Source organism: Streptomyces sp. NPDC002476 (assembly GCF_042889785.1).
In the GTDB taxonomy this organism is placed as follows: Bacteria; Actinomycetota; Actinomycetes; order Streptomycetales; family Streptomycetaceae; genus Streptomyces.
In genome coordinates this window covers 1-57,671 of record NZ_JBIARH010000017.1, presented here as the reverse complement: position 1 = coordinate 57,671, position 57,671 = coordinate 1, and the positions used below count along the sequence as shown (strand labels likewise).

45 protein-coding genes, 1 other RNA gene and 2 pseudogenes (1 of these 48 running past the window's edge) are annotated in these 57,671 nt (G+C 71.8%); 15 read left to right on the top strand and 33 right to left on the bottom strand.

Annotation, left to right across the window (positions count from 1 at the left end; translation table 11 throughout):
- The 5 genes and pseudogenes from ACFYXM_RS20505 to ACFYXM_RS20485 form a co-directional block, all read right to left on the bottom strand.
- On the bottom strand, positions 1-334 hold the start of the coding sequence (locus ACFYXM_RS20505; protein WP_389291134.1) for an FAD binding domain-containing protein. The gene continues 563 nt to the left of window position 1, outside the view; only the first 334 of its 897 coding nucleotides appear in the window; it begins with the start codon at positions 332-334; the stop codon falls past the left edge of the window.
- Positions 335-741: 407 nt separating this feature from the next.
- Positions 742-2,430 carry a beta-N-acetylhexosaminidase gene (locus ACFYXM_RS20500; protein WP_389291132.1) on the bottom strand — a complete coding sequence of 563 codons (1,689 nt, stop codon included), beginning with the start codon at positions 2,428-2,430 and terminating at the stop codon, positions 742-744.
- A 4-nt stretch (positions 2,431-2,434) separates the two neighbouring features.
- A pseudogene (locus tag ACFYXM_RS20495) lies at positions 2,435-2,688 on the bottom strand (carbohydrate ABC transporter permease); the annotation flags it as partial.
- Positions 2,689-3,246: 558 nt separating this feature from the next.
- Positions 3,247-3,534, bottom strand: a complete 288-nt coding sequence (locus tag ACFYXM_RS20490; protein ID WP_073783451.1) for a DUF3039 domain-containing protein — start codon at positions 3,532-3,534, stop codon at positions 3,247-3,249.
- Between the two features lie 30 nt (positions 3,535-3,564).
- On the bottom strand, positions 3,565-4,125 hold the full coding sequence (locus tag ACFYXM_RS20485; RefSeq protein ID WP_360112854.1) for a YqgE/AlgH family protein: 561 nt from the start codon (positions 4,123-4,125) through the stop codon (positions 3,565-3,567).
- Between the two features lie 319 nt (positions 4,126-4,444).
- Between ACFYXM_RS20485 and murA the strand changes: the two genes are divergently transcribed.
- Entirely contained in the window at positions 4,445-5,785 is a 1,341-nt protein-coding gene (murA, locus tag ACFYXM_RS20480) for a UDP-N-acetylglucosamine 1-carboxyvinyltransferase (RefSeq protein ID WP_073783455.1), read from the top strand.
- Positions 5,786-5,963: 178 nt separating this feature from the next.
- On the opposite strand, the gene ACFYXM_RS20475 is transcribed toward murA, so the two are convergent.
- The 4 genes from ACFYXM_RS20475 to ACFYXM_RS20460 form a co-directional block, all read right to left on the bottom strand.
- Positions 5,964-6,245, bottom strand: coding sequence for an HU family DNA-binding protein (locus ACFYXM_RS20475; RefSeq protein WP_017237029.1), 282 nt, complete (start codon positions 6,243-6,245; stop codon positions 5,964-5,966).
- Positions 6,246-6,572: 327 nt separating this feature from the next.
- Complete coding sequence (locus tag ACFYXM_RS20470) at positions 6,573-8,006, bottom strand: NAD-dependent malic enzyme (RefSeq protein WP_389291131.1); 1,434 nt, start codon at positions 8,004-8,006, stop codon at positions 6,573-6,575.
- A 655-nt stretch (positions 8,007-8,661) separates the two neighbouring features.
- Positions 8,662-11,100, bottom strand: coding sequence for a HelD family protein (locus tag ACFYXM_RS20465; RefSeq protein WP_389291129.1), 2,439 nt, complete (start codon positions 11,098-11,100; stop codon positions 8,662-8,664).
- 191 nt (positions 11,101-11,291) lie between these two features.
- The gene (locus ACFYXM_RS20460; protein WP_389291128.1) at positions 11,292-11,873 is read right to left on the bottom strand and encodes an ABATE domain-containing protein; all 582 of its coding nucleotides are present in this window, start codon (positions 11,871-11,873) and stop codon (positions 11,292-11,294) included.
- 127 nt (positions 11,874-12,000) lie between these two features.
- On the opposite strand from ACFYXM_RS20460, the gene ACFYXM_RS20455 reads away from it, so the two are divergent.
- The gene (locus ACFYXM_RS20455) at positions 12,001-12,567 is read left to right on the top strand and encodes a GNAT family N-acetyltransferase (RefSeq protein ID WP_389291126.1); all 567 of its coding nucleotides are present in this window, start codon (positions 12,001-12,003) and stop codon (positions 12,565-12,567) included.
- A gap of 54 nt (positions 12,568-12,621) precedes the next feature.
- Here the strand turns inward: ACFYXM_RS20455 and ACFYXM_RS20450 are convergent, their stop codons facing one another.
- The 3 genes from ACFYXM_RS20450 to ACFYXM_RS20440 all read right to left on the bottom strand — a co-directional run bounded on the left by ACFYXM_RS20450 (position 12,622) and on the right by ACFYXM_RS20440 (position 14,834).
- Positions 12,622-13,185 (bottom strand): GNAT family N-acetyltransferase, encoded by a 564-nt coding sequence (locus ACFYXM_RS20450; RefSeq protein WP_389291124.1) that lies wholly within the window; start codon positions 13,183-13,185, stop codon positions 12,622-12,624.
- A gap of 86 nt (positions 13,186-13,271) precedes the next feature.
- Positions 13,272-13,652 (bottom strand): DUF4259 domain-containing protein, encoded by a 381-nt coding sequence (locus ACFYXM_RS20445; RefSeq protein WP_389291123.1) that lies wholly within the window; start codon positions 13,650-13,652, stop codon positions 13,272-13,274.
- Between the two features lie 171 nt (positions 13,653-13,823).
- On the bottom strand, positions 13,824-14,834 hold the full coding sequence (locus ACFYXM_RS20440; protein ID WP_389291121.1) for a LysR family transcriptional regulator: 1,011 nt from the start codon (positions 14,832-14,834) through the stop codon (positions 13,824-13,826).
- Between the two features lie 83 nt (positions 14,835-14,917).
- Here ACFYXM_RS20440 and ACFYXM_RS20435 point away from each other — a divergent pair, with 83 nt between their 5' ends.
- Positions 14,918-16,195 carry an MFS transporter gene (locus ACFYXM_RS20435; protein WP_389291119.1) on the top strand — a complete coding sequence of 426 codons (1,278 nt, stop codon included), beginning with the start codon at positions 14,918-14,920 and terminating at the stop codon, positions 16,193-16,195.
- An 84-nt stretch (positions 16,196-16,279) separates the two neighbouring features.
- Here the strand turns inward: ACFYXM_RS20435 and ACFYXM_RS20430 are convergent, their stop codons facing one another.
- From ACFYXM_RS20430 to ACFYXM_RS20405, 6 genes are all read right to left on the bottom strand, one after another.
- Positions 16,280-17,071, bottom strand: a complete 792-nt coding sequence (locus tag ACFYXM_RS20430) for an aldo/keto reductase (protein WP_389291117.1) — start codon at positions 17,069-17,071, stop codon at positions 16,280-16,282.
- Entirely contained in the window at positions 17,068-17,658 is a 591-nt protein-coding gene (locus ACFYXM_RS20425; protein WP_389291115.1) for an AAA family ATPase, read from the bottom strand. The genes ACFYXM_RS20430 and ACFYXM_RS20425 overlap by 4 nt, the downstream gene beginning before the upstream one ends.
- Positions 17,655-18,266 (bottom strand): exonuclease domain-containing protein, encoded by a 612-nt coding sequence (locus ACFYXM_RS20420; protein WP_389291113.1) that lies wholly within the window; start codon positions 18,264-18,266, stop codon positions 17,655-17,657. The genes ACFYXM_RS20425 and ACFYXM_RS20420 overlap by 4 nt, the downstream gene beginning before the upstream one ends.
- Positions 18,263-19,465, bottom strand: a complete 1,203-nt coding sequence (locus ACFYXM_RS20415) for a radical SAM protein (RefSeq protein ID WP_389291112.1) — start codon at positions 19,463-19,465, stop codon at positions 18,263-18,265. Before ACFYXM_RS20415 ends, ACFYXM_RS20420 begins: the two co-directional genes overlap by 4 nt.
- Before the next feature lie 267 nt (positions 19,466-19,732).
- Positions 19,733-20,074 carry a DUF6415 family natural product biosynthesis protein gene (locus ACFYXM_RS20410; RefSeq protein ID WP_389291110.1) on the bottom strand — a complete coding sequence of 114 codons (342 nt, stop codon included), beginning with the start codon at positions 20,072-20,074 and terminating at the stop codon, positions 19,733-19,735.
- On the bottom strand, positions 20,071-20,265 hold the full coding sequence (locus tag ACFYXM_RS20405) for a hypothetical protein (protein WP_389291108.1): 195 nt from the start codon (positions 20,263-20,265) through the stop codon (positions 20,071-20,073). Before ACFYXM_RS20405 ends, ACFYXM_RS20410 begins: the two co-directional genes overlap by 4 nt.
- A 223-nt stretch (positions 20,266-20,488) precedes the next feature.
- Here ACFYXM_RS20405 and ACFYXM_RS20400 point away from each other — a divergent pair, with 223 nt between their 5' ends.
- Both ACFYXM_RS20400 and ACFYXM_RS20395 read left to right on the top strand, forming a co-directional pair.
- Positions 20,489-21,871, top strand: coding sequence for a Tat pathway signal protein (locus ACFYXM_RS20400; RefSeq protein ID WP_389291106.1), 1,383 nt, complete (start codon positions 20,489-20,491; stop codon positions 21,869-21,871).
- Positions 21,872-21,887: 16 nt separating this feature from the next.
- Positions 21,888-22,367 (top strand): TrmO family methyltransferase, encoded by a 480-nt coding sequence (locus tag ACFYXM_RS20395; RefSeq protein WP_389291105.1) that lies wholly within the window; start codon positions 21,888-21,890, stop codon positions 22,365-22,367.
- Between the two features lie 72 nt (positions 22,368-22,439).
- Here ACFYXM_RS20395 and ACFYXM_RS20390 read toward each other — a convergent pair whose 3' ends face one another.
- The 6 genes from ACFYXM_RS20390 to ftsE form a co-directional block, all read right to left on the bottom strand.
- A complete protein-coding gene (locus ACFYXM_RS20390) occupies positions 22,440-23,072 on the bottom strand; it encodes a hypothetical protein (protein WP_389291103.1) in 633 nt (210 codons plus the stop codon).
- Between the two features lie 873 nt (positions 23,073-23,945).
- Positions 23,946-24,315: a transfer-messenger RNA gene (gene ssrA / locus ACFYXM_RS20385) on the bottom strand.
- Between the two features lie 206 nt (positions 24,316-24,521).
- Positions 24,522-25,013, bottom strand: coding sequence for an SsrA-binding protein SmpB (gene smpB, locus ACFYXM_RS20380; RefSeq protein ID WP_389291102.1), 492 nt, complete (start codon positions 25,011-25,013; stop codon positions 24,522-24,524).
- Positions 25,014-25,031: 18 nt separating this feature from the next.
- Entirely contained in the window at positions 25,032-26,279 is a 1,248-nt protein-coding gene (locus ACFYXM_RS20375; protein ID WP_389291100.1) for a S41 family peptidase, read from the bottom strand.
- 68 nt (positions 26,280-26,347) lie between these two features.
- Positions 26,348-27,265 carry a permease-like cell division protein FtsX gene (gene ftsX / locus ACFYXM_RS20370; RefSeq protein WP_351516635.1) on the bottom strand — a complete coding sequence of 306 codons (918 nt, stop codon included), beginning with the start codon at positions 27,263-27,265 and terminating at the stop codon, positions 26,348-26,350.
- A gap of 23 nt (positions 27,266-27,288) precedes the next feature.
- Positions 27,289-27,978, bottom strand: coding sequence for a cell division ATP-binding protein FtsE (gene ftsE / locus ACFYXM_RS20365; RefSeq protein ID WP_351516634.1), 690 nt, complete (start codon positions 27,976-27,978; stop codon positions 27,289-27,291).
- A gap of 269 nt (positions 27,979-28,247) precedes the next feature.
- Here ftsE and ACFYXM_RS20360 point away from each other — a divergent pair, with 269 nt between their 5' ends.
- Positions 28,248-28,442 carry a hypothetical protein gene (locus ACFYXM_RS20360; RefSeq protein WP_389291097.1) on the top strand — a complete coding sequence of 65 codons (195 nt, stop codon included), beginning with the start codon at positions 28,248-28,250 and terminating at the stop codon, positions 28,440-28,442.
- 103 nt (positions 28,443-28,545) lie between these two features.
- Complete coding sequence (locus tag ACFYXM_RS20355; RefSeq protein ID WP_389291095.1) at positions 28,546-29,613, top strand: pentapeptide repeat-containing protein; 1,068 nt, start codon at positions 28,546-28,548, stop codon at positions 29,611-29,613.
- Between the two features lie 312 nt (positions 29,614-29,925).
- On the opposite strand, the gene prfB is transcribed toward ACFYXM_RS20355, so the two are convergent.
- From prfB to ACFYXM_RS20340, 3 genes are all read right to left on the bottom strand, one after another.
- Positions 29,926-31,032, bottom strand: a complete 1,107-nt coding sequence (gene prfB, locus ACFYXM_RS20350; RefSeq protein WP_073783485.1) for a peptide chain release factor 2 — start codon at positions 31,030-31,032, stop codon at positions 29,926-29,928.
- A 302-nt stretch (positions 31,033-31,334) separates the two neighbouring features.
- On the bottom strand, positions 31,335-32,573 hold the full coding sequence (locus ACFYXM_RS20345; RefSeq protein WP_389291093.1) for a serine/threonine-protein kinase: 1,239 nt from the start codon (positions 32,571-32,573) through the stop codon (positions 31,335-31,337).
- A 213-nt stretch (positions 32,574-32,786) separates the two neighbouring features.
- Positions 32,787-34,484, bottom strand: a complete 1,698-nt coding sequence (locus tag ACFYXM_RS20340) for a serine/threonine-protein kinase (RefSeq protein ID WP_389291091.1) — start codon at positions 34,482-34,484, stop codon at positions 32,787-32,789.
- Between the two features lie 546 nt (positions 34,485-35,030).
- On the opposite strand from ACFYXM_RS20340, the gene ACFYXM_RS20335 reads away from it, so the two are divergent.
- From ACFYXM_RS20335 to ACFYXM_RS20315, 5 genes and pseudogenes are all read left to right on the top strand, one after another.
- Entirely contained in the window at positions 35,031-38,798 is a 3,768-nt protein-coding gene (locus tag ACFYXM_RS20335) for an FHA domain-containing protein (RefSeq protein WP_389291089.1), read from the top strand.
- A 274-nt stretch (positions 38,799-39,072) separates the two neighbouring features.
- A complete protein-coding gene (locus ACFYXM_RS20330) occupies positions 39,073-40,440 on the top strand; it encodes an ABC transporter substrate-binding protein (protein WP_389291087.1) in 1,368 nt (455 codons plus the stop codon).
- Between the two features lie 4 nt (positions 40,441-40,444).
- Complete coding sequence (locus tag ACFYXM_RS20325; protein ID WP_389291085.1) at positions 40,445-41,899, top strand: carbohydrate ABC transporter permease; 1,455 nt, start codon at positions 40,445-40,447, stop codon at positions 41,897-41,899.
- Complete coding sequence (locus ACFYXM_RS20320) at positions 41,896-42,795, top strand: carbohydrate ABC transporter permease (protein ID WP_389291083.1); 900 nt, start codon at positions 41,896-41,898, stop codon at positions 42,793-42,795. The genes ACFYXM_RS20325 and ACFYXM_RS20320 overlap by 4 nt, the downstream gene beginning before the upstream one ends.
- Positions 42,796-42,861: 66 nt before the next feature.
- Positions 42,862-43,176 (top strand): annotated as a pseudogene (locus tag ACFYXM_RS20315) (CDP-glycerol glycerophosphotransferase family protein); the annotation flags it as partial.
- On the opposite strand, the gene ACFYXM_RS20310 reads toward ACFYXM_RS20315, so the two are convergent.
- The 5 genes from ACFYXM_RS20310 to ACFYXM_RS20290 all read right to left on the bottom strand — a co-directional run bounded on the left by ACFYXM_RS20310 (position 43,148) and on the right by ACFYXM_RS20290 (position 50,998).
- Positions 43,148-43,519: a hypothetical protein gene (locus ACFYXM_RS20310; RefSeq protein WP_242433902.1), complete on the bottom strand. Its 372-nt coding sequence runs from the start codon at positions 43,517-43,519 to the stop codon at positions 43,148-43,150. The pseudogene ACFYXM_RS20315 and the gene ACFYXM_RS20310 sit on opposite strands and share 29 nt — an antisense overlap.
- Before the next feature lie 163 nt (positions 43,520-43,682).
- Complete coding sequence (locus ACFYXM_RS20305) at positions 43,683-45,197, bottom strand: methyltransferase domain-containing protein (RefSeq protein WP_389291081.1); 1,515 nt, start codon at positions 45,195-45,197, stop codon at positions 43,683-43,685.
- A gap of 92 nt (positions 45,198-45,289) precedes the next feature.
- Positions 45,290-46,501: a hypothetical protein gene (locus ACFYXM_RS20300; RefSeq protein WP_389291079.1), complete on the bottom strand. Its 1,212-nt coding sequence runs from the start codon at positions 46,499-46,501 to the stop codon at positions 45,290-45,292.
- 144 nt (positions 46,502-46,645) lie between these two features.
- Positions 46,646-50,440 carry a CDP-glycerol glycerophosphotransferase family protein gene (locus ACFYXM_RS20295; protein WP_389291077.1) on the bottom strand — a complete coding sequence of 1,265 codons (3,795 nt, stop codon included), beginning with the start codon at positions 50,438-50,440 and terminating at the stop codon, positions 46,646-46,648.
- Positions 50,441-50,545: 105 nt separating this feature from the next.
- Positions 50,546-50,998 (bottom strand): glycosyltransferase family 2 protein, encoded by a 453-nt coding sequence (locus tag ACFYXM_RS20290; protein ID WP_389291075.1) that lies wholly within the window; start codon positions 50,996-50,998, stop codon positions 50,546-50,548.
- 101 nt (positions 50,999-51,099) lie between these two features.
- Here ACFYXM_RS20290 and ACFYXM_RS20285 point away from each other — a divergent pair, with 101 nt between their 5' ends.
- Positions 51,100-54,810, top strand: coding sequence for a CDP-glycerol glycerophosphotransferase family protein (locus ACFYXM_RS20285; RefSeq protein ID WP_389291074.1), 3,711 nt, complete (start codon positions 51,100-51,102; stop codon positions 54,808-54,810).
- A 130-nt stretch (positions 54,811-54,940) separates the two neighbouring features.
- On the opposite strand, the gene ACFYXM_RS20280 is transcribed toward ACFYXM_RS20285, so the two are convergent.
- Positions 54,941-55,564, bottom strand: a complete 624-nt coding sequence (locus ACFYXM_RS20280) for a TetR/AcrR family transcriptional regulator (RefSeq protein ID WP_389291073.1) — start codon at positions 55,562-55,564, stop codon at positions 54,941-54,943.
- A gap of 128 nt (positions 55,565-55,692) precedes the next feature.
- On the opposite strand from ACFYXM_RS20280, the gene ACFYXM_RS20275 reads away from it, so the two are divergent.
- The gene (locus tag ACFYXM_RS20275) at positions 55,693-56,634 is read left to right on the top strand and encodes an ABC transporter permease (RefSeq protein ID WP_389291071.1); all 942 of its coding nucleotides are present in this window, start codon (positions 55,693-55,695) and stop codon (positions 56,632-56,634) included.
- Positions 56,635-56,659: 25 nt separating this feature from the next.
- A complete protein-coding gene (locus tag ACFYXM_RS20270; RefSeq protein ID WP_389291269.1) occupies positions 56,660-57,457 on the top strand; it encodes an ABC transporter ATP-binding protein in 798 nt (265 codons plus the stop codon).
- Positions 57,458-57,671: the final 214 nt, after the last annotated feature.

The window sequence follows — 57,671 nt, the reverse complement described above, 5'->3', positions numbered from 1 at the left end:
CGGCGTTGCGGATCTGGGGCGGGCCCGCGGCGCGCGCGGCCGCGGCCAGGGCGGGGATGAGGGCGGCGAAGTCCGGCCGCCCCATGCGCGCGTGGGTGAGCCCTGCACCGAGCAGGGCGTGGCCGTCCTGGTAGTGCCAGCCGCGCAGCTCGCTGATGCGGCCGAGGCCGACCAGCCCCGAGGGACGCAACAGCCCCTTGTTGACGGCCGACATCAGGTCTGTTCCGCCCGCCACAGGAACGGCGGCGGGCATGGCGCCGAGTGCCGCCACGGCCTCGTCGAGCGAGGCCGGCAACGTCACGGACTGCGTCGCCTGCGGTGCGTGCGTGGTCAACCCAGCTGCCCCTTCCCGGTGTCCCGGCTGTCCGGCTTGTATCGCCGTACGGTACGTGCTCGAAGCCCGGACGTGGCAACTCTGGCACATCTTCCGACCTGGCCGACGCGAGGGTCCACGAAGGGCGTATCCGTCCGTGAGCAGGGGGAATGATCCCGATTCACTCCGCTTCGGCGTGGAGGAGGAATTGCCACTGTTCGGCGAATTCCGTAGGGCTCGTCCTGTACGCCGTGCTTCTCGTACGGCCGGCTTCCGCACGCCGGGCTTCCCGTACGAGCCGGTCCCGTACGCCGTCCTTCCCGTACGGAACGTCCCGCGGGCGGCCGGGCGCACGACATGGGAACGCCTCCGGCGGTCAGGCCTCTTCGGGAGGAGCGTGACGGCCGGAGACGGGGCGAAGGCCGGGGTCACACGTTCGGGGGCGGTCCCTCCAAAGGGCGTCCGAGCACACCCGGGCGCTGCTGCCTGGGCAGTGGGCCGGACGGTGGCCGGTAGTCGACGCCCAGCGCGTCGAGTCGGGCATAGTGCGCGGTCATGCGCCGTTCGAAGGCGGCGAAGTCCCGGTCGGCGGAGGCGGGCAGCGGCGACCAGGCGACCTCGGCGAACGCGGCGAGGCGCGGGAAGACCTGGTAGTCGACGCGGGCCCGGTTCTGCATGACCTCGGTCCAGACGTTGGCCTGGGTGCCGAGGATGTGACGGGCCGCCGCCTCGGAGAGGCCCGGGGGGACGGGCTCGAAGCGGTAGACGTCCTCCAGGGTGCGGATGAAGCCGATGGGCATCGGCTCGTCGGGGCCGCCGTCCTGACGGTGGTCCAGGTAGACGTGCTGTTCCGGACACATCACGACGTCGTGGCCGGCCTCTGCCGCGGTGGCGCCTCCGTCGTAGCCGCGCCAGGACGAGACGGCGGCGCCCGCCGGGAGACCGCCTTCGAGGATCTCGTCCCAGCCGATGAGACGGCGTCCGCGCGCGGTGAGCCAGGTGTCGAAGTGCCGGATGATCCAGGACTGGAGTTCGTCCTCGTCGGCCAGGCCGAGTTCCTCGATCCGGGACTGGGCGACCGCGGAGTCCTTCCACTGCTCCTTGCCGCACTCGTCGCCGCCGATGTGGATGAACGGCGAGGTGGCGGCGGGGAAGAGCTCCAGGACCTCTTCGAGGACGCCCTCGAAGAAGCGCAGGGTGTTGTCGGTGGGGGCGAGTACGTTGGCGTTGATGCCCCAGGTGTCCCAGACGGAGAGGGTGGTGGTGTCGATGACGTCGGTGTTGCCCAGTTCCGGGTACGCGGCGATGGCAGCCTGCGAGTGGCCGGGGATGTCGATCTCGGGCACGACCCGGATATGCCGCTCGGCGGCGTACGCGACGATCTCGCGGATGTCGTCCTGCGTGTAGTGGCCGCCGTGCGGGGTCTCGTCCCACAACTCCGAGGCCCGGTGGCCGTGCTTGGTGCGTGACCGCCAGGAACCGACCTCGGTGAGCCTGGGGTGGCGCTTGATCTCGATGCGCCAGCCCTGGTCGTCGGTGAGGTGGAAGTGGAAGACGTTGAGCTTGTGGGCGGCGAGGAGGTCGAGGTAGCGCAGGACGTCGTCCTTGGGCAGGAAGTGCCGTGCCACGTCGAGCATCATGCCGCGCCAGGGGAAGCGAGGAGAGTCCTCGATCTGCGCGAAGGGGATGACGCGGCGCGTACCGCGGTTGACGGACGCGCGCCGGAATGCCTCGGGGCCCAGGAGCTGACGCAGCGTCTGCGCGCCCCAGAAGACGCCCGCGGGGCTGCCTCCGGTGATCTCGACGCCGTCGGGGGTCGAGGCCAGCCGATAGCCCTCGGGCTCCAGGGCGGGGTCGAGTCCCAGCCGGATCGTGCGCGCGGTGTCCCCGCCGGCCCCTCCGTTCCCGTCGCCGCCGGGGGCGAGCGGGAGGCCGAAGGCGGCGCCGAGGGTGGAGCGCAGCCAGCGTTCGGTGTTCTCGGTACCGGGGGCGGCCGTGATGGTGGTGGCGGAGTCCAGCGGGAGCCCGTCCGGCGCCCCGTTCCCCGCGTCGTCGACGCCTGCGGGGTCACCGGCGCCGACGACGCGCACGGGGGCCGGGATGAGGTCCATGTCCATGACGTCAGTCCTTTACCGCCCCGCCCGGTCCCGAGACCAGGCGGCGCTGTACGAGTACGAAGAAGACCAGCACGGGAATGCTCATCACCGTCGAGGCGGCCATGTTCCCTCCCCAGTCGTTCTCGTCGGGTTCGAAGAAGACCAGCAGCGCCATCGGGAGCGTCGGCTGGGGGCGTCACTGATGAGGAACGACTTCGCGAACAGGAAGTCGTTCCAGGTCGAGATGAACGAGAAGACGCTGGTGGCGACCAGGCCGGGGGGAGGTCTGCGGCGCGCAGGCGGTGGCGGTGAGCTCCGCCAGCGCAAGCGCCGTGGCCGGGGCAGCGATTCGGGCAAAAAGCTTCATCCGTGCACCCCCTACCACCGGGCGTTGCAACGTACGCAACGTGCGCTCCGTTCTGCACAACTGGCAGGAGAGTAGGTGCACACCCACGACACCGACAAGTGGTCTCAACCACTCTGTGATCCAGGGCCGCAGCCCGTGCAACGCATGCAGACCGCGCAATGCGCACAGATCATGTAATGCGCGCAAATTGCCTGATGGAACTCGGGCCGCGCGACGGATGAACGCGACCCGCGCGACGCGGGAGGCCCCGCGTTCCCGCGCCTCGACGCAACGCAAAGGTCCCTGGGGTGTGCGTCGACGCACACCCCAGGGACCCGAAGCCCTGGTGCCCGAACGTTTCCGAACGGTCCCGGAGAATTCCGAACTGCTCCGAACGGTGCGCGGACCGCTCGAACCTCTCAGGGGCCGCTGGACCCCTTCAGGGACCGCTCGAACCCCTCAGGGAGGACCGCTCACAGGACCGCCGCGGACTACTTCTTGTCCTTGCCGCCCTTGTCCTTGCCGCCACCGGAGCCCATGGACTCGTAGATCTCCTTGCACAGGGGACAGACCGGGTACTTCTTGGGGTCGCGCCCCGGTACCCAGACCTTGCCGCACAGTGCAACCACGGGGGTGCCCTCCAGGGCACTCGCCATGATCTTGTCCTTCTGGACGTAATGGGCGAAGCGCTCGTGGTCGCCGTCGCCGTTCGACACCTGTGGCGTCGGCTCTACGAGGGTTCCAGTACCTGCCCCGCGCTCGGGCTCAAGAGTGCTCATAGAGGCCAAGGGTACTGAAAGCCAGGGACTTCAGTTCAGCGACGGGTCGTCGGGATACGTGGCGATCATGGCCAGTTCGCTGCGCTGGCGGCGCAGAACCGCCCGCCAGAGGTGCTCCGGACGCGGCGAGGAAACGTCTCCCGGCTCGGACTCCACGACGTACCAGGCACCGCCGGTCAGCTCCTTCTCCAGCTGCCCGGGGCCCCAGCCGGCGTACCCGGCGAAGATCCGCAGCGAGCCGAGGGCGGCGGCCAGCAGCTCCGGCGGCGCCTCCAGGTCCACCAGACCAATCGCCCCGTACACCCGGCGCCAGCCGAGGGGCCCCTCGTCGCCGGGGATGACGGCCACGCCGAGCGCGGAGTCGAGCGAGACCGGGCCGCCCTGGAAGACGACGCCCGGTTCACCGGTCAGTCCGGCCCACGACGTGAGGATGTCGCCGACGCCCACCGGGGTCGGCCGGTTCAGGACCACGCCGAGCGAGCCCTCCTCGTCGTGGTCGAGGAGCAGCACCACGGCGCGGTCGAAATTCGGATCCGCGAGCGCGGGTGTGGCCACGAGCAGTCGCCCTGTGAGCGAGGACACCTCGGTCATGGCAGAAATGATCCCGCATCTCGGCCCCCGGCGGGGACCGGCCGGGCCCACCGGTCGCCGAGCCGGGCCCCACGCGCAGCTCAGGGCGCACGGATGCACGAGGAGCGCGCGGGCGGGCGGGCACGGCGGGCCGGACGGCGGGCACGGCGGAGCGAGCCGGGAGCCTAGCGGACGGTGACCCTCCGCAAGAGCGGAGAAGCAGAGCGTGTTGTGGCGAATTCATGACGTCCACGCACCCCCGGCTCCCTGCGGGAACGGGGACGATGGGCCATTACCCTTTCGTTTGGCCCCTGCCCGACCACTCCGGAACGCGAGATTCATGACCGGCACAGACGATGTCCTGCTTGTCCACGGCGGAACCCCGCTGGAGGGCGAGATCCGCGTCAGAGGCGCCAAGAACCTGGTGCCGAAGGCGATGGTCGCCGCGCTGCTCGGCAGCGGGCCCAGTCGGCTGCGCAACGTGCCCGACATCCGCGACGTGCGGGTGGTGCGGGGTCTGCTGCAGCTGCACGGCGTGACGGTACGCCCGGGCGACGAGCCGGGCGAGCTGGTCCTGGACCCGACCCATGTCGAGAGCGCCAACGTCGCCGACATCGACGCCCACGCGGGTTCCTCGCGCATCCCGATCCTCTTCTGCGGCCCCCTGCTCCACCGGCTCGGCCACGCGTTCATCCCCGGGCTCGGCGGGTGCGACATCGGCGGCCGGCCGATCGACTTCCACTTCGACGTGCTGCGGCGGTTCGGCGCGACCATCGAGAAGCGCGCGGACGGCCAGTACCTGGAGGCTCCGCAGCGGCTGCGCGGCACGAAGATCCGGCTGCCGTACCCCTCGGTGGGCTCCACCGAACAGGTGCTGCTGACGGCGGTGCTCGCCGAGGGCGTCACCGAACTGTCCAACGCGGCGGTCGAGCCGGAGATCGAGGACCTCATCTGCGTGCTGCAGAAGATGGGCGCGATCATCTCGATGGACACCGACAGGACGATCCGGATCACCGGTGTCGACCGGCTGGACGGTTACACCCACCGGGCGATCCCGGACCGCCTGGAGGCTGCCTCCTGGGCGTCCGCGGCGCTGGCCACCGAGGGCAACATCTACGTGCGGGGCGCACAGCAGCGCTCGATGATGACGTTCCTGAACACCTTCCGCAAGGTCGGCGGCGCGTTCGAGATCGACGACGAGGGCATCCGCTTCTGGCACCCCGGCGGCGCGCTGAACGCCATCGCCCTGGAGACGGACGTGCACCCCGGTTTCCAGACCGACTGGCAGCAGCCGCTGGTCGTGGCCCTGACGCAGGCCTCGGGCCTGTCCATCGTCCACGAGACGGTGTACGAGTCGCGGCTCGGCTTCACCTCCGCGCTCAACCAGATGGGCGCGCACATCCAGCTCTACCGCGAGTGCCTGGGCGGCTCGGACTGCCGCTTCGGCCAGCGCAACTTCCTGCACTCGGCGGTGGTGTCCGGGCCCACGAAGCTCCAGGGCGCGGACCTGGTCATCCCGGACCTGCGCGGAGGCTTCTCGTACCTGATCGCAGCACTGGCGGCGCAGGGCACCTCGCGGGTGCACGGCATCGACCTGATCAACCGCGGCTACGAGAACTTCATGGAGAAGCTGGAGAAGCTGGGCGCGAACGTGGAGTTGCCGGGCGGCGCGCTGGTCTGAGCCACGGCGGTCCGTGCCGGCGCCGGCACCGGTGCCGGCCGGACTGCGGTCCGGGTTCGGCGGCGCGCCTTCTCGTACCGGATGGGCGACGGCGGGCCGCAACGGTCCCTCTCGGGCCGGTACACGGAAGGGCGGGCACCCTGGTCGGGTGCCCGCCCTTCGTCGCGTCCGTGAGGGCTTACTTGCCCTTGGCGGCTTCCTTGAGCTTGGAGCCCGCGGAGACCTTCACGCTGTAACCGGCCGGGATGTTGATCGGGTCGCCGGTCTGCGGGTTACGAGCGGTGCGAGCGGCACGGTGGGTGCGCTCGAAGGTCAGAAAGCCGGGGATGGTGACCTTCTCGTCGCCCTTGGCGACGACCTCACCGACGGTCTCGGCGAGCGCGGCCAGCACGGCGTCGGCGTCCTTGCGGGTCACCTCGGCACGGTCGGCCAGGGCGGCCACCAGCTCACTGCGGTTCATGTTGTTACTCCCGTGTTCTTCTTGCCTGTGAGGCGTGAGATCGAAGCCGATGCTGCCAGGGTCCTCGGACAGTCCCCGGACCCGGGTCTTTCGTCAGACCCTCGCGCCCGATTACGCATCCTGCCCCCACCTGCGGCGGGAAAGCCAATCCGGCACCCTCCGGAGTCACACGAAAAGCACCACTTCCTCGCCGTGGTGACGTTCCGTCGACGCCGCGGAAGCGGTCCGCAGCGGGTGCGGGGCTGTGCGGGACGCGCCGCCCGCCCACCCTAAAGGGGCGTTTGGGGTGCCGTGACCCGCGACGCGCCGTAGGCCGGCCCTACCTGGTCAGATCGACGTGGGGCCCGTCACAGCGCTTCCCGCGGCCTTCGCCGCTTCACGGACGGCACCGGCGACCGCGCCCGCGACCTTGTCGTTGAAGACCGACGGGATGATGTAGTTCGCGTTCACCTCGTCCTCGGCGACGACATCGGCGAGCGCGCGGGCCGCCGCGAGCATCATGTCCGTGTTGACGGCGCGGGACTGGGCGTCGAGCAGACCGCGGAAGACGCCCGGGAAGACCAGCACGTTGTTGATCTGGTTCGGGAAGTCGGAACGGCCGGTGGCGACAACTGCGGCCGTCTGACGGGCGATTGCCGGGTCCACCTCGGGGTCCGGGTTCGCGAGCGCGAACACGATCGCGCCGTCGGCCATGGCCGCGACGTCCGAGCCGTCCAGGACGTTCGGGGCGGAGACGCCGATGAAGACGTCGGCGCCGACGACGGCCTCCTTGAGGGTCCCGGTGACGGACTCGGGGTTGGTGTTGTCCGCGATCCAGCGCAGCGGCGAGTCGGGGGCGGCGGAGAGCAGGTCCTCGCGGCCCTCGTGCACCACGCCGTGGATGTCGGCGACGACGGCGTGCTTGACGCCCGCGGCGATGAGGAGCTTGAGGATGGCCGTACCAGCCGCTCCGGCTCCGGACATGACGACCCGTACGTCCCCGATTCCCTTGCCCACCACGCGAAGCGCGTTGGTCAGCGCGGCCAGCACCACGATGGCGGTGCCGTGCTGGTCGTCGTGGAAGACCGGGATGTCCAGGGCCTCGCGCAGGCGCGCCTCGATCTCGAAGCAGCGGGGCGCGGAGATGTCCTCCAGGTTGATGCCCGCGAAGCCGGGCGCGATCGCCTTGACGATCTCGACGATGGCGTCGCTGTCCTGGGTGTCCAGGCAGATCGGCCAGGCGTCGATACCGGCGAACCGCTTGAAGAGGGCCGCCTTGCCCTCCATCACGGGCAGGGCGGCCTTCGGCCCGATGTTGCCGAGGCCCAGCACGGCGGAGCCGTCCGTCACAACTGCGACGGAATTGCGCTTGATGGTGAGGCGGCGTGCGTCCTCGGGGTTCTCGGCGATCGCCATGCAGACGCGGGCCACGCCCGGGGTGTAGATCATCGAGAGGTCGTCGCGGTTGCGGATGGGGTGCTTGGACGCCATCTCGATCTTGCCGCCGAGGTGCATCAGGAACGTACGGTCGGAGACCTTGCCCAGGACGACGCCCTCGATACCGCGCAGCTTCTCGACGATCTCGTCGGCGTGCGCGGTGGAGGTGGCGGCGACGGTGACGTCGATCCGCAGCTTCTCGTGGCCGGACGCGGTCACGTCGAGGCCGGTGACCGAGCCACCGGAGGACTCGACGGCCGTGGTGAGCTGGGAGACGGACGTGCCGCTCGCGGGCACCTCCAGCCTGACCGTCATCGAGTACGAGACGCTGGGCGCCGTTGCCATGGCCGAGTCCTTCGCTTTCCTTAGCTTCTTTGCCGCGCGGCCGGGGCGCTCGCCTCGGACGTGCTTTCCGATCGTCGCACCTACCGACCAGTAGCCGGTAATTACTGCCACATTCCGGAAAACGGTTTCCATCATACGAGATAGCATGACCGGACGGAAGGCCGGCCCCGGCGAGGCTGCCCGCCCCGTACCGGATCGGGCACGTCCAGTACGTCCGGTACATCCGGTGCGTCCGGCGCATCCGGCGCGTCCGGTACGGGCCGGATCCGGACCGGGGCCGCCCCCATGAACGAGAACAGACCCGCGCCACCAGGAGGTGACGCGGGTCTGTCATCTGCTTGAACGGCACCGACCCGCCATGCTCGCCTCGCGGCAAGTGGTCGCTCGAAGCGACGAAGGTTGGGCCCGGGGGCTTGGATCGAGCCGGTGCCGCACACCAGGCTAACAAACACCTCGGAAAAGCGATTCCCGGAGCCCCGCCCGAATTCCGGTCCGGCCTCCGGGAACGCGGTCCGGTCCCCGGGAACGCGATCCGGCCCCCGGAACCCTGTACGGCCGGGGCCGACCGGGCCCCCGGACCAGTCCGCCCCCTGCCGTACCGGGCGCGCCCACGGCCCCGCACGCGGCCCGGGTACGCCGCCGGCCCCGCGCGCCCTCAGTCCCGCAGCAGGTCCGGGACGCCGTCCTCGTCGGGCAGGTCACGCTCGCCCGAGACCACCGTGAGCTGCTGCGTCGCACGCGTCAGCGCCACGTACAGCACCCGCAGGCCGGCCGGGGACTCGTCGGCGATCTCGGCGGGCGAGACGACCACCGTGGCGTCGTACTCCAGGCCCTTCGCCTCCAGGCTGCCCAGCGCGACCACCCGCCCGCCGAGACCTGCGAGCCATTCGCGGGCCTGTGCCCGGCGGTTCATCGCGACGACCACGCCGACCGTCCCGTCGACCTCGGCCAGCAGGCGCCGCGCCTCCTCCCGTACCGAGGCGGCCTGGTCGCCGTCCCGTACGGTCGTGAAGCGCGGCTTCACTCCGGTGGAGCGGACCGCGGCCGGTGACTCGCTCCCGGGCATCGCCAGCGCGAGGACCTTGGCCGCCAGCTCGGCGATCTCCGCCGGGTTCCGGTAGTTGACCGTGAGGGTGAAGTGTCGGCGCGGCCGGGTGCCGAGCGCCTCGTCGCGCGCCCGCGCGGCCTCGTCCGGGTCGGACCAGGAGGACTGGGCCGGGTCCCCGACGATCGTCCAGGTGGCGTGCCGGCCGCGGCGGCCGACCATGCGCCACTGCATGGGCGTCAGGTCCTGCGCCTCGTCGACGATGACGTGCGCGTACTCCGTGCGCTCCGCCGCCAGCCGCTCGGCCCGCTCACGCTGGGTCTCCTCGCGCCGCGGCATCAGCTCCTCCAGGCCGCTGAGCTGGTCCAGCGGGTCCAGTTCACGCTTCCTCTTCGGCCGGGCCGGGGTCCCGAGCAGCATCTGGAGCTCGTCGAGCATCGCCACGTCGTGCACGGAGAGCGGGCCGTCGCCGTTCCGGTCGAGGCGCTTCAGCGAACGGGCCAGGCGGCGCACCTCGCCCTGGTTGAGGACCCGGCGCGACCAGCGGCCGAGCCGCTTCTCGTCGGCCATCGCCGCGAGCACTCCGCGTGGGGTGAGCTCGGGCCACCAGGCGTCCAGGAACTCGATGAAGGGGGTCTCGGTGGAGACGTCCTCGTCGAAGGAGGAACGCAGTTCGGCCGCGAGTTCGGGGTCGGTGTAGCGGCCCCGGCCGGACGACTTGTTCCACAGGGCGTCCAGAAGCATTCTGCGGGCGCGCGGGCGCAGAAGGTTGACCGGAGCGGTGCCGCCGAGCACCGACTGCCGGATGCGGCGCAGTTCGTCGGCGTCCAGTTCGATACGAGCACCGAACGCGACGACCCGCAGCCGGGTCGGGGTGGCCGGGGGCGCACCGGTCGCGTCGGCGGCATCGGCGGTACCGGTCGCCTTGTCGGTCACGTCGGTCGCATCGGTCACGTCGCCGAAGGAGAGCTGCCCGCCGTCGCGGCCCTTCGCCCCGCCCGGGGCGCCGGGCCGTTCCAGCGCGCCGCGCGCGGCCTTTCGCAGCACCTGGAGCATCCGGGAGGAGCCCTTGATCCGGGCGACGGCGGGTTCGTCGTAGACGGTGGCGCCCTCGGGGCCCGCCGCCTCGTCGGAGAGCGAGCCGACCGCGCGGATCGCGACCTGTCCCTCCTCCCCCAGCGAGGGCAGCACTCCTTCGGTGTACGCGACGAGGAGCGGGGTCGGCGAGACGACGAGGATGCCGCCCGCGTAACGCCGGCGGTCCTGGTAGAGGAGGTACGCGGCGCGGTGCAGGGCGACGGCGGTCTTACCGGTGCCGGGGCCGCCGGACACCTCGGTGACGGAGGCGGCGGGGGCCCGGATCACCAGGTCCTGCTCGGCCTGGATGGAGGAGACGATATCCCGCATGGTGTGGCTGCGGGCCTGGCCGAGCGCCGCCATCAGGGCGCCGTCGCCGATGACGGGAAGCCGCTGACCGTTGAGGTACGCGGTCAGCTCGGGACGCATCAGATCGTCCTCGACACCGAGGACCCGGCGGCCCTTGGAGCGGATGACCCTGCGGCGCACCACCCGGCCCGGGTCCTTCGGCGTCGACCGGTAGAAGGGTGCGGCGGCCGGGGCACGCCAGTCGATGACCAGGGGCGCGTACTCGGAGTCGAGGACGCCGATCCGGCCGATGTGCAGCGTCTCCGCGATGTCGGCCGAACCGTCCTCGCGTACGGCGTCGTCGGCCGGCTCGACCGAGGTGTACGCGCCGTCGGGGCCCCGCTCGCCGTCCTTGCCGAGCAGCAGGTCGATGCGTCCGAAGAGGAAGTCCTCGAACTCGCTGTTCAGCCGGTTGAGGTGGATCCCGGCCCGGAACACCTGGGCGTCGCGCTCGGCGAGTGCTCCCGGCGTACCGACCTGACCCCGCTTGGCGGCGTCGTCCATGAGGAACTCCGCCTCGTGGATCTTCTCCTCGAGGCGACGGTACACACGGTCGAGATGTTCTTGCTCGACACCGGTCTCCCGGTCCCGCAATGAATCGACAGCGGCATCCTGCGCGGCCACCGAGGCCCCCTTCTGACGTGCATCGGGCAGCCGTCAACCATATGCGAAGGGGGGCCCGCCGCGCACCTGGCGCACAGGAGAAGGGCGTGGCGGGACCCGTTCCCCCTCTTTCCTCCCTCACCGGGCTTCGTCCCCGGGCTTGGGTGCTTTCTGCCCCGTCCTCGGCGGGACGGCGCCGTCACTCCTGGCCCTCACGCCGGATCGGCGTCCGCGACCGCCGTGACAGCCGCGGCTGCCGCCACCCGGCGCCGGTGACGGGCCACTCGTTCCCGGAGATGGAGCCGACGGCAGTTGTCGGCCTCGCAGCGACGCAGTCCGGCCCGCGCCACCGGGTCGGTCAGGAGTTCCACGGCGTCGCGGGCCACAGCGGCCGGCAGCGCCCCGCACTCGGGGTCGCCGTTCAGCGTCCGTATCGACGTGCCGCCCCCGCCCCTTACGGCCCGGAGGCCCGGCGGCGGCTCCGCGGCGAGCGCGTTGACCCGTTCCAGGGCGTCCAGGGCGCCCTCGGGCCTGCGGTCCCCGCCGATTTCGGCGGTCAACAGCCGCTCGACGCCCGCCCTCGGCTGCCGGAAGCGCACCACCCGGCTGTCGTCCACGGCACCGAGGTGGGTGCCGTTCGGTACGAGTCCGGTGGCGAGCAGCCAGTCGGCGAGCCGCCCGGCATCGTCGAGCAGTTCACACACCCCGGACGTGCCGGTACCCGTCGCCACCAGGTCCAGGCAGGGGCGGCCGGAGCCGAACCGCCAGTCGTACGCGCTCTTGACCGCTGCCATGTATGCGTCACCGCCTCGGGGTCTCCGCCGGAGGTCTCCCCCGGAGTGCCCCTCGGCCGAGCGGCCCGGAACCCCTGGCGCCATACGGGGTCGGGGAGGGGCGTCGCGGGGCCGTTATGGTCTCCGGATGCCCGACGAACGCCGTACCACCGCTCTCGCGGCCGACGCGCTCCTGCTCCGTCCCTGGCTGCCCGACGACCTGCCGGACGTGATCAAGGCGTTCCGCGATCCTTCGATGCGCACCATGCTGCGCACGCGGGTGACCGACGCGGCCGAGGCCGAGCGCTGGCTGAGAAGGCAGCAGGAAGGCCGGGAATCCGGCACCCGTTTCGCCTTCGCCGTGGTCGATCGCGCGTCCGCCGGTGAGCTTGTCGGCAATGTGGCGTTCAGCCGCCCCGCCCTGGACGCGACGAGCGGGGAGGTCGGCTACTGGACGGCCCCGTGGGCGCGCGGCCGAGGGGTGGCGCCGCAGGCGCTCGGGGCGCTGACCGACTGGGTGTTCGAGGCGTTCGCCGAGGACGGTCTGGTGCGGCTGGATCTGCTGCACCGGGTGGACAACGACGCCTCGTGCCGGGTCGCGGAGAAGTGCGGCTACGACCTCGCGGAGGTCCTGCCGACACGGCCTCCGTGGCCGCGGGAGGGCCACCGGCACGTACGGGTCCGCCCCGGGGTCGACGGGCGGCGAGCCTCCTGAACGCCCGCCGCCGGCGCCCCGGGGCTGTCCACGAAAGGCCCCTGGAGCCGGGGCTCAGCCGGCAGGCGGGTCGTCGTGCAGGATCCGCTGGAACAGCCGGTGGTCGCGCCATTCGCCGTCGATGTGCAGACAGCGCGGGGCCATCCCGTACTCCTCGAAGCCGCACTTGACGAGCACCCGCTGGGACGCCACGTTGTCCAGGAGCGTCCCGGCCGAGACCCGGTGCAGCCGCAGGTCGTCCCTGGCCGACTCGCAGATCCGGCGCACGGCGGTCGTGGCCAGCCCCCGGCCCGCGTACTCGATGTCCACCCAGTAGCCGAGCGTGCCGCTGCGGAACGGCCCGAGCACGATGCCGTTGAGGTTGAATCCGCCCACCGCGCGGTCCTGCTCGTCCGCGAGCACCCACGACATCGACCGCCCCGCGTCCCGCTCCGCGAGCATCCCGGCCAGCCGCTCCCGCTGCCCGTGCTCGGTGTAGAAGACCTCGGGCCGCAGGGGCTCCCAGGGCCGCATGTACGCGCGGCTGCGGGTCAACGCCGCGGCGAGGGAAGCGGCATCGGCCATGGCCGCGGGGCGGAGTCGTACCTCCGCGTCAAGCTGATGGGAGTCGTTGATCATCCCTTCAGGTTATCCCCGTGCCGCCGAACGGCCCCGGCCCCGCAGGCCTCACCGCGCCTTCCTCCTGCCCTTCCACGTGCCGGTCCTCACTCCTCCTCGTGCCGCGCCCTCGCCAGGTCCACCAGCCGGTCGAACGTGCGGTTCAGCTCCGCCCGCCGGGTCTTCTTGTATTCCTCCTCGGGTTCCAGACCGTCGATGGTCCGTTCCCACACGTCCATGAACGTCCGCTTCCACGCCTCGGCCACCGCCGGCTCCGGCACCACCGCGCCGACGTATCCCTGCTCCGCGATCAGGCACAGCAGATCGATGTCGCACGGCACGACCACCCCCCAGTAGTCGTCCGGCTCCAGACCCACCGGATCGCCCGCCATCGCCTCCTCGATCTCCGAGAGGAGACGCCCGGTGATCCCCGACAGGTGGTCCGCCGCCGTGTCGCTGTCGAAATTCCCGCCACCCCAAGTGCCCATGGTCTTCCCCTCCGCCGGTCGTCGCGCACGTGTCCCCCGCTGCCTCCAGCTTCTATCGCACGGCACTGACAACACCGGCCGGTCCAGGTGCCGTTACGCGCCTCGGAATTCCGGGTGCCGGTGTCCGCGGCCGGGTCCGGCTCCAGCCGGTGGCCGCGTTCGCATCAGCCCTCATCCGCGCGTCAGCATGAGCGCGGCGTCGGCCTGGGGCAGCCAGCTCCCGGCCGGCCGCTCCAGCCAGCCCTCCTCGGCCCCCAGCCGGGCCGCGGCCTCGCGCAGGGCGTCGAGGCCCGGATGGCGCAGGTCCCTGCGCCACACCATCAGCAGCGGCGAGACCGGTACGGGCCGGACCAGCGGACGCACCACGGTCCCCGGCAACGGCGGGAATCCGACGACGCACAGCACCGGGTTCGCCGACTTCGCCATGACCCGCTGGAACTCGGCCACGCCGACCGCGAGCGGAGCCGGAGGCGCGAGTTCGATGTCCCACTCCGCGAACAGCAGCCGGGCGAGGTCCGTCCACTCCCCCGTACGCGGATTCCCGGCACCCGCGTAGACGGTCTCGCCGGCCAGGTCGCCCGGGGCGACGGCCTCCCGCCCGGCGAGCGGGTGATCGGCGGGCAGCAGAACGGCCATCGGCTCGTACCGCACCGGCAGGACGCCGAGCCGCGCCCGTACCGCCGGATCGAGCCCCGCGGCACGGCCGAAGGAGACGTCGAGCCGGCTGGCCAGGATCTCCCCCGCCGCCCAGGTCAGGCCGCTCTCGAAGCGGGCCATCAGCTCGCACTCGGGAACCAGTTCACGCGCGCGGGCGAGCACCCGTGCCGCCGTCATGCCGTCGGTGTTGAGGTCGACGAGGAGCGGCCGGGCCGCGGCGTCCCCGAAGGCGGCGGCGAGGTCGGCGTGCGCCTCCAGCACCCGCCGGGCGTACGGGAGGAGCCGTTCCCCGTCGGCGGTCAGGGCCACCTGCCGGGTGGTGCGCACGAAGAGTTCCGTGCCCAGTTCGCGCTCCAGCCGCCGGACGTCCCGGCTCAGTGCCTGCTGGGCGATGAAGAGGCGGGCGGCGGCACGGGTGAAGTGCAGGTCCTCGGCGACGGCCACGAAGGCGCGGAGCAGCCGGGGGTCGCTGTCGCCGCGGCTGCTCGTCCGGCTGCCCGTTCCGGCACCGTCATGGGAAACCATGCCGAGAATTTACAACACGGACGCGTCAATCAGCGGACAGAAGGTGTTGGACCTCTCGGGCCGCGCGCCCCGAGGGTGATCCCATGCCGTACGAGAGAAACCCGCCCTCCGCTCCCGTGCTCGCCCTCTCCGGGGACCTGCTGGTCATCGCTGCCCGTGACGCCCCCTCCCCCGCCCGACGGGCCTCCGCCAATCCCTACCTCCGGCTGCTCGCCACCCCCGGCGCACGTGCCTTCACGGCGGGCAACCTCCTCGCCCGGCTGCCCATGGGCATGTTCAGCGTCAGCGCGGTGATCATGATCGCCGGATCACGCGACTCGTACGCCCTGGCGGGGGCCGTCACCGCGGCCGGACTCGCCGCGACGGCGGTGGTCGCCCCCTGGACGGCGCGGCTCGTCGACCGGTACGGGCAACGCCGGGTCGCGGTCCCGGCCACCGCGATCGCCGTACTGGGCTCCCTCGCCCTCCTGCTGTGCGTGCACTACGACGCCCCGGACTGGACGCTCTTCGCCTGCTACGCCGCGACCGCCACCACCCCCAACACCGGCGGGATGTCCCGGGCCCGCTGGGCCCATCTGCACCGGGGCGATCCGGCCTCCCTGCACACCGCGAACTCCTTCGAACAGGCCATGGACGAGCTCTGCTTCATGCTCGGCCCGGTCCTCGCCGCCCTGCTGTGCGGCTCGCTCTTCCCGGAGGCCGGAACGCTCGTCGGGGCGGTCCTGCTGATGACGGGCGTGCTGATCTTCGCCGCGCAGCGGGCCACGGAGCCCCCGGTCGCGCCCCGCACCCGCGCCGGCTCCCCGCTCCGCGCCCCCGGTATGCCCGCCCTGCTCGCCGCCTTCCTCGCCACCGGGGCGGTCTTCGGCTCGATGGAGGTCGTCACGATCGCCCACGCCGGGGGCGCGATCCTGGCCCTCCAGGCGGCCGGTTCGTGCGTGGCGGGGCTGCTGTACGGATCACTGCGCCCGGCCCCTGCCATCAGGCGGCGGCTGCTGGGCTGCCTGGCGGGGATGACGGCGCTGATGTCGCTGCCGCTGCTCGCCGCCTCCTGGACCGACGCGCTGCCGGTACTCGCGGGCGCGCTGCTGCTGGCCGGCGCGGCGACCGCCCCGACGATGGTCACCGGAATGACGCTGATCCAACGCCTCACCCCCGAGGCCCAGTTGAACGAGGGCATGACCCTGGCCGTGACCGCGCTGCTGGGCGGGATAGCCGCCGGGTCGGCGACGGGCGGCTGGATGGTCGAGCACGCGGGGCACGTGACGGGCTATGCCGTACCGGTGTGCGCGGCGGGGCTGGCGCTGGTCGTCGCGGCGGCCGGGGGCCGTACGCCGGGTGGGCCGCAAGCCCCCGGCTGACGGAGCACGACGGACAACGAACGAGGACCCCGCCGACGGCGCCCCGTCCACCTGTCGCTGGTGGGCGGGGCTCGTTGCGGAGGATCAGCGGATGCCGCCGCCGTCGTCGGACTTCACCGCCTCCACGATCTCGGCAAGATGGCGTGACGAGCTGGTGCCGGGGATCGGGGCGACGTGCTCGCCGAGGCCAAACAGCCACTGGAGGGCCTTGACCGCTCTGCCTTTGCGGGTGAGTGCTCCCGCCCCGAGCGGCGCGTACGGCACGTACGGGATGCCCAGGGCCCGGCAGTGCTCGACCGTCGGCAGATCACCGGGATGGGCCTGGTTCAGTTTGTTCTGTACGGCCGCGACGCGGACGAGGGTGAAGGCGGTGTCGATCTCCTCAGGGGTGACCTTGGACAGGCCGATGTGGGCGACCTTCCCCTCGGTCTGGAGTTCGGCGAGCGCGCCGACCTGGTCGAGGAACGGCACGGTCGGGTCGTTGCGGTGGAGATAGCACAGGTCCAGACACTCGACGCCGAGTCTGCGCAGGCACTGTTCCGCGGTGGCGCGCAGGAACTCCGGCCGCCCCAGCGGCTTCCACACGTTTGGTGCCGGGCGGACCATGCCGACCTTTGTGGCGATCAGCACTTCTGCCGGGTAAGGGTGCAGGGCTTGGCGGATCAGGTCTTCGACGGTGTGAGGGCCGTAGGCGTCGGCCGTGTCGATGTGGGTGATCCGGTGCTCGCCGACGGCAGCCCGCAGCAGGCCGATCGCGGCGACAGGGTCCGTCGGGTGGCCCCAAGTACCGGGCCCAGTCAGGCGCATGGTGCCGAATCCGAGCCGGGATACGGTCTTGCCCGCGATCGTGATGCTACCGCCCAGGGAGCCGGTCATGCGGTCACCTGCCCCGCGCCGAGGGCGACGAGCGCGGTGAGAACGGCCCGCTCGTCGTCGGGTCCGGTGATCCGCTGATGGGGAATCCGGTGGTCGGCCAGCAGAGCATGCAGGTGCCGGTCCACAGCGGCCCGGTACTTCAGGTCCCGGTCGCGGTGCTCGCCCAGGGGGATGTCCGGGTCGAGGACGGTGGCCACGAGCGCGCTGTAACCGGCGCACTGGGCCTTGACCAGACCGACGAGACGTTCGGTCACCTCGGGGTCCGGCTCCTGCCCGCTGCGCTCCAGCGCGGCAAGGTAGTAGGCGACCGGGTCGACCGCGGAGCGGTCCACCAGGACCACGTCGGCGTGCAGCGTCGCCTCCACAGCCGCCGCAGCCGACGCGGCGATGATCCACTCGGTGCACTCGGGCGTCTGCTTCTGGAGCTTGGGAAAGCCCAGCTCGGCGGCGCTCGCCGCGAACGAGGCAGGGGTGCGGGCGACGGACGGGCCGTTGGCACGCAGCTCCATCTCCAGCCGCCGCAGCAGGGTGGTCTTGCCAGTGGAGTGCGTACCGGCGACAGCTATCCGAACAGCGGGCGTGGTCACCACAGGGTTTGCTCCTCGGGCTCAGGCGTTGAGGGAAGGCCGGGCATCCCCGGCGGGACCGCGTGCGCGGCCAGGTCCTGCCATGTGTCGTAGCGGGCGGCGAGATGGATCAGGAGGAGCGCGGTGGCGTGGGCGTCGTAGGCGGCGCGGTGGCGTGTGCCGGACACGTCGACCAGGCTGATGCCGGTGTGGGCGATCAGGGCATCCAGGCTGAAACCCTTGTGGCCGGGGAAGACCGCTTTCGCGAGACGGAGGGTGTCGAGCACCCCGGCGGGCTTCCAGTCGGGCAGGTGGCGGGAGAGGGCCGTGTATTCGACGCCGGCGGAGTGCGCGACGATCCACGCCCCGTCCAGCACCTCGGCCACCTCACCCGCCACATCCACCCAGTTGGGGCAGCCCGCGACCATGCCGTTCGTGATGCCGTGGATACGGCTGATCCGGCCCGGGATCGGCGCCGGGGGCCTGATCAGCCACGTCCGGGCCTGGTCAGGGAGCGGCTGCCCGTCCTCGACGGGCACGACCGCGACCTCCACGAGGTCCGGGGGGTTGGCCCCGTTCCCCTCGACATCGACGACGAACAACGGCTTCGGCCAGGCAGAGGGTGTCACGGGGAGGGGACTCCTTCCTTCCCCTCCTGCCAGCCGATCTCCGCCCGCCCGTGGCGGCGCCGACGGTGGGGATGGGCACGGTCGTGGACCTGGAAACCGTAGCCGTGCTGCATGAAGTAGCGAGGCTGTTCGTCCAAGCCCTCGGTGATGATCGCCCGATCGCTGATCTCCACCGGCCCGGTCGCCCCCAGCTCCTTCGCGAGCTGGTCGGCGTCGGGCTTTGCCGGGGCGTTCCACGCCGCCGCGCACAGGCCGAGCTGTCGTTCGGGGCAGATGTCGCACAGCTCCCTGATGCCGTAGTGCCCGTTGTAGTCCGCCAGACCGTGCACGTAGGCGACCGCACAGGAGGTCTTGCGGAACAGCGGGCCCCACGGCTCCTCGCTGTCGGCCGGGCGGCGGAACAAGTCCAGAATCCGCTGCTCCAGCTTCTCAGGCGTGATCTTCCGTCGTGCCGTGTCCGAATAGGGTTCGGGCAGCCCGTTTTCCTTGTAGTAGACGGCGATCTCATCACGGAAGAACAGGCCGGTGAACACCGTCGCGTGCGCATGCCTCGACAGACGCTGCGCGGTGGCCAGGTGCTCGTCGGAGTCGTTCAGGCCGGGCACGATCGGCCGCCAGTACAGGATCGTCCGATAGCTCTCGGCGTTCGCGTGCAGCGTCTTGAGGCTGGCGGCGGCGATGCCCGAGTCCACCGGCTCGATCCCCGGATGCGTGATCCCGGAGTAGGTGACCAGCACGGTCACCTTGATGTTCCGGAAGCTGTTGAGGATCTGGCAGTCCTCCGGGCCCACCCGCCACCGGGTGATCACCAGGATGTGGTTGGTCAGGCCCCTCTCGTCCAGCAGCCGTAGCGTGTTGAACGTGTGCGGCTTGACGACCGGCAGCATCGGGTCGGTGGCCTTGTTGAACAGCTGAATCGGCGTGATGTGGGGCCGGAAGTACCGGTGATCGACCAGCATGGCCACCGCCTCCTCGTCCGTCATCAGCGCACGCGGCACCTTCATGTCGAAGTTGTCGTACAGGTGGCGGATGCAGTAGCCGCACTCCAGCGGGCAGCCGATCACGTGGTTCAGCGACAGCCCTGACTTCCGGTACTCGATCACGTCGGCCAGCTTCGGCTTCAGCACCGCCACCTGTTGCGCGGTCAGCAGCGGCAGCGGCCTGCGCCCGAACAGCGCGGGCGCGGTCTGGAGAGGCATGGTTGGGTCCTCCTCGGGTCAGGTTGTCTCTCCCGGCCGATGCGCGGGAGAGGTCGTGCACCGACCGGGCTCACACGCTCGGCGAGAGGGTGTCCTCGGCCGCGACGGCGTCCTGGACGTGGGTGAAGGTCTGCGCGCCGACGAACCCAAGGCCCAGGGCGTCTGAGGCGATCAGCAGCCCGGCAAGGGCTCCGACGTCCGGGGTTGTGATGGCGCGGCTGGCGTGCCGTCTTCGGGGTTATCGATCGCGCCTCAACTCGCCGCTCACTACTGCGGCTTGTATTGATGGATATGGGAGGCGTACCGCATCAGGTAGTAGACCGCTTTGCCCAGCAGCCGGAGCATGGCAGCCGGGTCACCGTCCTGGTCGCGGAGCAGGCCACGGGCGTGGTCCACGGTGGCGGTCGCGATGTCCCGGGCCCGGGGGTCGGCCAGGCCCTTCGCATACTCCTCGGCCGGGTCGGCGAGCAGTCCGAGGTAGGAGCGGAGCCGCTTGCGGACCTCGTCGGCCGCCGGGCCGGTCGGCCGCCCCTGAGCGAGTGCGAGTGCCAGGTCCACGTCCCGGCCCATGTCGATCATTGTCGGAGGCGTCTCGGTCACGGCGCTCACCGTTTGATCTCCTTGTCGGTCCGACTGTGCTCGACCTCCTTGTCCTCACCCGGCAACGGCCCGGAGCGGGCCAGGAAGGCGTTCCAGCCAAGCTGGGCCCGTGCGAGCAAACTTGCGGACGGGTAGCCGTCGGGCGGGTTCATACCGAGGCTGCGGATCGGAAGCGGATCGCTCTCCGGATGGCTGGTCATCGGGGGTCTCCGGTGGCCGGGGTGTGTTGGATGACCGCTGCCAGGCCCGTCGGGGCGGCGAACCGGGCAGCGGCGTATGGGAGCCGGGAAGAGCGGGGAGCACGAGGTTGATCAGTTCCCCAGCCCTGAACGACTGCAATCAGTGAACTCCCAAACCGTTGCCAGGAGTACGGTGTTGGCTACTCACAGCGGTTTACGCGGTTTACTGCCTGAAGGGGACGCCATGGCATCCGTACGTGAACCCAACGCAGCACTGGCCCACGTCATTGCCGAAGCGGGGATGACCAACGAGGCATTAGCTCATGCGGTGCGCCGCGTAGCGGCGGAGGACGGCGAGACCATCCAGACGAACAAATCCACCGTGACCCACTGGGTTCGCTACGGTGTGCAGCCGTCGGGCGGTGCCGGGAGATACCTCGTCGAAGCCCTCTCACGCCGGCTGGGACGCATCGTCACCCTGGAAGAGATCGGGCTGCCCGAGCCCACCCGCGATTTGCTGGACTGGCGCACGGATACGCTGAGCGCCCTGGCCGCTCTCGGGAGGACCGACACCGTGGACATGGACCGCAGGCAGGCCTTGGGGAGCGCGGCCTACTCACTCGCCGCCCTCGCTCTGCCTTCCGACGGATGGTGGACGCGCATGGCCGACCAGGGCAACAGGCGGCGGACTTCGGGGCGCGCCGTCGGCCGGGGCGACCTCCAAGCCGCTCGCGACATGGCGGCCCTGCTCTCTGCCATGGACCAGCGCCACGGCGGGGGCCACGCCCGTACAGCCGTGGTCCGGTATCTCACCACCGAAGTCGCCGGCTACCTGAACGGTGCCTTCGCCGACGACCACGTACGGCGCGGCATGTTCTCCACCGCAGCGGAACTCGCCTATCTCTCCGGATGGATGGCATTCGACAATGGCGAGCATCCCACCGCTCAGCGCCACTTCACCGTGGCCGTGAAACTCGCCGCCGAAGCCGATGACGCTCCCATGGCCGCACATGTGATCAGAGCCATGGCGCACCAGGCAAACGACCTCGGCCACCCCAAACCCGCCCTGGACCTGGCAGCCGCGTCCGTCGACGGCAAGCGGTACACCGAGGCCGGCCCGCGCGAGCGTGCCCTCCTCGGCGTCGTCCACGCCCGCACTCTCGCCTCCACCGGCGCGAACCGGGCCGCCGTGCAGGCCCTGCTCCGAGCCGAGGACGACCTCGCCGCAGCCGTACAGGGGGATGACGAGCCAAGTCGCGTGTTCTTCTTCCAGGAAGCCTCCCTGGCTCACGAAACCGCGCTGGCGCTTCGGGACATAGGAGATCTGACAGCTGCCGAGCAGCAGCTCCGCCGGTCCGTCCGCACCCGCAAGGCAGAGAAGTTCACCCGAACCCATGCCGTGACCCTCGGCTACCTCGGCGACATCCAGGCCCGCCAGCACCGCGTCGAAGAGGCCTGCACGACATGGTCCATGTCCCTGGACGCCATGGACGGCGTCCGGTCCGCGCGTACCCGCAAGGCTGCCGCCGACATGCGAGCCGCTCTCTCCCCGCTACGTCGGCGCGGCATCCGATCCGTCACCACCGTGGACACTCGGGCTGCGGCCTACCTGCCCGCTACAGCCTGACTCCGGGAGGAACCTGATGACAGAAAAATTCGAGGTGGAGGCACTGGGCTACGTCGTCGGAGGCCGCACCGAGCCGACTGACGACTACTGGGGCGGCACCCGCGCGATCATCCGCCTCGACAGCGGCTTCCCCTTGGAAGCCACGAAGGGTCTGGAAGAGTTCTCCCACCTCGACGTGGTCTTCCGCTTCCACCTCACCGACCCCACCAACCTCCCCCTCGGTGCCCGGCGCCCCCGAGACAACCCCGACTGGCCCGAGGTCGGCTTCGTCGGTCACCGCAATATGCGTCGCCTCAACTGGCTCGGCGTCTCCCGCTGTCGCCTGGTGAAGGTGGACGGCCTGGACCTCCACGTCGAAGACCTCGACGCCGTGGACGGGACCCCGATCATCGAAGTGAAGCCCTGGTTCAAGGAGATGGGACCCCGGGGCGAGATCCACCAGCCCCAGTGGGTCACCGACATGCTCGGCGACTACTACGCCCCCACCAAGGGCTGATCGCCGCACCATCGGCCTCGGGCGTCCCTCATGCACGTCCGAGGCCATTCCGGCGATTACGCAGACCTGCGGTCAGGCGCGGATGTCGGTAACGCCGTCCGGGGTGATCTCATGCGCGATCACGCTTCCGGGTTCAGGCACGACGGGAAGCTCCTTGTCCTCGAAGTGAGCCTTGGCGTAGCCAATCGCCTCGTCCTGGCGGGTGGCGCTGCCGAAGTACAGCAGGAGCGGGTGAAGCTGGTACTTGCCCCGCCTGGTCTTCCACAAGAAATTCCGGGCCATCAGGTGCCCTATGGCCACGTTGATGGTGGGCCTTTTGACGCCGAGCATCCGGGCGAGCTGGTCCTGGGTAACCGCGATCTCTCCGTGGCGGTTGATGTGGACGTATTGGCCGTGCTCATCCTTCTCGGCCAGCAGTCCGACGATCGTCCAGAACAGGTCTTTGGAGAGGCTGGGCAGGTTGTACCTGGGGAGCCGGGCAATGAAGCCCAACGAGACCACGACGTGCATGGGCTCGGTCTGATTCTCGAACACGTCTTCCATGGGATCAGTCGCCAGCATTCTGTACGGACCCCTCTTCCTGATCGTGACGTCCACGTCTTCGCCGGGACGGATGACCCTCTTGGCCTCTTCTGTGACCTTCTCAAGACTCTGAGGCACCCGTACCCGACGTTGGCGTGCTGCGTCCCGGCGCGCACTGACCATGCGCACACCTTACAAGAAGTGTCAGAGTTTTCCTGACACTTACCCCACCTGCGTCAGCACGATCCTGACATCGAACCTCTTGATGGGCCAGCAACCCGGAACCGCTTCACGCACTCCGCCGCTCAGGAGAGAAGTGTTATGTGATTCCGAACGTTACCCCATAGTAGCGTTCGGGTTTCCCTGACATATCGGCTGCGAAATCGCAGGTCAGGGAGGGCTCCCCTTCTATAGAGGAACAGCAACCCGGTGATGCGTCAGCGGTCGGGGCGCGGGGCCGAGGGCCACGATCGGCGCCGTACACCTCGATGGATGCCCCCTCAGCACTCAACTTCATGACCGCACGGCTCTCCACTCGCTCCCTCTTCGGCATCAACCACAGAACGGCAACCCCGCGAACCCCGCGGTTGACAACGATGGTGCGGAGGTTACCTCAGCCACTTACGGACCTCCCCCTGATGAGCGGGAGCGTCGCACCCGGACCCGGCCCGCAGGCCCCCTCGGGGCCGAGGACACGGAAGCCGGGTTCGACTGCGTGACGGGCCGACGGCGGTGGGGCACCACGTGCTTGTTGCCGCGACAACAGGCCCGCAGGCGCGTGGCGGGTAAGAGGGTGCCCTCTGACCTAAGGGCTGTCCCGTAATCCCCGGCGGGCGCGCGACGACAGCTGCGGTACCTCGCCGCGTTGTCGGAACATCCGCATACATCCAGTATGCGGACGCCCCTCCGCCTTGCGATGCACCACATCCGACGCCGCGCGCTGGTCCGCCACGGATTACGGGACAGCCCTTAGGAACAAATCGCAGGCCAGAGGGCTGGAAAACGAACGAGGACCCCGCTGCCGGGCGGGCAACGGGGTCCTCGTTCACATGGGAATTGTGGAGATGGCGGGAATCGAACCCGCGTCCAACGGTGCGGAATCAGGGCTTCTCCGTGTGCAGTCCGCTGCGCTTTTCTCAGCCCCGGAGATCACGCGGACAAGTCTCCGACGGGCTCAGTCACTGTTTGATTTCCTTCTGGGCCCCGTGACCGGGTCTAGAAGTTTAGATCCCTTGATGATGCCAGGATCCGGGTCGGGATCAACCCCGGGCTGACACTTCGCAAGTCGCTACTTAGGCAGCGAGGGCGAAGGAATCGCGCTTGGTGTTGGCGATTATTGGTTGCGACATATGGTTTACGAGATCATTGCCGCTTCCTCGACACGCTTCCCCTGCTTCGACAGCCGCTGTCGAAACCGATCATCCCCATGTTGGTGTATTTAATTGTCAACTGCTCAATGCGTGCACCCGCTGTGAGGTGCGATGCCATCGTACGTGACCAACGCACGACCATGCCAGCCTATTCCCGCGGGCCCGGCCGTACGCCTTCCGCCGCCGGCCTCCGCCGCCCTCGGGCTCCCGTCCTCCGGCTTCCGCTCGCCGGCCTCGGCCGGCCCGGCGTGCGCGCCCCGGCTCAGCGGGTGCCGCGCTGGCGCCGCCGCGCCGCCGCGATCGCGCGGTTGGTCTCCCGCAGGTCCTGCTTCTCACGCAGGGTCTGCCGCTTGTCGTACTCCTTCTTGCCCTTGGCGAGCGCGATCTCGACCTTGACCCGGCTGTCCTTGAAGTACAGCGCGAGGGGCACGATCGTGTGGCCGGTCTCGCTCGCCTTCGACTCCAGCTTGTCGATCTCGGCCCGGTGCATCAGCAGCTTGCGCTTCCGCTTCGCCGAGTGGTTGGTCCAGGTGCCCTGCACGTACTCCGGGACGTGGATGTTGTGCAGCCACGCCTCGCCGCCGTCGATCTGGACGAAACCGTCCACCAGGGATGCCCTGCCCAGTCGCAGCGACTTGACCTCGGTGCCCATGAGGACGAGACCGCACTCGTAGGTGTCGAGGATGTGGTAATCGTGCCGCGCCTTCTTGTTCTGCGCGATGAGCTTGCGCCCCGTGTCCTTTTCCTTAGCCATAGTGCGGCCATTTTCGCACTAAGACCCGCCTCCGAGGCCACTCAATACCGTCTCGGCCCGCTGCTCGGCCCGTGAGCCGACCACGAGGTCCGGCGTGATGCCGCGGCCGTCGACACCGCGGCCCGCGGGGGTGCGGTAGTGGCCGACGGTCAGCTCGGCCACCGCACCGCCCGGGAGCCTGCTGGGCATCTGGACCGAGCCCTTGCCGAAGGTGCGCGAGCCGACCGTGACGGCGCGGCCCCGGTCCTGGAGCGCGCCGGTGAGGAGCTCGGCGGCGCTCATCGTGCCGCCGTCGACGAGGACGACGAGCGGGCGGTCGGTGTCGCCACCCGGCTCCGCGTGGAGGGCCCGCTGTTCCCCCCGCACGTCGTACGTGGCGACCAGGCCGCCGTCCAGGAAGGCGGAGGCGGCGGTGACGGCCTCCGTGACCAGGCCGCCGGAGTTGCCCCGCAGATCGAGCAGCACCCCGGCCCCGGCCGGGGCTCCGCGGACCGCGTCCCGTACCTCGGTCCCCGATCCCCTGGTGAACGAGTCGACGTCGATCAGCACCGCCGCGGAAGGCGTGGCGGGCGCGGAGGACTCGGAGGATGCGGAACGGGCCGGTCCGATCCGTCGCACGGTAACGGCCTCGGTGCTGAGCCTGGCCCGGCTCAGCTTCTTCGTACGGAGGACGGAACCGCGCTGGACACCCAGGACCACGGTGCTGCCCGCCGCGGCCTCCGTCCGGTCCCCGCGCAGCAGGGCGACGGCCTCCGCGACGGGGCGCCGGTCCATCCGCCGACCGTCGATGGTGCGGAGCAGGTCGCCCGCCTCGACACCGGCCAGGTCGGCGGGGCCGCCGGGCTGCACCCGGGCCACCTCGAGCAGCCCGTCGGCCGAGCGCCTCGCGGCGATCCCGACTCCGGTGTACGAACCGTCGAGCGCCTGCCTGAACTCCTCGTACTGCCGCTCGTCGTACACCGCGCCCCAGCGGTCGCCGCTGCGGCTGACGACCCTCTCGGCGGCTTCCGTACCGGACTTGCCGTCGGCCACGGCGCGGGCGGCGGCCGAGGCGACCTCGTCGCCGTCGACGGTGGCCCCGGCCGTGGACGCGGCGGAGGAGGTGACGGGGGCGACGGAACGGGCCACCGGAACCGGAGACTTCGCCTTGTCGCGCGGCAGCGAGCCGGTGGCGGCCGCGGTGGCCAGCACGGACGCGAAGACCAATGTCAGGGCGGCCCCGCGGCGTACGCCGCGGGGCCCGAAACACCGTACGGGACCCGACATGGCGCCGAGTCTAGGACAACACCCCACGGGGGACGGGACGGTTGACCGTCCACCGCGGTGGGCACTCGTCACACCTTCAGGTACTTGCGGAGCGCGAGGAGAGCGGCAACGGCGGGCATCAGCAGCCCGATCGCCAGCACCAGGGGCAGCTTGGTGAGGACCGCGTCCCAGCCGATGAAGTCGATCAGGGTCAGCTTGCTCTGGAGTGCCAGGCCGCCGTCGATCAGGAAGTACCGCCCGGCCAGCAGCATCACGCAGGCGAGCACGCCGCCGATGAGACCGGCGAACGCGGCCTCCATGATGAACGGCATCTGGATGTAGAAGCCGGAGGCACCGACCAGCCGCATGATGCCGGTCTCCCGCCGCCGGCTGAACGCGGACACCCGGACGGTGTTCACGATCAGCATCAGCGCGATCACCAGCATCAGCACCATCACGAACACGGCCGCCACGTTCATGCCGTTCATCAGCCCGAAGAGGTTGTCCAGGATGGACCTCTGGTCCTGGACGGACTGCACCCCGTCACGACCGGCGAACGCGGTGGCGACGACCTTGTACTTCTTCGGGTCGTGCAGCTTGACCCGGAACGACTCCTGCATCTGGTCCGGCGTGATGTTGCCCGCCATGGGCGAGTCGCCGAACTGCTCCTGGTAGTGCTTGTACGCCTCGTCGGCCGACTCGTACGTGACCGTCTGGACGGCGTCCATCTTCTTGAGATCGGCCTCGATCTCCTTCTTCTGCTGGGCCGTGACAGCCCCCTTGGCGCACTTGGGCGTCGAGGTCACATCGCTCTTGCTGCAGAGGAAGATCGAGACGTTGACCTTGTCGTACCAGTAGTCCTTCATCGTGCTGACCTGCTCGCGCATCAGCAGCGCGCCGCCGAACAGGGCGAGCGAGAGGGCGACGGAGACGACGACGGCGAAGGTCATCGTGAGGTTGCGACGGAGGCCGACGCCGATCTCCGACAGGACGAACTGGGCGCGCATGGCGTCCTTTCAGTGCTCGATGCTCAGTGCTGGTAGCCGTAGACGCCACGGGCCTGGTCACGTACGAGACGGCCCTGCTCCAGCTCGATGACGCGCTTGCGCATCTGGTCGACGATGTTCTGGTCGTGGGTCGCCATGATCACGGTGGTGCCGGTCCGGTTGATCCGGTCCAGCAGCTTCATGATGCCGACGGAGGTCTGCGGGTCGAGGTTACCGGTCGGCTCGTCCGCGATCAGCAGCATGGGGCGGTTCACGAATGCCCGCGCGATCGCCACGCGCTGCTGCTCACCACCGGAGAGCTCGCCGGGCATCCGGTCCTCCTTGCCGCCGAGGCCGACCAGGTCGAGGACCTGGGGAACCGCCTTGCGGATCTCGCCGCGCGGCTTGCCGATGACCTCCTGCGCGAACGCCACGTTCTGCGCGACGGTCTTGTTGGGGAGGAGCCGGAAGTCCTGGAACACCGTGCCCAACTGGCGGCGCATGTGCGGCACCTTCCAGTTGGACAGGCGGGCGAGGTCCTTGCCCAGGACGTGGACCGAGCCCGTGCTGGCGCGTTCCTCGCGGAGGATGAGTCTCATGAAGGTGGACTTGCCGGAGCCGGAGGAGCCCACCAGGAAGACGAACTCGCCCTTCTCGATATCGAGCGACACATCCCGGAGAGCGGGACGGCTCTGCTTCGGGTAGGTCTTGGAGACGTTGTCGAATCGGATCACGGATGCACCACGGTCGGCCGGGAGTAGGTGTGCGTGACACTACGCGAACCCGGCTGACGCGTGCAGGCGCGCGTCCTTCGTTGGGCGATTTATGGCGGAACGGCAACAGTCTCGGGCGAGGCGCAAGCGCTACGGAACGGGTGATCCCGGACGGGCCGCGCCGAAATCCGCGCGAGCTGGCACAGTGGGAGGGGGAACGGTTGCGTTTCCGTGAGCGTTGCGCGGAGAGAAGGCACATGCGGCTCCGCCGCGCGGGAGGAGGAAAGCGCATGACCTATGACCGACTGGTGTGCGCCAACTGCGCGGCGCCCGTGAGCGAGGGCCGCTGCCCCGTGTGCCGGGCGAACCGGGAGCGGCTTCAGCAGGAGCAGGGCGTTCTCGCGGGGCTGAGTCCGGTGACGCTGGTGGCCCTGCTGGTGGTGATGCTGGGTGCGCTGGCGCTGCTGGCGCACCAGACCGTGTAGCGCCGGTCCGCCCGCCGGAGCGAGCGCGTACGGCGGGCGCGTACGGGCTGTGAGTGGATGCGCACGGCGGGTGCGTGCCGGGTGTGTCGCGAAGGGGCCCGGGATGCCGATCGGCGTCCCGGGCCCCTTCGTGCTTACGCGCGGTTACGCGGTGCGGTCACCGTCAGGCGACGGTACGACCGTTCACCAGGCGCGGCAGGATCCGGAAGCCGATGCCTCCGGCGATCATCGTCGCGGCGCCGACCAGCAGGAACGTGGTCTCGGCGGCGCCGGTCTCGGCGAGCTCGTCCTTGCCCTTGCCCTGCTCCACCGGCTGGTTGCCGACGGAGTCCGGGGTGGTGTTGTCAGCGCACTTCGCGCCGTCGAGGTCGACGGTGCAGGTGCCGGTCTCACCGGCGGAGGAACCGGTGTCGCCGCCGCCGGCGGTGGTGCCGGAGGAGGCGTTGCCCGTGGTGCCGGACGAGCCGCTCCCGGACGTGCCAGAGGAACCGTTGCCGCCGTTGCCGTTGCCACCGGACTGCTGGCCACCGGACTGGTTGCCACCGTTGCCGTTACCGCCCGACTGCTGGCCGCCGTTGCCGTTACCGCCGGACTGGTTGCCGCCGTTGCCGTTACCGCCGGACTGGTTGCCGCCGTTGCCATTACCGCCCGACTGCTGGCCGCCGTTGCCGTTACCGCCGGACTGCTGGCCGCCCTCGTTGGTGCCACCTTCGTTGGTGCCGCCCTCGTTGGTGCCGCCCTCGTTGGTGCCACCTTCGTTGGTGCCACCTTCGTTGGTGCCGCCCTCGTTGGTGCCACCTTCGTTGGTGCCGCCCTCGTTGGTGCCACCTTCATTGGTGCCACCCTCGGTGGCGCCACCCTGGTCGACACCACCGGGGTCCCCACCGTTGCCACCGTCGGCCTCGCCGGTGAGCCCGGCCTGGGCGCTGATCGCCGTGTCGTCGGCCTCCACGCCGATACCAAGGTCGCTGCCCATGGCCTGTGCCGCACCAGCAGCGGTGAGCGAGGCACCTGCGGCAATCACCGCACCGGCGGCGATCCGCGCGACGCGTACTCGCGTCTTCTTGGTCATCTGTTGCTACCCCCAGTAGCTGTTCTCGTCAGTGGAGCAGCCATATGTGGGCCTCGGCTCCGCAGGGTTCGCTCCGAACGGCGCCACATCGAGTCGTAGCCATGCCGCCCGCCCCCGTTCACACCCGTCCCGGACATACGCATGCTGCTCTAGCACCCTGTCCACAGTTAAGAATTACGTCAAGGCCGTTCCAAGCGATGTGCACCGGTTTGCTCGCAGTTGACCGTCATTCAGAAGCGAGACTGTGACGCACTCGCCAGGCCGCCCCGTCGAGCCGCCAAGCGGCTCCCGGCCCCAACTCCCCTTTGGGACCGGCCGTGAACGGCTCCGACGGAAAAGCGGCCGGTGCCCGAACCCCGCGGGGGGGGGGGGGGATTCCGGGACCGGCCGCTCCTTCGTCGGCCGTCTCCGCTACTTCTCCCGCTGCTTGCGCCAGCGGATGCCCGCCTCCAGGAAGCCGTCGATCTCACCGTTGAAGACCGCTTCCGGGTTGCCCATCTCGAACTCCGTACGCAGGTCCTTGACCATCTGGTACGGGTGCAGCACGTACGACCGCATCTGGTTGCCCCAGGAGTTGCCGCCGTCGCCCTTGAGGGCGTCGATCTTGGCCTGCTCCTCCTGGCGACGGCGCTCCAGGAGCTTCGCCTGGAGGACGTTCATCGCGGACGCCTTGTTCTGGATCTGTGAGCGCTCGTTCTGGCAGGAGACCACGATGCCGGTCGGGATGTGGGTCAGGCGCACCGCGGAGTCCGTGGTGTTGACGCCCTGGCCGCCGGGGCCGGAGGAGCGGTACACGTCGACGCGCAGCTCGGACTCGTCGATCTCGATGTGGTCGGTCTGCTCGACCACGGGCAGCACCTCGACGCCCGCGAAGGACGTCTGGCGGCGGCCCTGGTTGTCGAAGGGCGAGATCCGGACGAGCCGGTGGGTGCCCTGCTCGACGGAGAGCGTGCCGTAGGCGTACGGGACCTGGACGGCGAAGGTGGTCGACTTGATGCCGGCCTCCTCCGCGTACGACGTCTCGTAGACCTCGGTCTTGTAGCCGTGCTGCTCGGCCCAGCGGAGGTACATGCGCTGGAGCTTCTCGGCGAAGTCCGCCGCGTCCACGCCACCCGCCTCGGCCCGGATGTTGACCAGGGCCTCGCGGGAGTCGTACTCGCCGGAGAGGAGCGTACGGACCTCCATCTCGTCCAGCGCCTTCTTGACGGCGTCCAGCTCGGCCTCGGCCTCGGCCAGCGTGTCGGCGTCGCCCTCGTCCTGGGCGAGCTCGAAGAGGACTCCGAGATCGTCGATGCGGGCGCGGAGGGCCTCGGCCTTGCGGACCTCGGCCTGGAGGTGCGAAAGCCTGCTGGTGATCTTCTGCGCCGCCTCGGGGTCGTCCCAGAGGGAGGGCGCGGCCGCCTGCTCCTCGAGCGCGGCGATGTCCGCCCTCAGCGCATCCAGGTCCAGGACGGCCTCGATGGACCCCATGGTCGAGGAGAGGGACTTCAGCTCTTCGGAAATATCGACGACTGCCACGGGTCCAGCGTAACGGCTGTCGGAGCGGACCTTCCCCGGGCCGCATGATCACGTCTCGGTGACGCCGCCGAGCGCGTCCCGCCAAGGCCGCTCGTCGCATTCCCTTCGGCGCCTCCGCTCACGACTCCGTGACGCCGCTCGTCGCGTGCCGTCGGCGCACGTGCTGACGGCCGCGGTGATGGCTCGGCGGCCGGGTGCGCCGCGCGTGCGACGGGTCCGGGAGCGGTCGGCGGGTGGAGGGCGACGGGGGCGGGGGTGCGCCGCGCGTGCGACGGGTCCGGGGCGGGCCTGGGCGCCCCGGCTCAGGGGATCGCCGGGGCCGAGCTCTCCGTGTCCTGCGGGGGCGCGTCCGAGGAGTCGCCGCTCAGCGCCAGCCGGCCGCCCACGCCCAGCGCCACCGCCAGCACCAGGGCGGCGGCGCCCAGGGTGAGGCGGCGCTTGCGGACGGCCGCGGACTTGTTGCGGGCCGAGCCGGGGCGGGGCGCGCCCGGGGAGCGCGGGGCGCGGGCGGTGCCGCGGGGGCCGCCGGAGAGCTCGTCGGGGGCCGGGACGCGCATGCTGGTGTGGGTGTCGCGGTTGGAGTCCGTGGACGAGCCGGGGACCAGCGGGACCGCGCCGCGGCGGCGGGGCTCCTCGGAGGCGGGGGCGTACGGCTCCTCGTCGCACGTCCGGGGCTCGGGCTCGGTGCCGGGCTCGTCGACGTCCAGCGGCGGGATGCCGGCCAGTTGCGGGAGCGTCTCGCGCAGCCGGGACGCGAGCTCGGAGGCGCGCAGCCGGGAGGCCGGGGCCTTGGCCAGGCACTGGACGAGGAGCTGCCAGAGTTCCTCGGGGATGCCGGGGAGGGGGACGACCGTCTCCGTCACGTGGCGGCGCAGCACGGCGCCGGGGTGTCCGCCGCCGAACGGGGTGAAGCCGGCGAGGAGTTCGTACAGGACGGTCGCGAGGGCATAGATGTCGACTGCGGCGCGGGGCGGGAGGCCCTCGACTATCTCGGGGGCCAGGTAGTCCGGCGTGCCGATGATCTTGCTGGCTCTGGTGCGGCCCGGGGTGTCGATCAGCTTGGCCACGCCGAAGTCGGTGAGCAGGGCCGGGTGCGCGTTGCCGGGGCCGAGCGGGCCCTCCATGTCGAGGAGGATGTTCTCCGGTTTGACGTCGCGGTGGACCACTCCGGCGGCGTGCGCGGCGGCCAGGCCGTCGGCGACGTCCGCGATGATCGCGACCGCGGCCTCGGGCGCGAGGCGGCGTTCACGGTCGAGGCGGGTGCGCAGGTCCGTGCCGCGCACCAGGGTCATGACCAGGGCGAGGTCGTTGCCGTCCACCACGAGGTCGCGGACGGCGACGATGCGGGGGTGGTCCAGGCCGAGCAGCGCGGTGCGTTCCTGGACAAAGCGGCCCACGAGCTCCTGGTCGGACGCGAGGTCCTCGCGGAGCAGCTTGATGGCCACCGGGCCCTCGGGCCCCTCGCCGAGCCACACCGTGCCGGCGCTGCCGCGCCCCAGGATCTGGTGGGCGGTGTACCGGCTGCCGATTTTCCGTGCCAAGACTGCTCCCTCAGCGGCTGGCGATGGACCGTCACTCATGACCCCCGGTCGACAAAGTTACGCGTCGGCCGGGGGGTTGAGTGCCCGGGATGGTGCCAGCCCTCGCTTCCGCGGGCGAATTGCGGTGGAATCACGGGGGATTCCGTCCCGCGGAAGTCGACATAGCTACAGAGTTGATGACGTGCCGACGCCGTCGTCGCGTCGGACGACGGCTCAGGGGCCGGTGCCCGCACCGCCGTTGCCACTGTCACTGCCACTGCCACTGCCACCGAGCTTGGAGATCCAGTCGGTGATGTTGGAGACCGTGTCGCTGATCGCCTGCCAGTAGCTCTTGCCCTGGCCGATCCAGTCCTGGAGCGGGGTCAGCTCCCAGATCAGCCAGCCCGCGACGAAGAGCAGGACCAGCGTGAACAGGCAGCCCTTGAGGCAGCCGAGGCCGGGGATGCGCATCGGGTTGGCGCTGCGCTGCCGCGGCTCGCGGGGCGGACGGGGCGCGGGCTGCTGCGGGGGCGCGTACTGCTGGCGCTGCGGAGGCGGCGGCGGGGGTTGCTGGGGCTGGGGCTGCGGCTGGTACGGCTGCGGGGCGTACTGCTGAGGGGGGTACTGCTGCGGCGGGTACGGCTGGTGCTGCGGCGGCTGCTGTGCTCGCTGCGGCCGGTGCTGCGGGCGAGGCTGCTGTTGCGGCTGGGGCCGCTGAGGGCGACGGCGCAGCGGGTCCTGGCTGGGGTCGAGGTACTGGACCTGCGTCTGCTCGTTGCGGTCACGGGCGGCCCGGAGCTGGGACTGCCAGGGGTGCGGGTCCTCGGGCTGCGGGGGGCCGTCCGGACGCGGGGGCACAGGCGGCATGACCGTGGTCGGGTCGGCCTGGCCGCCCTGCCCGCCCTGGCCGGAGGTGTGAGGCAGAACACTGGTCGCCCCGTCGGGGTCGTACGAACCGGCGTTGCTCGGCAGCACCTGCGTCGGGTCGGCGGCGCCGGGGGTCTCCGGCACGGGCGCGGGCGACGGGTCGGGGGCGAGCAGAGCCCCCACCCCGTCGGCCGCGGCGATCTCGGCGGCACTGGCGTGGACGCCGATGCCGGCCGCGACGGTGCGCAGCGCGCGGGCCAGGTTCTCGGCGCTGGGGCGTCGGTCCGGGTCCTTGCTCAGGCAACGCTCTATGACCGTCCAGAGCGGTTCTGGGACGGTGGTGGGGCGGCGGGGCTCCTCGCTGAGGTGCCGGTGCAGGACTTCGAGGGCGGTGCCGCCGGCGAACGGCGGGCGGCCGGTGACCAGCTCGTACAGCAGGATGCCCGCGCCGTAGATGTCGACGGCCGAGGTCTGCGGCCGGCCCTCGGCGGACTCGGGTGCGACGTAGGCGGGCGTGCCGACGAACTCGTGGGTCCTGGTGAGGCCCGGGGAGTCGGCCAGGCGCGCGATGCCGAAGTCGGTGAGCATGGGGCGCATCGCGCCGTCGCGCTCGTCGAGCAGGACGTTGGCGGGCTTCAGGTCGCGGTGGACCACGCCGTCGGCGTGGCTGGCGGCGAGCGCGTCCGCGATCTGCGCGGTGAGCAGGGCGGCGGCGACCGGGGTGAGCGGGCCGTTGTCGCGGAGGTACCGGTGCAGGTCGGGGCCGTCGATCAGGTCCATGACGAGAGCGAGGAGATCGCCCTCGACGACCAGGTCGCGGGTGCGCACGATGTTCTCGTGGGTGAGCCGGAGCAGCACCGAGCGCTCGCGCAGGAACCGCATCACGACGTCCGCGTCGTTGGCGAGCTCCTCCTTCAGGACCTTGATCGCCACGGTCTCGCCGGGCTCGCCGGCGACGGCTGCCTCGGCACCCGCGGTCTCCCGCTGGCGGGCCCGCCAGACGGTGCCCGTGGCGCCGCGCCCCAGCGGCTCCTCAAGCAGGTATTTGCTGCCTACCGGCCGCACGTCATGCGCTCCCTGCAGATCGTGGTGTTCACGGTGGTCCCGGATTCGCACCCGGAGTCCCGGCCCACTCTAGAGGCTGTCGTCAAACCGGCGCCGTCGCCCGAAGGGCGGCCGGACGCAGTCCGGTTCCGCGCCGTCGCGGAACAAGACGCTCCTTTTCGGCCGATGGTTGCCGCACGCGGGCCGAACGGCCGCCGGGCACGGACCGGGCGGGCGCCGACTGGACGGTTCCGGTGGCGGAACGGCTCCGGGTCAGGGCGCCGGAACGTTCGCGGGGCCGCGGAGCGCGCCGCGAGCGGCACCTGGGCGGGCACTATGGGCGAGCACTTATGGGCGCACACTCGACCAATCAAGATCATTTTCCGGCGGTCGCCGGGCGGACTGTCGGTGACAGGTGCGAGGATGCGTGGAGCACGGACTGTGGGAGGGGAAACCCCGCGGCCCGTGACGATCCTGTACCGGACGACGCGTCCGTGCCGGGTGGGGGGAGATCAACAGGGCGTTCCCCCTGCTCGGCGCCCCGCGCAGAAGGGACCGCTGACGGCGATGCAGATCCGGCTGACCGTCCTCGCGCCGCGCAGCGGCCAGACCCCGGCGCGCGCCTGTGACGTGCTGGTCACCGCCCCGCCGGGGACGGCGCTCGCCGCCGTGGCGCCCGGGCTGGCCTCGGCCGTCTCCGGGTCCGACGGGCCGGCCGGCGGCGGTGCCGTGGTGCTGTTCGCCGGGCGCGAGCGGCTCGACGCGCAGCGGTGCGCGCTGGGCGAGCCCCCGCTGGTCGACGGGGCCGTGCTCTCGCTCCAGGTCCCGGGAGAGGACGACGCCGGGGACGAGGCCGTTCCGGCCCAGTTGCACGTGGTCGCGGGGCCCGACGCGGGCGGGGTCCATCTGCTGCACGGCGGCCGGATCAGCATCGGCCGCTCCGCCGACGCGGACGTCCCGCTCGACGACCCCGACGTCTCGCGGCTGCACTGCGCGGTGACGGTCGCCGAGAACGGGCTGGTCTCGGTGACGGACCTGGGGTCCACCAACGGCACCCTGCTCGACGGCAGGCCGGTCCGCGAGCGTCCGGTCCGGCTGAACCCCGGCGCCCTGCTGCGGCTCGGCGAGTCGACGCTCCTGCTGACCTCCGGCGCGCGCACACCGACGCTGGCGACGGCGCCGGACGGCGAGGGGCACCTGCGGGTGTCCGGCACGTCGGACGCGGCCGACGAGCACGATTCCGGCCGTGATTCCGGCCATGCGTACGCCCCGGGGGTCTTCGCCGGGACGGGACACGGGTCCGGACACGGGGCGGGTCGTGATTCCGGGGCCGGGCACGGCTCCGGAACCGGACACGGGGCGGCGGCGCATGCCGCCCGGGAGGGCGGTGACGGAGGGCACGGCGGCGCCGCGACCGGCCGTCGCCCCGCCCCCTCCGGCTTCCCGGGCGGCGCTTCGAGCCCCTCGGACACCGCCGCCGGCCCCGCCTCCGCCCCTCCGGAGGGCGAGGCGCCCCGGAAAGGCGGGATAGGCGCCTGGGCGCGTCGGCTCGCGGGCGGCAGGGGCGAGAGCGCCGGGGCGGCAACCGACGGCACGGGCGCGGTCATGCCGTCGCACGGGGACTCCGCCGGACTCCCCGCGAAGCCGGGGGCGGGAAGCATCTGGCCCGATCCCGCGGCCGTGCTGCTGACCGCGCTCGGCCCCGGCCCCCGGCTCTGGGAGCGCGGCACCGCGCACCCGGAGGCGCTCGTGGTGCGGCTGGGCACGACCGACCGGGCCGAGCTGCCCGCCGTGCCGGTGACCGTGGGGCTGCGGGAGGCCGGCTCGCTCGGGCTGGCCGGGCCGCGGGACCGGCTCGCCGGGCTCGCCCGTTCGGTGGTGGCGCAGCTCGCGGCGCTGCACTCCCCCGCCGGTCTGGAGATCGTGCTGATCAGCGCGGACCGGGCGCGCGGCGCCGAGGAACGCAGGCGCGAGTGGGCCTGGCTGGGCTGGCTGCCGCACGTGCGTCCGACGCGCGGCCAGGACTGCCGGCTGCTCCTCGCGTACGACCGCGAGCAGGCCGTCGCCCGCACGGCCGAGCTGGTCCGGCGGCTGGACGAGGGCCCGCTCGGGTCCGGCTGGGCGAGCCTGGACCGGGCCACGATCGCGGAGGCCGCCGCGCGGTACGCGGGGCCGTTCACCATTCTGATCGTCGACGGGGACCCCGGGTCGGCGGCACTGCGCGAGAGCACCGCCCGGCTGGCCGCCGCCGGTGCCGCCGCAGGGATCCATCCGATCTGTCTGGCCGAGACCCCGGCCGCCACGCCCAGCTCGCCGGTCGCGGCGACGTACGAGGCCGCCTGCCGCGCCTCGATCGCGTTCCGCGAGTGCGGGGCGGTCGCGATGCTGAGCGGCGACGTGGCGTCGGCCCTGCGGCTGCTGCGCACGGCCGACGGCCGGGCGGCGGGCCGCGGCACGGTCGCCGCGGTGGACGCGGTCTCGGCGCACTGGGCCGAGCGGTTCGGCCGGGCCCTGGCCCCGCTGCGCACGGACGCCGCGGCGTCGGCGCACGGCGGGACCGCGGCGACCGCGCTGCCGCTCTCCGCCCGGCTGCTGGACGAACTGGGCCTGGCCCGGGCCACCCCGGCCTCCCTGATGGCCCGCTGGGCGTCCGCGGCGGACGAACGGCCCCCCATGCCCCCGATGACCGCGGCGGCCGCCGCGTCCGCCGCGGCCCGCCGTCCGGTCGGCCCCGCGGGCGCCGGTGGCGGTACGGGCGCGGCCGAACCGGACGACCCCGGTTCGGGCCGTACGCGCCACCCCGCCCAGCAGTCGCGCGGCGTCACCCCCCGCGTGGGTGCCCAGCGCTCGGTCCTCGGCCCGCCGTCCGGACCCGGCGGATACGGTCCCGGTGCGGGGCGCTCCGCGTACCCCGGCAGCGACACCGTCACGCACGTCGGCACGGTGAGCCACGGCCTGACCCGCGACGACGCGCGCGGGACCCACGGCGCCCACGGCACGCCGGAAGCCGACGAGGGGCGCGGGGCGCGCGAGGACCGGGACTCCGGGCGCACCCCGTACCCCGATGCCGGCACCCCCCGGGTCAGCGGCGGACGCTACGGCGGGTCGCCCGCACCGGCCCCCCGCTCCCGCACCGTCACCGGGGCGGGTGCGTGGAACGGCACGGGCGGAACCACGGCAGGGCGTAGCCCAGTGGCCGCGCACGCGGGCGCGAGCACCGGGGCGGACACGGGAACAGGAGCCGGGACGGGCACGGCCGCGGCCGTGCGGGGTCGCGGAGCCTCCGCCCCCACCTCCGCCTTCGGCCGCCCCTTCGTGGTGCTCGGTGCCGGGCCCCGGGGCGCGGTCGGCGTGGACCTGACGGAGGAGGGCCCTCATCTCCTCGTCGAGGGCCCGCCCGGCAGCGGACGTACGGAGCTGCTGCGCGCCGTCGCCGCGTCGCTGGCCGCCGCCGACCGGCCCGACCGGCTCGGCATCGTGCTGGTCGACGGAGCCGGTGCCGAGCGCGGCGAGGGCCTGGCCCCGTGCGCCGAGCTCCCGCATGCCTTCACGCATCTGGTGGCCAGCGATCCGGTACGGATGCGGGAGTTCGCGCAGGCGCTGGGCGGCGAGCTGAAGCGGCGCGCCGAACTGCTGGGCGAGGAGGACTTCGGCGGCTGGCACCAACGGCGGGAGCCGGCACGGCGGTTGGTCGGTCAGCGTCCGCCGAGCGCCGCCGAACAGCGCGGTGACGTGGACTCCCCGATGAGCGGGACGCTCCGGCTGCGCCCCGCCGGTGCGCGGTCCGCGGTCCCCGGGCCGTCCCCGCTGCCCCGGCTCGTCGTCCTGGTCGACGACTTCGACGCGCTGGTCGCGCCCGCGCTCGGCAGTCCGGGCCGTCCCGCCGCCGGTTCGGTGGTGCGGGCCCTGGAGGCTGTGGCGCGGGAGGGCGGTCGGCTCGGCGTCCATCTGGTCGCGGCGTCGTCCTGCCCGGAGCGTACGGAGGACACGGACCTCGCGCAGGGGGCCCGGTTGCGCATCGTGCTCGACGCCCCGGCCGTCCCGCGCTCGCCGGAGGACCCGGCGCCCGGACGTGGCCGCCTGGGCCATCCGGACGGGCGGGTGACCCCGTTCCAGGGCGGCAGGGTGACGGGACGCATACCGCGCACGGCGACGTCGCGCCCCACTGTCGTCCCGCTGGACTGGGAGCGGATGGGCGATCCACCGGCCCGACGCCCGGTCCGTGAGCTGGGCAACGGTCCGACGGACCTGGCGCTGCTGGCCAGTGCGCTGGAGCGGGCGGCCCGGTCGGTGAACGCCGACCCGGTGGCCCCGCTCGGCCCCGTCCGCTCCTGACCGCCCAGCCTGCCCGGACCCCGTCCGCTTCCACCCCGTCCGCGAACGGGTGGCCCGCCCGGGTCGGTTCAGCCCTGCCCGGGTCCCACCCGCTCCCGGCCCGCGCGCTCCCGCCCCGGCACCGTCCCGGGAGCGCGCGAGTGCTCCACATCGGCACTGACGGCACGTCACGAGCCCATCACGATCAAGGAGTTGCCGCCCGAAGCGGTATTGCGGCACCCGTGGTCCCGGCGTAGGACTGTGCGCACACGACGACGTGAGAGACGGGGAAGCTATGCGCACGACCCATCGGATCAGCAGAGCCGCCGTGGTGTTCACCGCCATCGGCGCACTGGCCCTCACCGGTTGCGGCGGCAACGACGACAGCGGAAAAGGAAAGTCCGGCCCGGACTCCGGAAGCGGCGGGGAAAGCTCGTCGGGCTTGGCCCTGCCGAAGCTGGACGGCGAGAAGCTCTCGGTCGCGGCGGTCTGGACGGGGGCGGAGCAGGCCAACTTCGTCAAGGTGCTCAAGGAGTTCGAGAAGCGCACGGGGGCGACGGTCACCTTCGTCCCGGCGCAGGATCCGATCATCAACTTCCTCGGTACGAAGATCGCGGGCGGTCAGCCGCCGGACGTCGCGATGATCCCGCAGGTCGGCGCGATCCAGCAGGCCGCCGAGAAGAAGTGGGCGAAGCCGGTCGGGGCCGAGGCCCGGGCCCAGCTGACCAAGAACTACGCCAAGGTCTGGCAGGACCTCGGCACGGTGGACGGCACCCAGTACGCGGTGTACTTCAAGGCCGCCAACAAGTCCCTGATCTGGTACAACGCCAAGGCGTTCGAGAACGCGGGCGCGTCCGAGCCGAAGACCTGGAAGGACTTCCTCGCGACCGCCGAGACGGTCTCCGCCTCGGGCGTCGCCCCGGTCTCGGTCGGCGGCGCGGACGGCTGGACCCTCACCGACTGGTTCGAGAACGTCTACCTCTCCCAGGCGGGCCCGGAGAAGTACGACCAGCTGGCCAAGCACGAGATCAAGTGGACGGACCCGTCCGTCAAGAACGCCCTGACCACCCTCGCCGAGCTGTTCGGCAAGCCGTCGCTGATCGCGGGCGGCGCCGACGGCGCGCTCCAGACGGAGTTCCCCGCCTCGGTCACCCAGACCTTCACCGGTGGTGACCAGCCCAAGGCGGCGATGGTCTTCGAGGGCGACTTCGTGGGCGTCAACATCGCGCAGACGAAGGCGAAGATCGGGACCGACGCGAAGGTGTTCCCGTTCCCGGCCGTCGGCGCCGAGTCCCCCGTGGTGACGGGGGGCGACGCGGCGGTCGCCCTCAAGGACGGCAAGGGCGCGCAGGCCCTGCTGACCTGGCTGGGCTCGGTCGACGCGGCGAAGATCATGGCCGAGCAGGGCGGCTTCATCTCGCCGAACAAGGCACTGGACGCCGCCGCGTACCCGAACGAGGTGCAGCGCACCATGGCGAAGGCACTGGTCGCGGCGGGCGACGCGGTCCGGTTCGACATGTCCGACCAGGCCCCGCAGTCGTTCGGCGGGACGCCCGGGAAGGGTGAGTGGAAGACCCTCCAGGACTTCCTGAAGAACCCGAAGGACATCGCGGGGACCCAGGCGAGACTGGAGTCCGACGCGGCCGGCGCGTACAAGAGCTGACGCGATGACGACAGCCGCAGCGGGGGGCGCCGACGAGGTGCCCCCCGCCGACACGCATTCGTCCGCGCGCCCGTCGATGCCCGCCCGCCGAAAGCCGTCCGGCGGCCGGGGCGCGGGTCCGGCGCCCGCCCCCGACGGCGCCCCGTCCGGCTCCCCGGGACGCCGCCCCCGGGGTGTGACCGGCACCCGCCGGGTCGTCGCCGCGCTCTTCCTGGCACCGGCTCTGGTGCTGCTCGGCGCGCTCGTGGTCTATCCCATCGGATACTCCGTCCACCGGTCGTTCCTCGACCAGGCGGGCACGGGATTCGCCGGACTCGACAACTACAAGGCACTGTTCACGGACGAGACGATCCGTACGGCGATCAGGAACAACGCGATCTGGGTCGTGTTCGCGCCGACCGTCGCCACGGCCCTCGGGCTGATCTTCGCGGTGCTGACCGAGCGGATCCGCTGGGGCACCGCGTTCAAGCTGGTCGTCTTCATGCCGATGGCGATCTCGATGCTCGCCGCCGGGATCATCTTCCGGCTGGTGTACGACCAGGCCCCGGAGCGCGGGGTCGCCAACGCCGTCTGGGTGGGGGTGCACGACACCTTCGCCGAGTCGGCCGGCTACCCGAACGCGCATCCGCTGCCGGTCCACCCGCTGAAGCCGGGCGGCGGCGGCTCGTTCGTCACCAAGGCGCCGGTACGGGCCGGGGAGACGGTGCGCCTGCCGCTGGTCGGCGTGGCCCCGGCGAAGATGCCGTCGGACGCGGAACCCGCGAGCGCCGCGAAGGCGGAGCCCGGGAAGGTCACGGGCACCGCGTGGCTCGACTTCACCAAGGGCGGCGGCGGACGGCCGAACGTCATCGACGCCAAGGAGCTGGGGCTTCGGGGCATCGAGGTCCAGGCGGTCAAGGACGGCAAGGTGGTGGCCTCCGCGAAGGCCGGCGCGGACGGGGTGTTCACCCTGCCCGCCTCCGCCGACGGCGCCGGGCTCCGGCTGCCCGCATCGAACTTCAGGGAGCCGTACAACGGGGTCGAATGGCTCGGCCCGACCCTCGTCACCCCGGCGATCATCGGCTCCTACATATGGATGTGGGCCGGGTTCGCGATGGTGCTGATCGCCGCCGGCCTGGCCGGCCTGCCGCGTGAACTCCTCGAAGCGGCCCGGGTGGACGGCGCGAACGAGTGGCAGGTGTTCCGCCGGATCACGGTGCCGATGCTCGCTCCGGTCCTCTCGGTGGTGCTGGTCACACTGATGATCAACGTCCTGAAGGTCTTCGACCTGGTCTTCATCATCGCGCCGGGCTCCTCGCTGGCGGACGCGAACGTGCTGGCGCTCCAGCTCTACCGCTCCTCGTTCGGCACGGAGGCGGACCTCGGCATCGGCAGCGCCATCGCCGTGCTCCTGCTGCTGCTGGTGCTCCCGGTGATGTACGTCAACATCCGCCGCATCCGGAAGGAGGGGCGCCGATGACGCCCGCCTCGACCACGTCCGCCGAGGCCGGGCCGGTGCGGGCCGAGCGGTCCCTCGCCGCCCGCGTCGCGGCCCGCGCCGGGGGCGGCGCGATGCGCGTCTTCCTCGTCCTGGTGGGCCTGTTCTGGCTGATGCCGACCGTCGGGCTGCTGCTCTCCTCGCTGCGTGGTGCGGACGACATCGCCGCCGACGGCTGGTGGAAGGTCTTCACCGCCCCGTCGCAGATCACCTTCGACAACTACGCCCGGCTGCTGGACAACTCGACGATCACCCACTCCATCCTGAGCACGGTCCTGATCACCGTTCCGGCGACCGTTCTCGTCGTCGTGCTCGGCTCGCTGGCCGGATACGCCTTCGCCTGGATGGACTTCCCCGGCCGCGACTGGTGGTTCCTGGTCGTGGTGGGGCTGCTGGTGGTGCCGGTGCAGGTCGCCCTCGTACCGGTCTCGAAGCTCTTCGGCGCGATCGGGATCTTCGAGACGACGCTCGGCGTGGTGCTCTTCCACACCGCCTTCGGCCTGCCCTTCGCGATCTTCCTGCTGCGGAACTTCTTCGCGGAGATCCCGAGGGAGCTGCTGGAGGCGGCACGGCTCGACGGGGCGGGCGAGATCCGGCTGTTCACCCGGGTCGTGATGCCGCTGGGCGGTCCGGCGATCGCCTCGCTCGGCATCTTCCAGTTCCTCTGGGTGTGGAACGACATGCTGGTCGCACTGATCTTCGCGGACTCCGGTTCGCCGCCGATCACGGTGGCGCTCCAGCAGCAGGTGCGGCAGTTCGGCAACAACATCGACGTGCTGGCGCCCGGTGCCTTCGTGTCGATGGTCATCCCCCTGGCCGTGTTCTTCGCCTTCCAGCGCCAGTTCGTCTCCGGTGTGATGGCGGGCGCGGTGAAGTAGCGACGACGGCACGCGTACGGCTGACGACGGCACGCGCGCGGTGAGGCGGCGGCGCGGGCGCGGGTGACGTACCGGCGAAGCGGCGGCGACACGGTACGCCTGCTGTCCGGCAGACCCGGCGACACCCCGGGGGCGGTCTCCACGAACACCGGCGAACCGATCCGGATCTTCCTCGACGGCAGCCGGTGCCGCCCGGCGAACGAGGAGCTGCGGGCCGCGTTCCGGGCCCGGTTCTGCCCGTACGACGACGGGCGCGCCGCCGAGCGGGTGGTGCGCCGGGTGCTGCTGGGCGAGGCGGCGGAGCCGGTCGCCGGACGGGCCCTCCCGGAACGGAACCCGTCCGGCGACGCGGTCAGCGTCGCTGGCCCGCCATCACCGTGATCAGGCCGACGACCACGAGCAGCGAGCCGCCCCAGGTCCACAGCGAGGTCCGCTCGTGCAGCACGGTCGCCCCGGCCAGCACGATCAGCAGGTAGCCGAGCGCGTTGAACGGGTAGGCGATGGACAGCGGCACCGTCGCCAGGGTGGTCATCCAGGCGACGGCGGACACCGCGAAGACCAGCAGGCCGAGGACGACCCAGGGGCTGGTCGCGGCGCGCAGGACGACGGATCCGCCGCCGTGCGCGGCGGCAGCGGCCCCCTTCATCCCGTGCTTGAGCATGATCTGGCCGCCCGCCGACGAGAACACGGCGAACAGCAGCAGCATCAGACTGGGGACGGTCAAGGTCTTGCTCCTGACTGCGGTGGCCGGCGTCCCGGCCTCCGGGGCGGGGGTGGGGCGGGGGACGGTGGCCTCGGACACGGACCCGGCAGCTTCCGGTACGGCCGCATCCGGTGCGACCGCTTCCTGCGCCGGGCGGGCCGCCCCGGTCACCGGCCCGCGCGTCTCAGACGCCGACCCGGTCGGCGGGTACGTACTGTCGGTTGAGGATGTCCTGTACATCGACGTGCTCTCCAGCGATGATCGTCTCGGCCGCGTGCGGGGTGAGCAGGGCGACGTGCTGATAGCCGAACAGCGTCGGCCGGATCCGGGTGAGCAGCTTCGACAGCCCGCCGAGGACCGCGGGGAGCGGCCCGCCGCCGAGCAGCGCCCAGAACGGCGCCCCGGTGGACGTGAGGTCGAGGACGTCGTACCCGGCGCCGCGGACGGTGCGGCGCAGGCTGGCCCGGGTGAAGAAGCGCAGATGGGTCTCGTCGAGGATGCCGCGCCGGTCGTAGTCGAAGACCCCGAGCGCGACCCGCAGCCGGGAGTACCAGTGGCTGAAGTTCGGTACGGAGAGCAGCACATGGCCGCCGGGCCGCAGCACGGTCGCGACCTCGGCGAGGACCCGTTCGGGCCGGGAGAGGTGCTCGATGACGTCGCCGGCGACCACGTAGTCGTAGCCGGTGCCCGCCTCCGGGGGGAGTCCCGTCTCCAGGTCGGCGAGGTGGAAGTGGGTGCACTTCTCGCGCACGCCGGGGACCTCGACGTAGTCGACACCCGTCACCTCGTGGCCGAGGGCTTCGAGGCGCTGCGCGAACAGCCCTCCGGAGCAGCCGAGATCGAGGACCCGGCCGGGCGGCAGCCCGCGCATCCGTTCCAGGATGACGGCGTGCGAGGAGCCGTCGCCCTCCTTGAACGCGTACTCGACGGGCTTGGGGATCCAGGGGCAGGTACCGAATCCCTTGACGGCGAGCCGGTATTCGAGGACATCCTTGATGACGTCCTTCGCGTATTTCATGCCGTTGACGTAGCAGATCTCGTCGCCGTAGTAGGTGGGGACGGGGATCTCCTTGATCCGCATTCCGGCGTCGAGCAGTTGGACGATGATCTGCGTGTCGAAATCGAACGCGTCGGTGTTCCGGTCGATCGGCAGTTTCCCCAGCGCGGCGACACTGTAGGCGCGGTATCCGGAGTGGAATTCGGTGAGCCGCGAGCCGAGTAGGCGGTTCTCCGCCCGCGTGAGAATACGGTTGCCGAGCCATTTGTACATCGGCATGCCGCCCTTGAGGGCGGATCCGGATTTCATCATCCGCGAACCGAAGACGGCCTCGCATTCGCCGCGTTCGATCGGCGCGACCATCTCGGGCAGGAATTCGGGGGCGTACTGCCCGTCGCCGTGCAGCAGTACGACGATGTCGAGTCCGTGGGCGGCTGCCAGGGCGTAACCGGCCTTCTGGTTCCCGCCGTATCCGAGGTTCTTCGTGTGCCGCATGACGACGGTCCGCGGCATTCCCTCCGTCTGCGACCAGCGACAGCCCGCGGTGAAGGTCGCGTCATGGCTCGCGTCGTCGAGAATGAGGATCTCGGCGACCTTGGACCGGAAGTCCTGCGGGATGCGGTCGAGGGTCCTCTCCAGCGTCGTCTCGGCGTTGTACGCGACCACCAGGATGCCGATCCTGGGGCTCGGGCTTTCCTTCACGGAACGTTCTCCAGTTGTGCTCGGTGCTCGGTTGCTCGGGGCCGGGAACCCGGTGTCCGCCCGGTGGGGCGGGGCCCGGGGCCCGGTGGTGGTCACCTGAGGGGGGAACCGGCGGGCCGCGAGGCGCGGGGGGCGGTGAGGGGGGCGGGCCCGGCGGCGCACGGCGGGGCGGGCGCGGACGGCGTCGCGGCGAGGATCGCGCGGACCCCGCAGGCGAGGCCGACGGCGAGGACGGCCCAGCCCGCCTCCCCCAGGTGCATCACGGTCTCGCTCCAGCGCACGGCGGAACGCCCCATGTAGCCGAGGAGCGCGGTCAGGCCGAGCAGGCAGCTGTACGCGGCGCCCTCCCAGAAGCCGATGACGAAGAGACCGGCCGCCGCCCAGGTCAGGTACTGGAGGGCGGACGCGGTGGACAGGAGCAGCAGCAGCCCCATCGTGAAGGCGACGACGACGGGCAGTTGCGCGGGCCGCAGCAGGGCCAGCCACACCCCGGCCGCCACGCAGGCCAGCACGAACAGGAAGTGCCCGTCGCCCTGGACGAAGGTGATGAACGAGTCCGGCAGCCCGGCCAGGTCGGCGAACCGGACGATGCCCCAGAGGCGGTGGTCGCCGCCCGCGTACTCCAGGACGTTCTCCTCGAGGTGCTGCGGCACGGTCGCCAGAACCGGCCCCCAGACGAGGGCGATCAGGGCCGTGAAGGCGGCGGTGAAGCGGAGGAGGGCCGGGCGGCCCGCCCGCAGCGCGACGACGAACAGCGCCGGGAGCGTCACCACGGGGATGAACTTGACGCTGATCGAGAGCGCCGCGGCCAGCCCCGCGGCCAACGGTGCCTTCCGGTCCACGAGGAGGTGGGCGGCGGCCAGGGCGAAGGTGATCGCGACCGCGTCGGTGTTGCCGTGGTAGCCGGAGGTGGCGATCAGTACGGGGCTGAGGGCGACGCCCACCCCGCAGGCGACCGCCGCGCCCGAGGAGCGCCGCCGGCGCACGATTTCGAAGACGAGGAGCGCGCAGCAGAAATCGGCGATCGAGGCGGGCGCCCTGATCAGACTTCCGAACGGGATTCCGAGTTCGGAGAGTTCGTTCAGACCGAGCAGCATCCACCCGGCCAGGGGCGGATGGTTGTAGACGGGCAGCCCCGGAAGCGGTTGTTCGTAGATCCGAATGGGGCCGTACCGCGCGACGGCCACGGCGAAACCACGAAAGATGTGCACGTCGGCCGGTCCGGGTTTGTTGGCCGCGATCAGCATTCGGGTGAGAAGACCCACGGCGGCGGCGACGAGCACGACCGTTCTCGCTCGTCGCACGCTCCAGTTTTCGCACCGCATTCGGATACCCATGAAAGCAGAACGTAGCAACCCGTGGACGCTGAGCGACACAACGCTGCTTCCCGGTGAGCGGATCGCCACGCCGATTCCCTGCGGGGTCGTACGGGCGTCCGTATTCCCCCATCATTCGAACGACTCGGGCGGAATGCCTTCGGGTCCCCGGAGCATGCGGTCGGCCACGTCCGCCGCCGCGTGCCCGCACTCCAGGTCGCAGAAGTCCCGGCGGAACGCCTCGTACGCCCGCGCGTGCCCCCTGGTGGCGCGCTCCGGATCGCGCAGCGCCTCGACGAGTCCGGCGGCGCCGGGGATCAGCGGGCCGGGGGCGCGCGCCTCGAAGTCGAAGCAGAAGCCGCGCAGGGTGTCGCGGTAGTGCGCCAGGTCGTGGGTGTGGAACAGCATCGGGCGGCCGGTCAGGGCGAAGTCGAACATCAGCGAGGAGTAGTCGGTGACCAGGGCGTCGCTGATCAGCATCAGTTCGCCGGCGTCCGGGTGGCGCGAGACGTCGCGGACGAAGCCGCTGCCGCTGTCCGGCAGCCGGTCGGCGACCAGGTGGTGACGGCGCACCAGCAGCACGGTGTCGGCTCCGAGTTCGCGCTCGGCGGCTGCCAGGTCGAGGCGCAGGCCGAGGGCGTACCGGCCGCCGCCGCGCGGCTGGTCGTCGCGCCAGGTCGGCGCGTAGAGCACGACGCGTCGGCCTTCGGGGATGCCCAGGCGTTCGCGGAGGGCCGCGGCGACCTTGGCCCGGTCCGGGGCGTGGAACAGGTCGTTGCGGGGGTAGCCACACTCCAGGACCTCGCCCCGGTAGCCGAACGAGCGCCGCAGGACCGGGGTGGAGAAGCCGTTCGGGGAGACCAGGACGCTCCATTGGCGGGCGCGCCGCTCGATGGTCGCGATGCAGGCGGCGTCGGCCTGCGCGGTGCCCGCGAGGTCCAGGCCGATGCGCTTGAGCGGAGTGCCGTGCCAGGTCTGGACGACGAACTGGTCGTCGCGCCGTTCGAACCACTCGGGGAGCTGGGTGTTGGTGACGATGTGACGGCTGGTCGCCAGCGCCTCGTGCCAGGCGGCCGAACCGTGCTCGACGGCGGTGACACCGGCCGGGACGCGCGCCTGCTGGTCGCGCACCACCCACAGGTGCTCGAACTCGACGCCCCGGCGCACCAGTTCCTCGTGGACGGCGCGCGGCGAGTCGGAGTACTGACGGCCGTCGAAGCTGCTGTACAGGACGCTGTCGCGGACGGGCGCGGTGCGCCGGCTCCGGTACGTCCCGCGCAGCAGCCGCGTGCCGCGCGGCCCGCGTTCGGCGGCCGGGAGCACCGGCGCGGAGTCGATCAGCAACTGGTCGTGGTGGCGCCGTTCGACGACGTACACGCGTCCGCCGAGGGTGCGGGCGGCGGGCAGGGTGCGATGGGCGGCGGCCGGGATGCGCAACGGGGTCTCGTACGCGCCGCCCTCCACGCCGCCGACCGCGCCGGGCTCGCGCAGGAAGAGGTACCAGCGGCCCTGCCCCAGCGGCAGTGGTCCGCCGGGCCCGTCGACGGCGTCCGGCCGGAACGCGGCCCGGAACCGCCGGGCCCCGCCGATCCCGGAGAACGCGACGGGGAGGACGGCCTCCTCGTCGTGGCCGCTGTGCCGGGCCACGAGCACGGCGGGGCGCCCGGAGCGGCCCGGGAAGGAGCCCTCCAGGACGAGCCGTCCGTCGTCGGTCCAGGCCGCGAGGTCGACGGCGGGCTGGACGGTGCGGTCGGTGATCAGCAGGTTGCCGCGCGCGCTCGCGGTGAGGCCGAGTTCACGCGGTGAGGCCACGCCCGCCGTGCCCCCGTTCCCGTCCTCCCCCTCGTCGGTCCCGTTCCCGTCCAGCGGGTAGCGGCCCGGAAGCACCGGCCCCGGTACGTCGATCGGCGTGCGCCGCCCGTCCGGGCCGACGAGATGCACGCTGTACGCGATCTGCGCGGGCGGCGCCCCCTCCCCCGCGCCCGCCCGGGCGGCGGCGCGGGCCGCGGCGAAGGCGTCGAGCGGCACGGCCGCGGTGAAGCGGCGCCAGCCGGACGACGCGGATCCGGCACTCTCGTGGACCGTGACCGGGCGGTCGAAGGACGCCCCGGAGGGGAGGTGGGTGAGGGAGAGGCGCAGGGGTCCCACGGCAAGCCGGGCGCGGACCATGCCGTCGATCACCACGCTGTCGCCCGGCCCGTCCGCGCCGTGGGCGCCGTGGGCGCCGTGGGCGCCGGGCGCGACCAGTGCAGTGTGTGCGCCGGGCGTGACGTGGGCGGTGCGTGCGCCGTCCGTGTCATCCGGGCCGTCCGTGTCATCCGGGCCTGCCGTACCTACCGGCCCGCCCGCCCGGTGGGACTCGAAGCGGGAGTCGATCCGTTCGGCGTGCAGCACCAGCGTGCCGTCGTCGAAGTCGGGCACGATGCGGTGGTCGCCGTCGGGCCGGTGCACGGGTGGCGGGGTGGCCGCCTCGTTCGTCGAGAGGGCGGAACGGCGCAGCATGCCGTGCCCGGCGATGCCGATCTCCAGGCGCCAGACGAGGCGTGCGGGCCCGCGGCGCGCGTCGATGCGGAGCCGGGCCGGGTCGATGACCGTCTCGAAACCGGAGCGGTCGTAGTCGTGCAGGCTCTGCCCCGACCGCGCGGTGGCCTCGGGATCGACGACGGTGCGCAGCCGCAACGGCACCAGGTGGCGGCGCCCGGCGCGCAGCCAGCCGGTCCGGAACTCGCTGACGCCCGAGGTGGCGGGCAGGTTCCGGATGTACGCGTACCCGGACAGATGCAGCCTGCCGTCCCGCCACCGCGCGTCCCGCAGCCGGGCGGTGAGCGGCAGGTCCCGTTCAGCGACCTTGAGCACGGGGCGCGGGACGGGGCCGGTGAGCACCGGGAAGGAGGCGGTGCGCCGCCGCGTGCCCCGTACCGCGAACGCGCCCGGTTCTGCCTTGTCGTGGGCGAGCAGCGCCAGCAGTTCGTCGGTCCGGCGCTCGCGTACGAGATGCCACATCAGCCGCAGACGCACCGGCAACGCGTCCAGGACGGCGGGGTCGACCTGGTCCGTGAACTCGTTGGCGTACGTGAGGAAGGCGCGCCGGTAGTCCTCGTCGCCGTCGGGCAGCGCCTCCATGAAGTACCGGAGGTCATTGGCGAGGACGTGCTCCTCGTACCGTCGTTTGTCGGCGGCGCCGCGGTACTCGTCGAGGAAGGCGGAGACGCCCAGGACGTGCGAGACGCGGTCCTGGACGCCCCGGACGACGGCGCGACGGGAGGTGATCGAACCCGCCCGTTCGCGCCAGTGGTAGACCGTGTCCCTCAGGACATCGACGGACCGGGCCAGGAAGTGGGCGGGCAGGACGACCGGGATGTCCTCGTAGAGCGCGCCGACCGGGAAGGCGAAGGCGTGCTCGTCCCAGAAGGAGCGGCGGAAGACCTTGTTGCAGGCGATCCGGTCGGCGGTGAGGCCCCAGTCGCGGGAGATGTGGGTGCGCAGCCGGGTCGTCGCCATCGGCCTGCGGAGGTTGGGCGACTGCTGGAGCCTCCCGGAGAGGCGCAGCCGCAGCACGTTGCCGGAAGCGAAGTCGGAACCGGTCTCGTCCAGGGTTCCGAGGAGGAGTTCGTACGCGCGGGGCGGGACCACGTCGTCGCTGTCGACGAAGGCGAGGTGGCGGGCGCCCGGGTCGCAGTGACGCACCCCGGTGTTGCGGGCGTGGCCGAGGCCGCCGTTGGCCTGGCTGACGAGCCGGAAGCGGCGGTCGCGGGCGGCGAACCCGGTGGCCAGGTCCGCGCTGCCGTCCGTGGACCCGTCGTCGACGATCACCACTTCCAGGTCGGTCATCGTCTGTTCCGCGAGGGATCTCAGACAGTCCGTCAGGTAGAACTCGACGTTGTGGACGGGTACGACGACACTGAGCCGTGGCGGCATGGTGGGCACGTCCGTTCATCGGGGGCCTGACTGTGCGTACGGCTCAACCTCGTGGGCGGCCGGGGGTCACCGGTCGTGGTCTCTCCCGAACGGGTGACGTCGGCAACGCCATGCTTACGACCTGGGGAACAACAGGGGGGTGGAACAGCGAGCGGCGTCGTGCGGCTTCGCATCCAGGGCGGAGGAGGGAGGCCGATGGGGCCTCCCCTGCTCGAAAGCAGCTGGGAGCTCGGGGGAAGGAGCGTCGGTGACCGACGACAGCGCGGGAGGCGGAGCCGCAGGGCGTCGGGAGCCCGCTCCCTCGACGGACGGATGCACTGTCACGTGCTCCGCCCGGCCGCGCGCCGCGCGCCCGTAGAAGTAGTGCGCCCGTAGAAGTAGTGCGCCCGTCCCGACCCGCGGGTCGCGGGCCGCGAACTCGGCGGCGATCCGGGCGCTGCCGTCCCGCGGCCCGTCGTCGACGACGAGCGGCTCCGGACCGTCGACGCCCTGGCCGAGCACGGATTCCAGGGTCGCCCTGAGATGTCCCTGGGCGCGGTGGACGGGCGCGGCGACGCTGAGGAGCATGGCAGCCGAGAGGAGCCGGGCGTCCGCCGTCCGCCGTACCGCGTGTTCACCCGTTCGGGGCAGTGTCGGTGACCGTGCGCGTCCGCCCCGGTTGTCCGGGCATGAAGCCGCGCCTCAGTGTCGTCGTCCCGGTCCACAACGTCGAGGACTGTCTGGAGGACTGCCTGCGGTCGGTGGCCGGACAGACGGTCTCCGACATCGAAGTGGTCCTCGTCGACGACGGTTCGACGGACCGCAGCACGGACATCGCCCGGGGCTACGCCGCCCGGGACCACCGCTTCCGCTATGTGCGCCGGGACAACGCCGGGCTGAGCGCGGCCCGCAACGCGGGTGTACGGCACACCTCGCCGGACGTGCCGTACCTCGCGTTCGTCGACAGCGACGACGTCGTCGTCCACGACGCCTTCCAGCGGATGCTCGCCTCGCTGGAGACGACCGGCTCCGACTTCGCCACCGGCAATGTGTGGCGGCTGGACGAGCGGGGGCGGCAGCAGGCATGGCAGTACCGCTGGCTGACCGCCACCCGGACGCGCGCCCACATCAGCCGCGAGCCACGGCTGCTCACCGACCGGGTCGCGTGGAACAAGGTTTTCCGGCGCTCCTTCTGGGACCGTCATTCCTTCGCTTTCCCGGAGGGGAGGCTCTGCGAGGACGCGCCCGTGATGATCCCGGCGCACTACCTCGCGGGCGCGGTCGACGTGCTGCACGAGCACGTCTACTACTGGCGGGTGCGGGAGGGGTCGATCACCCGGCGGCGTACGGACGCGCGGGGCGCACGGGACCGGATCGCGGCGTGCGAGCAGGTCAGCGCGTTCCTGGCGGGCCTGGGCGGGATGGCGAACGCGGGTGCGCGACGGCGTTACGACCTGTCGTGCCTGCGCGACGACCTCGTGTACTTCCTGGAGGGGCTCGCGCGGGGCGGGCCCGAGTACCGGAAGGCGTTCATGGCGGGCGCCGGCGCGTTCCTGGACCGGATGGAGCACTTGGACGCGCCGGGCCGGGACGCGATCCAGGAACTGCCCGCGGAACTGCGGCTCAAGTGGGGACTGGTGCGGGAGCGCCGACTCGCCGATCTGCTGTCCGTGCTCGCCTTCGAACGGGCCAACGGGGCGGGGACCTTCCTGGTCGGCGGAGTGCCGGGGCTGCGGCAGGCCGGTCTTCCCGGTCTGCCGGATGTCGTCCGCCTGGCACGCGCCGACCTCCCGGCCGTGGCACGGCTGTCGGAGGCCCGGTGGAGCTACGACGGGAAGCTGCGGCTGCGCGGTTACGCGTACGTCCGCAACCTCCCGGTCGCCTCGCCGCGCCACTCGCTGAAGATGGGCATGGTGCGCGCGGTCCACGGCCGACAGCTGCGCACGGTACCGGTGCGAAACGTTCCGTCGCCCGAGGCGACCATCAACTCCGGTCAGGAGATCCACAGTTACGAGAACTCCGGGTTCGAGCTGACCCTCGATCCGCGCCGGCTGCGGTCCGGTGAATGGCTGGTGGGCGTCATGGTGGCCGCGCACGGCACGGTCCGCCGGGTGGCCGTGCGCACGGCGGAGGCTGGGGCGGTCCAGCCGCTCGTCCACGACCTGGGCGACGGGCTGCGGGCGGTGCTCGACCACCGGGGAGGGCGGCTTCGGCTGAGCCTGGCGCGGCTCCCGGCCCGGTGCGAGGACCGGCGCTTCGGCGAGAACGGCCGTCGCGGCGAGGGCACGTTGGAGCTGACCGGTCGGCTGTACGCGGGCGCACGCCCCAAGGCGATGGTGCTGACCTGTGACGGAGTGCCGGACCAGGAGTTCGGCCACCCGGTCGAGTGCCGGGCGGACGGCCGGTTCACGGTACGGATCCCGCTGGCCGACCTCGCCGGGATGGCGTCCGCGCCACCGGTCCCGCACCGGGCGCCGCCCGAGGTGGAGCGGGAGCCCGGCGGGCGGTGGCGGGCGCGGCTGGTGCTGGCGGACGGCTCCCGAGTGCCGCTGGCCGCCGCCCCGGAGACGGCTCCGCCGGTGGTGGCGGACGCGGCGGGCGAGTTGGTGCTGGACCTGAGCGGACAGCCGTTCGTGGACGCGGCCGTCTGGACGGCGGAAGGGGCTCTGCGGGTCGCGGGGGTGACCGGGGCCGGAACGCACCTGCGGCAGGCGGAGGGGCCGGCCCGCCTGGTCCTGCGGCACGAGACACTGCGCGAGACCGTGACGGTCCCCGTCACCCACGCGCCGCTGCGCGCGGGGGCGGGCGCGTACGAAGAACCGGGCGCCGGTGCGCGAGCGGCCCTGCACGGAAAGCCGGGCGCCGGGGCGCATGAGGGAGCGGGCTCCGGAACGTACGCCGGTGCGCACGTGGGGGCGCACGCTGCCTCGTACGGAGGCTCACGCAAAGGGGCGTACGCCGATTCGTACGAGGAGGCGGATGCAGGCGCGTACGAGGGGCGCCGCTTCACCGCGTTCCTGGCGCCGTCGGTGGCGGCGGGGCTGCACGAGGGCCACTGGGACGCGTATCTGGGCGGCCGTCCGGTCCGGGTCCTGGCCGCACTCGGCGCCCGGCTGCCGCTGCCCCGGCACGGCACGGACCCGGCGGCCCCCGCGCCCGACCGGGAGTTCGCCCTGGAGCGCCGGTTCGGGGACCGGCTGGCGCTGCGGGCGGGCCCGATCCTCCGTGCCACCGAGCGGGGCGCGTACCGCCGGGCGGAACTGCGCGGCACGCACTACCCGTCGCGGCGCACGCTCCCGCTGCGGGATGCCGTCCTCTACACGGGCGGTAGCGCGGGCGGCGGCGGACCGCGCGCCGTGCACGCCGAACTGGTGCGCCGGGGCGTGGAGGCGGAGCACCTCTGGGTGACCGACGGGCTCCACGGCCCGCTCCCGCCCGCCGCCGTCCCGGTCGTCGAGCACAGTGCCGCCTGGTACGAGGCGCTGGCCCGGTCCCGCCGGATCGTCACCGCGGGGCAGCTGCCCGAGTGGTTCGAACGGCGGCCCGGCCAGACCGTCGTACAGACCTGGCACGGCACCCCGCTCGGCCGCTTCGGCACAGACCTGGGCGGCACCCTGTACGCCGACCACCACCTGCTGGCCTCGCTGCCGCGCCGGGCCGCCCAGTGGTCCGTCCTGGTCTCCCCCAGCCGCCGCTCGACCTCACTGCTGCGCCGCGCGCTCGGCTACGACGGCGAGGTCCTGGAGGCGGGGTCACCGGCCAACGACCTGCTCTTCGCCACGGACCGGGCCAAGACCTCCGAGCGGCTGCGTCATCGGCTCGGCATCCCGGACGGCCGCCGTGTCGTGCTGTACGCGCCGACCTACCGCGATCATCTCGCCCACCCGTCCGGCACCGACGGCGACCATCCCCGCTACCGCTGGGACCCGGCCCTCGACCTGCCGGCCCTGTCCCGTTCCCTGGGCGACGGCCATACCGTGCTGGTGCGGCGCCACCCGCGGGTGACCGGGACCGTGCCCGAGGAGCACGGCGTGCGCGACGTGTCGGCGCACCCGGACGTCGCGGAGCTGCTGCTGATCGCCGACGTGCTGGTGACGGACTACTCGGGGGTGATGTTCGACTTCGCGCACACCGGCCGCCCGATGCTCTTCCACACCTACGACCTGGCCCACTACCGCGACACGGTGCGCGGCTTCTGCCTGGACTTCGAGACCCGGGCGCCGGGCCCGCTGCTCCCCCGCACCGACGACATCGCCGGGGTACTGCGCGATCCCGGCAACCTGGCCGCCTCGGTCGCCCGGTACGCGGCGGCGTACGAGAGCTTCCGCAGGGACTTCTGCGACCTGGACGACGGCCGGGCCGCCTCGCGCGTCGCGGACCGGCTGCTGGCCGCGGGGTAGGCGTTCAGCCCCGCCCGGCCGCGCGCCGTGCGGCGTGCGCCTCGAATCCTCACGCCGTGTGTGCCGTACGCGCCGGGCGCGCCTTGATTCCGAGGGCCCGCACCGGGCGCACCGGGCGCGCCTTGGGGCCTCACGACGTGCCCGCGCCGCCCGCCCTGAGCGCCGCGACCGCCGAGGCCGCCAGGTCGTCGAGGTAGCCCTTGGGCAACGGGGTACGGACGACGGCGAGCCGCCAGTAGAGCGGGCCGACGATCAGGTCCAGGGCCCGGTCCGGATCGCTGCCCTCGGGCAGTTCGCCGCGCGCCACCGCGTCGCGCACGACCACGGCGGCGATGCCCTGCTGCGGATCCAGCAGAGCGGCCTTGATGGTGTCGGCGATCTCCGGATTGCGGACCGCCTCGACCAGCAGGTCCGGGATGACCTGCGAGGCGACCGGATGCCGCAGTGCGTAGGAGGCGAGCTCCAGCACGGCACGCACGTCCCCGTGCAGCGAACCGGTGGCCGGGGCCGGCATGCCCTGCACGGCCATGGCGGACACCAGGTCGAGCACCAGGGCCAGCTTGGACTTCCAGCGCCGGTAGACGGCGGTCTTGCCGACGCCCGCGCGCCGGGCGATGCCCTCGATCGACATCCGGGCGAACCCCACCGCGGCCAGTTCCTCGAAGACCGCGCTGCGGATCGCGTCGGTGACGTCCTCGCGCAGCACGGCGGCTCCGGCGGGGGCACGGCGGCGGGTTCCGGGAGCGGTGGTCATGGCCGAATCATAGTCCGCCACGACGAAACGGTTGCGTTGCGACGTCGACGCGCCCTACCCTCGGCGTTGCGACGATACGGTTCCGTTCCATCGACCGATCCCGTATTCCCCCTCCGTCGAAAGCGATCGTGGTGAGCCAGACAACGACCCCAGCGGCCCCGGCCGACACCCCCGCCGCCGCGTCCCTCCCTGCGTACGCTCCGGGCGAACTGGCCGCGCTCGCCGCCCGGCACGGCCTGGCCGTGAGCGGGGCACGGCCCTCGCTCGGCACCTACGTCCGACAGTTGTGGGACCGGCGGCACTTCATCACGGCGTTCGCCACCGCCAAGCTGACCGCCCAGTACAGCCAGGCGAAGCTCGGTCAGATCTGGCAGATCATGACCCCGCTGCTGAACGCGACGGTCTACTACTTCATCTTCGGCGTCCTGATGGACACCAAGCGCAACGTCGAGGACTTCGTGCCGTTCCTCGTCACCGGCGTGTTCATCTGGACCTTCACCAGCAGCTCGATCACCGCCGGGACGCGCGCGATCAGCGGCAATCTCGGACTCGTCCGGGCGCTGCACTTCCCGCGCGCCTCGCTGCCGATCGCGCTGGCCCTCCAGCAGCTTCAGCAGCTGCTGTTCTCGCTGGCCGCGCTGGCAGTGATCCTGATCGGGTTCGGGCAGTTCCCCACGCCGTCCTGGCTGCTGGCGATCCCGGCACTGTTCCTCCAGTCCGTGTTCAACACCGGCGTGTCCATGGCGGTGGCGCGGATCACCGCCCGGACCCCGGACATCGCCCAGCTGGTGCCGTTCGTCCTGCGCACCTGGATGTACGCCTCCGGCGTCATGTGGAGCGTGGACCAGATGCTCAGGGGCGACCGGGTCCCGCACATCGTCGAGGTGGCCCTGAAGTGCAATCCGGCCGCCGTCTTCATCGACCTGATGCGGTTCGCGCTCATCGACAGCTTCGACGCGTCCCATCTGCCGCCGCACGTCTGGGCGATCGCGGCGGGCTGGGCGCTGGTGTGCGGCGTCGGCGGATTCCTGTACTTCTGGCAGGCGGAGGAGCGGTACGGACGTGGCTGACCACAACGGCAACATCGGCGGCGGTATCAGCGGCGGCAATGGTGCCGGCGGCGACGACGAGCGCGTGCCGACCGTCGTCGTGGACGACGTGCACATCACGTACAAGGTCAACGGCGCCCGTGCCGGGCGGGGCAGCGCGACCTCGGCGCTCAGCCGGATCGTCTCGCGCCGGCAGGCCCCCGGGGTGCGCGAGGTGCACGCCGTGAAGGGGGTGAGCTTCGCCGCGTACCGGGGCGAGGCCATCGGCCTGATCGGTTCCAACGGCTCGGGCAAGTCGACGCTGCTGAAGGCGATCGCCGGGCTGCTGCCCGCGACGAAGGGCCGGGTGTACACCCAGGGCCAGCCCTCGTTGCTCGGCGTGAACGCGGCCCTGATGGGCGATCTGACCGGGGAGCGCAACGTGGTGCTCGGCGGTCTCGCGATGGGCATGTCCCGGGCCCAGGTCCGCGAGCGCTACCAGGAGATCGTCGACTTCTCCGGCATCAACGAGAAGGGCGACTTCATCACGCTGCCGATGCGGACGTACTCCTCCGGCATGGGCGCCCGGCTGCGCTTCTCGATCGCGGCGGCCAAGAGCCACGACGTGCTCCTGATCGACGAGGCGCTGTCCACCGGGGACGCCAAGTTCCAGCGGCGCAGCAAGGAACGGATCGTGGAGCTGCGCGAGGAGGCCGGGACGGTCTTCCTGGTCAGCCACAGCAACAAGTCGATCACCGAGACGTGTGAACGGGCGATCTGGCTGGAGGCCGGGACGCTGCGGATGGACGGTCCGGCGGACGAGGTCGTGGCCGCGTACGAGAGGTTCACGTCCGGCGGCAGATGAGCGGGCAGTCGGGCCGTCGGACACCCCACGAGCACAACGACGACGAGGGCGGGGCGGGCACTGGGGATCCAGTGCCCGCCCCGCTCTTCGGGCGGACGACGCTACTTTCGAAGCACGGCCTAAGGGCTGTCCCGTAATCCGTGGTGGACCAGCGCGCGGCGTCGGATGTGGTGCATCGCAAGGCGGAGGGGCGTCCGCATACTGGACGTATGCG

Excerpts from the sequence above, each read along its gene's own strand:
- ACFYXM_RS20500 (WP_389291132.1), bottom strand. The coding sequence starts at position 2,430 with ATGGACATGGACCTCATCCCGGCCCCCGTGCGCGTCGTCGGCGCCGGT.
- ACFYXM_RS20490 (WP_073783451.1), bottom strand. The coding sequence starts at position 3,534 with ATGAGCACTCTTGAGCCCGAGCGCGGGGCAGGTACTGGAACCCTCGTA.
- ACFYXM_RS20485 (WP_360112854.1), bottom strand. The coding sequence starts at position 4,125 with ATGACCGAGGTGTCCTCGCTCACAGGGCGACTGCTCGTGGCCACACCC.
- murA (WP_073783455.1), top strand. The coding sequence starts at position 4,445 with ATGACCGGCACAGACGATGTCCTGCTTGTCCACGGCGGAACCCCGCTG.
- ACFYXM_RS20475 (WP_017237029.1), bottom strand. The coding sequence starts at position 6,245 with ATGAACCGCAGTGAGCTGGTGGCCGCCCTGGCCGACCGTGCCGAGGTG.
- ACFYXM_RS20470 (WP_389291131.1), bottom strand. The coding sequence starts at position 8,006 with ATGGCAACGGCGCCCAGCGTCTCGTACTCGATGACGGTCAGGCTGGAG.
- ACFYXM_RS20460 (WP_389291128.1), bottom strand. The coding sequence starts at position 11,873 with ATGGCAGCGGTCAAGAGCGCGTACGACTGGCGGTTCGGCTCCGGCCGC.
- ACFYXM_RS20455 (WP_389291126.1), top strand. The coding sequence starts at position 12,001 with ATGCCCGACGAACGCCGTACCACCGCTCTCGCGGCCGACGCGCTCCTG.
- ACFYXM_RS20450 (WP_389291124.1), bottom strand. The coding sequence starts at position 13,185 with ATGATCAACGACTCCCATCAGCTTGACGCGGAGGTACGACTCCGCCCC.
- ACFYXM_RS20445 (WP_389291123.1), bottom strand. The coding sequence starts at position 13,652 with ATGGGCACTTGGGGTGGCGGGAATTTCGACAGCGACACGGCGGCGGAC.
- ACFYXM_RS20440 (WP_389291121.1), bottom strand. The coding sequence starts at position 14,834 with ATGGTTTCCCATGACGGTGCCGGAACGGGCAGCCGGACGAGCAGCCGC.
- ACFYXM_RS20435 (WP_389291119.1), top strand. The coding sequence starts at position 14,918 with ATGCCGTACGAGAGAAACCCGCCCTCCGCTCCCGTGCTCGCCCTCTCC.
- ACFYXM_RS20430 (WP_389291117.1), bottom strand. The coding sequence starts at position 17,071 with ATGACCGGCTCCCTGGGCGGTAGCATCACGATCGCGGGCAAGACCGTA.
- ACFYXM_RS20415 (WP_389291112.1), bottom strand. The coding sequence starts at position 19,465 with ATGCCTCTCCAGACCGCGCCCGCGCTGTTCGGGCGCAGGCCGCTGCCG.
- ACFYXM_RS20405 (WP_389291108.1), bottom strand. The coding sequence starts at position 20,265 with ATGACCAGCCATCCGGAGAGCGATCCGCTTCCGATCCGCAGCCTCGGT.
- ACFYXM_RS20400 (WP_389291106.1), top strand. The coding sequence starts at position 20,489 with ATGGCATCCGTACGTGAACCCAACGCAGCACTGGCCCACGTCATTGCC.
- ACFYXM_RS20395 (WP_389291105.1), top strand. The coding sequence starts at position 21,888 with ATGACAGAAAAATTCGAGGTGGAGGCACTGGGCTACGTCGTCGGAGGC.
- ACFYXM_RS20390 (WP_389291103.1), bottom strand. The coding sequence starts at position 23,072 with ATGGTCAGTGCGCGCCGGGACGCAGCACGCCAACGTCGGGTACGGGTG.
- smpB (WP_389291102.1), bottom strand. The coding sequence starts at position 25,013 with ATGGCTAAGGAAAAGGACACGGGGCGCAAGCTCATCGCGCAGAACAAG.
- ACFYXM_RS20375 (WP_389291100.1), bottom strand. The coding sequence starts at position 26,279 with ATGTCGGGTCCCGTACGGTGTTTCGGGCCCCGCGGCGTACGCCGCGGG.
- ftsX (WP_351516635.1), bottom strand. The coding sequence starts at position 27,265 with ATGCGCGCCCAGTTCGTCCTGTCGGAGATCGGCGTCGGCCTCCGTCGC.
- ACFYXM_RS20360 (WP_389291097.1), top strand. The coding sequence starts at position 28,248 with ATGACCTATGACCGACTGGTGTGCGCCAACTGCGCGGCGCCCGTGAGC.
- ACFYXM_RS20355 (WP_389291095.1), top strand. The coding sequence starts at position 28,546 with ATGCCGATCGGCGTCCCGGGCCCCTTCGTGCTTACGCGCGGTTACGCG.
- ACFYXM_RS20335 (WP_389291089.1), top strand. The coding sequence starts at position 35,031 with ATGCAGATCCGGCTGACCGTCCTCGCGCCGCGCAGCGGCCAGACCCCG.
- ACFYXM_RS20330 (WP_389291087.1), top strand. The coding sequence starts at position 39,073 with ATGCGCACGACCCATCGGATCAGCAGAGCCGCCGTGGTGTTCACCGCC.
- ACFYXM_RS20325 (WP_389291085.1), top strand. The coding sequence starts at position 40,445 with ATGACGACAGCCGCAGCGGGGGGCGCCGACGAGGTGCCCCCCGCCGAC.
- ACFYXM_RS20320 (WP_389291083.1), top strand. The coding sequence starts at position 41,896 with ATGACGCCCGCCTCGACCACGTCCGCCGAGGCCGGGCCGGTGCGGGCC.
- ACFYXM_RS20290 (WP_389291075.1), bottom strand. The coding sequence starts at position 50,998 with ATGCTCCTCAGCGTCGCCGCGCCCGTCCACCGCGCCCAGGGACATCTC.
- ACFYXM_RS20285 (WP_389291074.1), top strand. The coding sequence starts at position 51,100 with ATGAAGCCGCGCCTCAGTGTCGTCGTCCCGGTCCACAACGTCGAGGAC.
- ACFYXM_RS20280 (WP_389291073.1), bottom strand. The coding sequence starts at position 55,564 with ATGACCACCGCTCCCGGAACCCGCCGCCGTGCCCCCGCCGGAGCCGCC.